48 protein-coding genes, 1 tRNA gene and 4 pseudogenes (1 of these 53 running past the window's edge) are annotated in these 56732 nt (G+C 63.8%); 24 read left to right on the top strand and 29 right to left on the bottom strand.

The window, feature by feature from the left end:
- Positions 1-474: the 5' portion of a malonic semialdehyde reductase gene (locus R2N11_RS18100; protein ID WP_199031073.1), read on the bottom strand. Its footprint begins 114 nt before the window's first position; 474 of the gene's 588 nt are visible here — the first part of the coding sequence; the start codon lies at positions 472-474; the stop codon falls past the left edge of the window.
- Positions 475-1084: 610 nt separating this feature from the next.
- On the opposite strand from R2N11_RS18100, the gene R2N11_RS18095 reads away from it, so the two are divergent.
- The gene (locus R2N11_RS18095; RefSeq protein ID WP_199031074.1) at positions 1085-2890 is read left to right on the top strand and encodes a S10 family peptidase; all 1806 of its coding nucleotides are present in this window, start codon (positions 1085-1087) and stop codon (positions 2888-2890) included.
- A gap of 81 nt (positions 2891-2971) precedes the next feature.
- On the opposite strand, the gene R2N11_RS18090 is transcribed toward R2N11_RS18095, so the two are convergent.
- The gene (locus R2N11_RS18090; RefSeq protein ID WP_316681962.1) at positions 2972-3907 is read right to left on the bottom strand and encodes a DMT family transporter; all 936 of its coding nucleotides are present in this window, start codon (positions 3905-3907) and stop codon (positions 2972-2974) included.
- Between the two features lie 117 nt (positions 3908-4024).
- On the opposite strand from R2N11_RS18090, the gene R2N11_RS18085 reads away from it, so the two are divergent.
- Positions 4025-4459: a DUF1841 family protein gene (locus R2N11_RS18085; RefSeq protein ID WP_104656623.1), complete on the top strand. Its 435-nt coding sequence runs from the start codon at positions 4025-4027 to the stop codon at positions 4457-4459.
- 69 nt (positions 4460-4528) lie between these two features.
- On the opposite strand, the gene R2N11_RS18080 is transcribed toward R2N11_RS18085, so the two are convergent.
- Together R2N11_RS18080 and R2N11_RS18075 are read right to left on the bottom strand one after the other, a co-directional pair.
- Complete coding sequence (locus R2N11_RS18080) at positions 4529-4927, bottom strand: c-type cytochrome (protein ID WP_199031076.1); 399 nt, start codon at positions 4925-4927, stop codon at positions 4529-4531.
- Between the two features lie 11 nt (positions 4928-4938).
- Positions 4939-5298 carry a c-type cytochrome gene (locus R2N11_RS18075; RefSeq protein WP_199031077.1) on the bottom strand — a complete coding sequence of 120 codons (360 nt, stop codon included), beginning with the start codon at positions 5296-5298 and terminating at the stop codon, positions 4939-4941.
- 299 nt (positions 5299-5597) lie between these two features.
- Here R2N11_RS18075 and R2N11_RS18070 point away from each other — a divergent pair, with 299 nt between their 5' ends.
- The 5 genes from R2N11_RS18070 to R2N11_RS18050 all read left to right on the top strand — a co-directional run bounded on the left by R2N11_RS18070 (position 5598) and on the right by R2N11_RS18050 (position 9171).
- Entirely contained in the window at positions 5598-6479 is an 882-nt protein-coding gene (locus R2N11_RS18070) for an AAA family ATPase (RefSeq protein ID WP_316681881.1), read from the top strand.
- 13 nt (positions 6480-6492) lie between these two features.
- Positions 6493-7098 carry a GNAT family N-acetyltransferase gene (locus R2N11_RS18065; protein WP_199031079.1) on the top strand — a complete coding sequence of 202 codons (606 nt, stop codon included), beginning with the start codon at positions 6493-6495 and terminating at the stop codon, positions 7096-7098.
- A complete protein-coding gene (locus R2N11_RS18060) occupies positions 7095-7421 on the top strand; it encodes a DMT family transporter (RefSeq protein WP_199031080.1) in 327 nt (108 codons plus the stop codon). The genes R2N11_RS18065 and R2N11_RS18060 overlap by 4 nt, the downstream gene beginning before the upstream one ends.
- Positions 7422-7442: 21 nt before the next feature.
- Positions 7443-8618, top strand: a complete 1176-nt coding sequence (locus R2N11_RS18055; protein ID WP_199031081.1) for a vWA domain-containing protein — start codon at positions 7443-7445, stop codon at positions 8616-8618.
- A gap of 154 nt (positions 8619-8772) precedes the next feature.
- The gene (locus R2N11_RS18050; RefSeq protein WP_316681880.1) at positions 8773-9171 is read left to right on the top strand and encodes a nuclear transport factor 2 family protein; all 399 of its coding nucleotides are present in this window, start codon (positions 8773-8775) and stop codon (positions 9169-9171) included.
- Between the two features lie 69 nt (positions 9172-9240).
- On the opposite strand, the gene R2N11_RS18045 is transcribed toward R2N11_RS18050, so the two are convergent.
- From R2N11_RS18045 to R2N11_RS18035, 3 genes are all read right to left on the bottom strand, one after another.
- The gene (locus tag R2N11_RS18045; RefSeq protein WP_316681961.1) at positions 9241-10116 is read right to left on the bottom strand and encodes a class I SAM-dependent methyltransferase; all 876 of its coding nucleotides are present in this window, start codon (positions 10114-10116) and stop codon (positions 9241-9243) included.
- 8 nt (positions 10117-10124) lie between these two features.
- Positions 10125-10883, bottom strand: a complete 759-nt coding sequence (locus R2N11_RS18040; protein ID WP_199031083.1) for a tetratricopeptide repeat protein — start codon at positions 10881-10883, stop codon at positions 10125-10127.
- 95 nt (positions 10884-10978) lie between these two features.
- Positions 10979-12298, bottom strand: coding sequence for a hypothetical protein (locus R2N11_RS18035; protein ID WP_316681879.1), 1320 nt, complete (start codon positions 12296-12298; stop codon positions 10979-10981).
- Between the two features lie 187 nt (positions 12299-12485).
- On the opposite strand from R2N11_RS18035, the gene R2N11_RS18030 reads away from it, so the two are divergent.
- On the top strand, positions 12486-12857 hold the full coding sequence (locus R2N11_RS18030; protein WP_199031085.1) for an ArsR/SmtB family transcription factor: 372 nt from the start codon (positions 12486-12488) through the stop codon (positions 12855-12857).
- Positions 12858-12879: 22 nt separating this feature from the next.
- A complete protein-coding gene (locus R2N11_RS18025; RefSeq protein WP_316681878.1) occupies positions 12880-13962 on the top strand; it encodes an SRPBCC domain-containing protein in 1083 nt (360 codons plus the stop codon).
- Between the two features lie 71 nt (positions 13963-14033).
- On the opposite strand, the gene R2N11_RS18020 is transcribed toward R2N11_RS18025, so the two are convergent.
- From R2N11_RS18020 to R2N11_RS18010, 3 genes are all read right to left on the bottom strand, one after another.
- Positions 14034-14543: a DUF1993 domain-containing protein gene (locus R2N11_RS18020; RefSeq protein ID WP_316681877.1), complete on the bottom strand. Its 510-nt coding sequence runs from the start codon at positions 14541-14543 to the stop codon at positions 14034-14036.
- 178 nt (positions 14544-14721) lie between these two features.
- Positions 14722-15165, bottom strand: a complete 444-nt coding sequence (locus R2N11_RS18015; RefSeq protein WP_199031088.1) for a thioesterase family protein — start codon at positions 15163-15165, stop codon at positions 14722-14724.
- Between the two features lie 114 nt (positions 15166-15279).
- Complete coding sequence (locus R2N11_RS18010) at positions 15280-15741, bottom strand: Lrp/AsnC family transcriptional regulator (protein ID WP_039596296.1); 462 nt, start codon at positions 15739-15741, stop codon at positions 15280-15282.
- A 146-nt stretch (positions 15742-15887) separates the two neighbouring features.
- Between R2N11_RS18010 and R2N11_RS18005 the strand changes: the two genes are divergently transcribed.
- Positions 15888-17366 carry an aminotransferase class V-fold PLP-dependent enzyme gene (locus R2N11_RS18005; protein WP_199031089.1) on the top strand — a complete coding sequence of 493 codons (1479 nt, stop codon included), beginning with the start codon at positions 15888-15890 and terminating at the stop codon, positions 17364-17366.
- A gap of 117 nt (positions 17367-17483) precedes the next feature.
- Here the strand turns inward: R2N11_RS18005 and R2N11_RS18000 are convergent, their stop codons facing one another.
- The 3 genes from R2N11_RS18000 to R2N11_RS17990 form a co-directional block, all read right to left on the bottom strand.
- A complete protein-coding gene (locus R2N11_RS18000; protein ID WP_316681876.1) occupies positions 17484-17978 on the bottom strand; it encodes a DNA-deoxyinosine glycosylase in 495 nt (164 codons plus the stop codon).
- Positions 17979-17998: 20 nt separating this feature from the next.
- Entirely contained in the window at positions 17999-19921 is a 1923-nt protein-coding gene (htpG, locus tag R2N11_RS17995) for a molecular chaperone HtpG (protein ID WP_316681875.1), read from the bottom strand.
- A 133-nt stretch (positions 19922-20054) separates the two neighbouring features.
- Positions 20055-21536, bottom strand: a complete 1482-nt coding sequence (locus tag R2N11_RS17990; RefSeq protein WP_199031092.1) for an aminotransferase-like domain-containing protein — start codon at positions 21534-21536, stop codon at positions 20055-20057.
- A 142-nt stretch (positions 21537-21678) separates the two neighbouring features.
- Here R2N11_RS17990 and R2N11_RS17985 point away from each other — a divergent pair, with 142 nt between their 5' ends.
- From R2N11_RS17985 to R2N11_RS17950, 8 genes are all read left to right on the top strand, one after another.
- Positions 21679-22398, top strand: coding sequence for an alanyl-tRNA editing protein (locus R2N11_RS17985; RefSeq protein WP_316681874.1), 720 nt, complete (start codon positions 21679-21681; stop codon positions 22396-22398).
- A 13-nt stretch (positions 22399-22411) separates the two neighbouring features.
- Complete coding sequence (locus R2N11_RS17980; RefSeq protein WP_316681873.1) at positions 22412-23350, top strand: DMT family transporter; 939 nt, start codon at positions 22412-22414, stop codon at positions 23348-23350.
- A 44-nt stretch (positions 23351-23394) separates the two neighbouring features.
- Positions 23395-23865, top strand: coding sequence for a RidA family protein (locus tag R2N11_RS17975; protein ID WP_199031095.1), 471 nt, complete (start codon positions 23395-23397; stop codon positions 23863-23865).
- Between the two features lie 131 nt (positions 23866-23996).
- On the top strand, positions 23997-25187 hold the full coding sequence (locus R2N11_RS17970) for an aminotransferase-like domain-containing protein (RefSeq protein WP_316681872.1): 1191 nt from the start codon (positions 23997-23999) through the stop codon (positions 25185-25187).
- A 45-nt stretch (positions 25188-25232) separates the two neighbouring features.
- Positions 25233-25874 carry a glutathione S-transferase family protein gene (locus R2N11_RS17965; RefSeq protein WP_316681871.1) on the top strand — a complete coding sequence of 214 codons (642 nt, stop codon included), beginning with the start codon at positions 25233-25235 and terminating at the stop codon, positions 25872-25874.
- A 156-nt stretch (positions 25875-26030) separates the two neighbouring features.
- Positions 26031-26258 carry a hypothetical protein gene (locus R2N11_RS17960; protein ID WP_316681870.1) on the top strand — a complete coding sequence of 76 codons (228 nt, stop codon included), beginning with the start codon at positions 26031-26033 and terminating at the stop codon, positions 26256-26258.
- 91 nt (positions 26259-26349) lie between these two features.
- Positions 26350-27636 carry an MASE1 domain-containing protein gene (locus R2N11_RS17955; RefSeq protein WP_316681869.1) on the top strand — a complete coding sequence of 429 codons (1287 nt, stop codon included), beginning with the start codon at positions 26350-26352 and terminating at the stop codon, positions 27634-27636.
- 8 nt (positions 27637-27644) lie between these two features.
- Positions 27645-28457: an alpha/beta hydrolase gene (locus R2N11_RS17950; RefSeq protein WP_199032867.1), complete on the top strand. Its 813-nt coding sequence runs from the start codon at positions 27645-27647 to the stop codon at positions 28455-28457.
- Positions 28458-28462: 5 nt separating this feature from the next.
- Here the strand turns inward: R2N11_RS17950 and R2N11_RS17945 are convergent, their stop codons facing one another.
- The 3 genes from R2N11_RS17945 to R2N11_RS17935 form a co-directional block, all read right to left on the bottom strand.
- A complete protein-coding gene (locus R2N11_RS17945; protein WP_316681867.1) occupies positions 28463-31618 on the bottom strand; it encodes a multidrug efflux RND transporter permease subunit in 3156 nt (1051 codons plus the stop codon).
- 2 nt (positions 31619-31620) lie between these two features.
- Positions 31621-32823, bottom strand: a complete 1203-nt coding sequence (locus tag R2N11_RS17940; RefSeq protein WP_430715452.1) for an efflux RND transporter periplasmic adaptor subunit — start codon at positions 32821-32823, stop codon at positions 31621-31623.
- A gap of 168 nt (positions 32824-32991) precedes the next feature.
- Positions 32992-35340, bottom strand: coding sequence for a patatin-like phospholipase family protein (locus R2N11_RS17935; protein WP_316681865.1), 2349 nt, complete (start codon positions 35338-35340; stop codon positions 32992-32994).
- 332 nt (positions 35341-35672) lie between these two features.
- Between R2N11_RS17935 and R2N11_RS17930 the strand changes: the two genes are divergently transcribed.
- Together R2N11_RS17930 and R2N11_RS17925 are read left to right on the top strand one after the other, a co-directional pair.
- The gene (locus R2N11_RS17930; RefSeq protein ID WP_199033135.1) at positions 35673-37349 is read left to right on the top strand and encodes an L-lactate permease; all 1677 of its coding nucleotides are present in this window, start codon (positions 35673-35675) and stop codon (positions 37347-37349) included.
- 578 nt (positions 37350-37927) lie between these two features.
- Positions 37928-39760 (top strand): ABC transporter ATP-binding protein, encoded by a 1833-nt coding sequence (locus R2N11_RS17925; RefSeq protein WP_199031826.1) that lies wholly within the window; start codon positions 37928-37930, stop codon positions 39758-39760.
- A gap of 17 nt (positions 39761-39777) precedes the next feature.
- On the opposite strand, the gene R2N11_RS17920 is transcribed toward R2N11_RS17925, so the two are convergent.
- From R2N11_RS17920 to R2N11_RS26410, 10 genes and pseudogenes are all read right to left on the bottom strand, one after another.
- Positions 39778-41097 (bottom strand): MFS transporter, encoded by a 1320-nt coding sequence (locus tag R2N11_RS17920; RefSeq protein ID WP_199031825.1) that lies wholly within the window; start codon positions 41095-41097, stop codon positions 39778-39780.
- 40 nt (positions 41098-41137) lie between these two features.
- Complete coding sequence (locus tag R2N11_RS17915; RefSeq protein ID WP_316681864.1) at positions 41138-42520, bottom strand: amino acid permease; 1383 nt, start codon at positions 42518-42520, stop codon at positions 41138-41140.
- Between the two features lie 338 nt (positions 42521-42858).
- Positions 42859-43389, bottom strand: a complete 531-nt coding sequence (locus R2N11_RS17910; protein ID WP_316681863.1) for a chromate transporter — start codon at positions 43387-43389, stop codon at positions 42859-42861.
- Positions 43386-43967: a chromate transporter gene (locus tag R2N11_RS17905; protein WP_199031822.1), complete on the bottom strand. Its 582-nt coding sequence runs from the start codon at positions 43965-43967 to the stop codon at positions 43386-43388. The genes R2N11_RS17910 and R2N11_RS17905 overlap by 4 nt, the downstream gene beginning before the upstream one ends.
- Before the next feature lie 11 nt (positions 43968-43978).
- Positions 43979-46321: a DNA topoisomerase IV subunit A gene (gene parC / locus R2N11_RS17900; RefSeq protein WP_316681862.1), complete on the bottom strand. Its 2343-nt coding sequence runs from the start codon at positions 46319-46321 to the stop codon at positions 43979-43981.
- Positions 46322-46377: 56 nt separating this feature from the next.
- Entirely contained in the window at positions 46378-47271 is an 894-nt protein-coding gene (locus tag R2N11_RS17895; RefSeq protein WP_316681860.1) for a lytic transglycosylase domain-containing protein, read from the bottom strand.
- A gap of 16 nt (positions 47272-47287) precedes the next feature.
- Positions 47288-49273, bottom strand: coding sequence for a DNA topoisomerase IV subunit B (locus R2N11_RS17890; RefSeq protein WP_316681859.1), 1986 nt, complete (start codon positions 49271-49273; stop codon positions 47288-47290).
- A 164-nt stretch (positions 49274-49437) separates the two neighbouring features.
- A pseudogene (locus R2N11_RS26420) lies at positions 49438-49656 on the bottom strand (ABC transporter ATP-binding protein); the annotation flags it as partial.
- Between the two features lie 345 nt (positions 49657-50001).
- Positions 50002-50313: pseudogene (locus R2N11_RS26415) on the bottom strand (ATP-binding cassette domain-containing protein); the annotation flags it as partial.
- 204 nt (positions 50314-50517) lie between these two features.
- Positions 50518-51348, bottom strand: a pseudogene (locus R2N11_RS26410) (ABC-F family ATP-binding cassette domain-containing protein); the annotation flags it as partial.
- Positions 51349-51523: 175 nt separating this feature from the next.
- Here R2N11_RS26410 and R2N11_RS17880 point away from each other — a divergent pair.
- Positions 51524-51730 (top strand): hypothetical protein, encoded by a 207-nt coding sequence (locus tag R2N11_RS17880; RefSeq protein WP_048931705.1) that lies wholly within the window; start codon positions 51524-51526, stop codon positions 51728-51730.
- 522 nt (positions 51731-52252) lie between these two features.
- Positions 52253-53164 (top strand): amino acid ABC transporter substrate-binding protein, encoded by a 912-nt coding sequence (locus R2N11_RS17875; protein WP_316681855.1) that lies wholly within the window; start codon positions 52253-52255, stop codon positions 53162-53164.
- A gap of 59 nt (positions 53165-53223) precedes the next feature.
- Here R2N11_RS17875 and kdoO read toward each other — a convergent pair whose 3' ends face one another.
- Both kdoO and R2N11_RS17865 read right to left on the bottom strand, forming a co-directional pair.
- Positions 53224-54186, bottom strand: a complete 963-nt coding sequence (gene kdoO / locus R2N11_RS17870) for a Kdo hydroxylase KdoO (RefSeq protein WP_316681854.1) — start codon at positions 54184-54186, stop codon at positions 53224-53226.
- 142 nt (positions 54187-54328) lie between these two features.
- Positions 54329-54544, bottom strand: coding sequence for a hypothetical protein (locus R2N11_RS17865; protein WP_048931799.1), 216 nt, complete (start codon positions 54542-54544; stop codon positions 54329-54331).
- 240 nt (positions 54545-54784) lie between these two features.
- Between R2N11_RS17865 and R2N11_RS17860 the strand changes: the two genes are divergently transcribed.
- Entirely contained in the window at positions 54785-56197 is a 1413-nt protein-coding gene (locus tag R2N11_RS17860; protein ID WP_316681853.1) for a chloride channel protein, read from the top strand.
- Positions 56198-56276: 79 nt separating this feature from the next.
- Positions 56277-56351 (top strand) — tRNA-Arg (locus R2N11_RS17855).
- Positions 56352-56492: 141 nt separating this feature from the next.
- On the opposite strand, the pseudogene R2N11_RS17850 reads toward R2N11_RS17855, so the two are convergent.
- A pseudogene (locus R2N11_RS17850) lies at positions 56493-56732 on the bottom strand (transposase); the annotation flags it as partial.

Genomic DNA, 56732 nt, shown 5'->3' with positions numbered 1-56732 from the left:
AAAGAACGTTTCGTTGACCTTGTTGGCATCGAAACCCGCCATCGGGCCGCAATCCAGACCCAGCGCACGCGCGGCGATCACCAAGTAACCACCCTGGAGCGAGCTGTTCATCAGCGCGGCAGCGTTGATCTTGGCCTGGTCACCGGCGTACCACGAACGCGCATCGGCGTGCGGGAACAGCTTGGGCAGTTGCTCGTGGAATTGCGTGTCGTACGCAACGATCACGGCCACGGGCGCCTGGCGGGTCTTTTCCTGGTTGCCAGCCGACATGCACGGAATCAGGCGCTCCTTCGCGGCTGCGCTCTTCACGAACACGAAACGGGCCGGCGTGCTGTTGGCAGCGGTCGGGCCGTACTTGACGGTCTCGTACAGCGTGTTCAGCAGTTCATCGTCGACCGGCTTGTCCAGCCACACGTTGTGGGTGCGGGCTTCATGGAACAGTTGGTCCAGCACGGACGGTTCAAGCATGGGCATTGCTAAGCGCTCCTGAAAAGAGTCAAGAAGCGCATTGTATGCGCGACACAGCGTGCACGGTGACCCTGCTCACACCCGGGGGATAGCGCCACCGAAGTCGCCCCGCGTCATCGCATTGGTAGAAACAACAAGCTTTCTTTGTATTTAATCGCTGTTTTTGCGGTGCGCAATTGCACAAAGACTATCCTTTTTACCAGTCAGCCGCGTGCGATGAAAAACAGACCTTTACAACGGTTTGCTTACGAACTACTTTTTCGTTCGTCATTGAATCACCAGCAGGGTTGAGTGAATCGGATTCGCACTTTGATTTAACCAAAGTGCGCGGATGCATTCGCGCTAACGTTTTCGCTTGGCCTCTGTCGGCTTTGCGCAAACACCCTGTCACCTTGACTCCGGCGCTGTTCCTCGTTTTGAAACCTCATCGGGTTTCAGGGGGATGATTTTGCCGAATAAAAATGTATTGAATTAAATTCCCCGTAAGAGACGGGAAATCAGAATATCTGCTTTGCGCTGGATAGATATTACAAAACGCAAATCAGATATGGAGCCAACTTAAAACTATCCGTTTTAAGTGATGGCGTTCGTCACCCTGAAAAAGGCCATTATCGCCATGAAAAAATCCAGGTTATCGACCAGTGATTTTGCAGGTATGCCCAGAGCCCTGGGCGCATCGCTTGCCGCGGCAGCGCTTGCTGCCGCGCTGCTGGCGGGTTGCGGCGGCGGGGACTCCTCCGCCACAGCCAGCCCCAGCGGCACCGCTGTGGATGCCGGCAAGACTGTCACGCAACCGGTGACGGCAGCCACGCCCCCCGACCAGCCCTACGTAGACCCCAACGTCTACGGCACCGGCCCCAATGACGCCCTGGCCGCCGACCCAGGCGAAAGCGCCGCCATCACGCACCACACGGTGAGCATCGGCGGCAAGAGCATCGCCTACACGGCCACCGCCGGCCACCTGACGACCATTGACCCAGTAACTTCGAAAGCCAATGCGTCGATGTTCTACGTGGCGTACACGCAGGACAATCCGGACCCGTCCAAGCCGCGCCCGGTGACGTTCTTCTATAACGGCGGCCCCGGCTCGTCGTCGGTCTTCCTGCTGCTCGGCTCGTTCGGGCCGAAGCGTCTGCAGTCGTCGTTCCCGAACTTCACGCCGCCCGCACCGTACAAGTTGCCCGACAACCCGGACAGCCTGCTCGACCGCTCCGACCTCGTGTTCATCAACCCCGTGGGCACCGGCTATTCGGCCGCCATCTCCCCGGCCGTAAACAAGAACTTCTGGGGCACCGATCAGGATGCGCACTCGATCGACCGCTTCATCCAGCGTTACCTGACCAAGAACTCGCGCTGGAACTCGCCCAAGTTCCTGTACGGCGAGTCGTACGGCACGGCACGCAGTGCGGTGCTGTCGTGGCTCCTGCATGAAGATGGCATCGAGCTGAACGGCATCACGCTGCAGTCGTCGATCCTCGACTATGCGAATGCGCTCTCGGCCATCGGCACCTTCCCGACGCTGGCTGCCGACGCGTGGTATTGGAAGAAGACAACCGTCAACCCGCCGCCGACCGATCTCGACAGCTACATGGTCCAGGCACGCAACTATGCGGACAACACGCTCACGCCGCTCGCGCAAGCGCCCAACCCGCAAGACGGTGGCTTCGTCAACGTGCGCCTGAACCTGAACCTGCAGGCCGCGCAGACGATGGGCTCGTACATCGGCACCGATCCGGTCTCGTTGATCCAGACGTTCGGCAACCCGGCTGCGCTGGGCAACGTTCCGTCGCAGAACAACAACCCGCCGTACACGTTCTTCCTGACGCTCAATCCGGGTATCCAGATCGGCCAGTATGATGGCCGCGCGAACTACACGGGCCAGGGCATCGCACCGTTTATCCTGCCGAATTCGGGCAGCAACGATCCGTCGATCTCCAACATTGGCGGCGCGTACACGGTGCTGTGGAACAGCTACCTGAACACCCAGCTCAAGTACACGTCGACCTCGTCGTTCGTCGACCTGAACGACGCCGTGTTCAACAACTGGGACTTCAGCCACATCGACCCGACCGGCGCCAACAAGGGGGGCGGCAACACGCTGTACACGGCTGGCGATCTGGCCTCGACGATGAGCCTGAACCCGGACCTGAAGGTGCTGCAGGCCAGTGGCTACTTCGATGCGGTCACGCCGTTCCACCAGACCGAGCTGACGCTGGCGCAGATGCCGCTTGATCCGACCATAAAGGCCAAGAACCTGACGATCAAGAACTACCCGTCAGGCCACATGATCTATCTGAACGATGCGTCGCGCACCGCGCTCAAGGGGGATCTGGCCAGCTTCTACGACGGCGTGATGGCCGACCGTCCGGCCCTGATGCGGGTGCAGGGCCTGCAACGCTTGCCAGAAGGCGTGAAGAAGTAATCCGCCTGAAGGAGCAAAAAAACGCCCGGCCCTGAGTCACACCAGGCCGGGCGGTTTTCATTTTGAGCAGCCGATCAAACCTCAGACCATGTCTTCCGCACGGTGGCCTGCAGGCTTTGCATCGGCACGCGTGAGCCATAGCACGCCGGCCAGGATCAACGCCCCACCGATCATCTGCGTGGGCGCAATCGACTCACCCAGCAGCATTGCCGCCAGCAGCACCGTCACCACCGGCTCCAGCGTGGAGAGCATCGACGCCTGCGCCGCACCCAGCTTCTGCAGGCCGGCAAAGAAGGTGAGAATGGCCACCACCGTCGACAGGCCCGCAATCGCCAGTGCAGCGGCCCAGCCGCCCATCGTGCCCGGCAAGTGCGCTGGGGCACCGGCCACCGCCATGCCCGTGTAGACGACACCGGCGGCCGTGCAGATGACCGTGGTACAGGCCAACGGATCCACCCCATGCGTCACGCGCGCCCCTACGGTGATGTAGATCGAGTAGATGGCAGCCGAGGCCACACCCAGCCCGATACCGAGCAAACTGCCGCCCGACAGACCCGCGCCACCCACCGTCAGCCCCGCCCCCACTGAGCACAGTACCAGCGCCACAATGGCCGCCGTGGTCAACCGTTCGCGCAGAAACACGGCAGCCAGCACCGTGACGAACATCGGATACAGATACAGCAGCAGCGCCACTAAGCTCGCTGGCGCGTAGTTCAATGCCGAGAAAAACGTGAACGACTGCCCCGCATAGCCAATCCCCCCCATCGCAGCCAAGCCAAGCACACGCGACCACGGCGGAATGCCGATGCGCCGCACGCGCATCACCACCATCAACGCCAAAGCCGCAATGACAAAGCGCACCATCAGTAGGCCCACCACGTTGGCGCCGCTCGCATAGGCGTAGTGGGTGAAGATCGCCATTGCCCCGAACGATGCAGCGGAAATGGCAATCAGCAGCACACCGTGCAGCTTGTCAGCGGCACGTGCGGCGAGGGTGGAATCGGTGCGTTGTCTCATGGTGCGCGGCGCTTGGTCGGATTTCATCGCCGTCTGCGGGGTGGGTTGCCATTGTAGCGTTGGCGCCGCTTGGGGGCCCCGGCACACGGCCAAGCAGGCCGGTACAATGGCGGGATAATGTTCAATCCCTCCCGCGACGAAGTCCGCCAGTTCTTTTGCGGCGCCTGGCGCAAGCATCGCCAGGCCGAAATTCTCACGCCGCTCGAAGCCATGGCGGTCGACTGGATGCAGCTGCACCCCGAATACCACGACACCCTGGACGCCGGCGAAGACGCCCTCGCCCGTGATTACACACCCGAGAGCGGCCAGAGCAACCCGTTCCTGCATCTGTCGATGCATCTGTCGATCAGCGAGCAGGTATCGGTAGACCAGCCGCGCGGCATCCGCGCCGCTTACGAGGCGCTGGCCCAGCGGCTCGACTCGCCGCACGAGGCGCAGCACCAGGTGATGGAGTGCCTTGGCCAGATGCTGTGGACCGCCCAGCGCACCGGCCTGCCGCCCGACGGCGAGGCGTATATCGAATGCGTGCGCAAGCGCGCCACCGCCCGCTAGGCGCCCGAGTCATCCGTCCAATAAAAAACCGCTCCGAAGAGCGGTTTTTCTTTGCCTGCCGAAGCTGGCTTACTTCTTGAGCACCAGCGAGCCGGGCAGCGATTCGATGTACGCGGCGATGTCCTTCAACTCCGCCTCTGTGAACGGACGCGGCTTGCCGTCTGCGCCGATGGTGGCTGGGTTGCTGTTGACCTGGCCAGCCATGATGGCGTTGCTGCGGCCCATCAGCGGGTTGTTGCTGGTCTGATAGGCCAGCAGTGCGTGGTAGATGTAGTCGCCGTGCTGGCCAGCCAGCTTCGGGTAATCCGGCGAAATCGGGGCATTCAGGCCGGCACCGTGGCAGGCCGCGCACGTACCCTTCTCCACCAGTTGCTTGCCCTTTTCCAGATCGGCAGCTTGTGCCAGGGTCGCGACACCTGCGGCAGCACCCACGATCAACGCGCCCAAACCGAGCGAGATCTTCTTCATGTTCGTCCTCGTCACTTCCGGGGGTTGTTGGGCGTAGCGGCCGTCTGCTGCGAGTAGTACGCAGCAAGGTTGGCGATGTCCTGGTCCGTCAGCGACCCGGCAATGGCACGCATGGTCGGGTGCTTGCGGTCACCCTTCTGGTACGCGTGCAGTGCGCTTTCGATGTACTTGGCGTTCTGGCCGCCCAGGTAGGGCACGCGATACACCTCGGGGAACGACGTCTTGTAGTCGGGGATGGCATGGCAGCCGATGCACATCGCAACCTTGCTCTGGGCGGCTGCGGCATCGCCCTGGATGTCCGCTGCGGCGGCTGACGCGGCCAACGCGCCTAATGTGCCAAATGCGGCCACCATGGTGAGGATCTTTTTCATCTCGTTCTTAAGCGTGGAGTTCAGAATCCTGCTCGCCCTGCCTAGCTTGACTGTCGGCCGGCTGTCTCTCTGGGCGCCTTCACCGGCTGCTGGCAAGGTGCCATAAGACGGTTGTTTTGAGGTGCGTCAAACCGGCGCATTGTAGCGCACAGATTTTTTTCCAGTCCAGTTAGGGGTCCCGTGACTTGACAGCGGGGAATGGCGCGGCCGAACAGCCCTGGCGGCACCGGGCAGCAAACGCCCAAACTCTCTTATACTGGCCGTTTCCGATTTCTTTTACCGCCCAGTAGGCTTGCACGATGACCACCACCACCTCGCCTGCCGCATCCAACCAGCGTGCGCGTTTTGAAGGCTCCGACCAGTACGTCGCCACCGATGACCTCAAGCTTGCCGTCAATGCCTCGATGACGCTGCAACGCCCTCTGCTGATCAAGGGCGAGCCGGGCACGGGCAAAACCATGTTGGCCGAGGAAGTGGCCGCTGCGCTGGGCATGCCGTTGCTGCAATGGCACGTGAAGTCGACCACCAAGGCGCAGCAGGGCCTGTACGAATACGACGCTGTCTCGCGCCTGCGCGATTCGCAACTGGGCGACGACAAGGTCCACGATATCCGCAACTACATCGTCAAGGGCGTGCTGTGGCAGGCCTTCGAGGCGGACAAGCCAGTCGTGCTGCTGATCGACGAGATCGACAAGGCCGACATCGAATTCCCCAATGATCTGCTGCGCGAGCTGGATCGCATGGAGTTCTATGTGTACGAGACGCGCGAAACCATCGCTGCCCGCCATCGCCCGCTGGTCATCATCACGTCGAACAACGAGAAGGAACTGCCCGACGCCTTCCTGCGCCGCTGCTTCTTCCACTACATCAAGTTTCCGGATGCCGAGACGATGCAGGCCATCGTCGACGTGCACTACCCGGGCATCAAGCCGACGCTGGTCAAGGCCGCGCTGGATGCGTTCTACGAGATGCGCAACCTGCCGGGGCTGAAGAAGAAGCCGTCGACGTCGGAACTGATCGACTGGCTCAAGCTGCTGCTGGCCGAAGACATTCCGCCGGAATCGCTGCGCAGCCAGGACAAGAACGCGGCCATTCCGCCGCTGCACGGCGCGCTGCTCAAGAACGAGCAGGACGTGCATCTGTTCGAGCGGCTGGTCTTCATGAACCGCGCGAACCGCTGAACGGGGCTACCACATGCCGCGCCTGATCGACCCCGTCACGCTGTCCGGCCAGCACGCCTGGCTGGAGCCACTCGGCCCCGAGCACGAAGAGGAAGTCCGCGCTGCAGCCGCTGACGGCGAGCTGTGGCGGCTCTGGTACACCTCCGTGCCCTCGCCGGACAAAGTCGGCGACTGGCTGGCCATTGCACTGGACATGCGCGAGCGGCTCGGCGCCATGCCTTTCGTCGTGCGTGAGGTGCATGACGGCAAGCCCGGCAAGGTGGTCGGCGCCACACGCCTCTTCAACGTGGACGAGGCCAACCGTCGGCTGGAAATCGGCCACACGTGGTATGCCAAGTCGGTGCAGCGCACCGCCATCAACACGGAATGCAAGCTGCTGTTGCTGACGCACGCGTTCGAAACGCTGCGCTGCATTGCCGTGGAATTCCGCACGCACTGGATGAACCACCAGAGCCGTGCTGCCATCGCTCGCTTGGGCGCCAAGCAAGACGGCGTGCTGCGCAATCACCAGCGCATGCCGGACGGCAGCTTCCGCGACACGGTGGTGTTCTCGATCATCGAATCGGAATGGCTGACCGTGAAGCGCCATCTGCAGTACAAGCTGGAGCAGCCGCGATGAACCCATGGTTGCTGCTCGCCGGCACCATCGTCACCGAGGTGATCGGCACCTTGTGCCTGAAGCTGTCCGAAGGGTTTTCCAAGCCGCTGTGGATTGTGGGCACGGCCATCTGCTACGGCTTGGCCTTCTGGGGCCTGGCAATCGTCATGAAGCGCATCGACATGAGCATCACGTATGCGGTGTGGTCGGGCGTGGGCACGGTGCTGACGGCCGTCGTCGGCATACTGCTGTTCAAGGAGGGGGTGTCGATGGCCAAGCTTTCTGGCATCGGCATGGTGGTGGGCGGCGTGGTGCTGCTGAACGTCAGCGGCACGTCTCATTGAGCCACCGAGCAGGAGACTGACATGCTCATCGATTTCTTCTTCACCCTGCGGCACGCCAAGCTGCCGGTCTCGGTCAAGGAATACCTGACGCTGCTTGAGGGGCTCAAGCAGCAGGTCATCGCGCCTTCGCTCGACGAGTTCTACTTCCTGGCACGCATGACGCTGGTCAAGGACGAGAAACACTTCGACAAGTTTGACCAGGCGTTCGGTGCGTACTTCAAGGGCGTGGAAGGCGCGGTCGACTGGCGCGCGGATATTCCGCTCGACTGGCTGATCAAGAAGCTGGAGCGCGAACTCTCGCCGGAAGAGAAAGCCAAGGTCGAAGCCATGGGCGGCCTCGACAAGCTGATGGAGCGCCTGAAGGAGCTGCTGGGTGAACAACACGAGCGCCACGAAGGCGGCAGCAAGTGGATCGGCACCGGCGGCACGTCGCCATTTGGACACGGCGGCTACAACCCGGAAGGCATCCGCATCGGCGGGCCGTCGAAAGGCAACCGCACGGCGGTCAAGGTGTGGGAAGCACGCGCGTACAAGGACTACGACGACACCGTCGAACTCGGCACGCGCAACATCAAGGTGGCGCTGCGCCGCCTGCGCAAGTTCGCGCGTGATGGCGCTGACATCGAGCTGGACCTGGACGACACGATCCATTCCACAGCGGCCAACGCCGGCATGCTCGACATCAAGATGCGCCCCGAGCGGCACAACAACGTCAAGGTGCTGATGCTGATGGACGTGGGCGGCTCGATGGACGATCACATCAAGCGGGTGGAAGAGCTGTTCTCTGCGGCCAAGACCGAGTTCAAGCACCTGGAGTACTACTACTTCCACAACTGCGTGTACGAGCACCTGTGGAAGAACAACCGGCGCCGCCACGCGGAGCGCTTCTCCACGTGGGACGTCATCCGCAAGTACCCGCCCGACTACAAGCTGATCTTCGTGGGCGACGCGACGATGAGCCCGTACGAGATCCTGCAGGCCGGCGGCTCGGTCGAATACAACAACGCCGAGGCAGGCGCCGTCTGGCTCAAGCGGCTGATCGAGCAGTTTCCAAAGTTCGCCTGGCTCAACCCCGAGCCGGAGGGCTTGTGGGAATACCGCCAGTCCATCTCGGTCATCAACCAGATCATGAAGACGCGGATGTATCCTGTGACCATCGCTGGGTTGGAATCGGCGATGCGGTTGCTGTCCAAGTAACGCCCTCGCCTTTCTCGTTTCTCCGGGCGTGGATGCGGTGATTACCTGCCGCGTAATCGACACCATCCACGCCGGCGCCGAAGATGAAGCCATGCAGCACGGAAGACGAATCACCGTGCTTCGCAGCCTCCCCCACTTCGAACGGAGAAACGCCATGACCGCCACGCAACTCGCTGCCAACGAAACCCTCGCTGACACGCTGGTCGACCGCTACATCGCCGCCTGGAACGCAACCGACGCCGCGCAGCGCCGCACGCTCGTCGCCCAAACCTGGACCGAAGGGGCCACCTATGTCGACCCGCTGATGCAGGGCGCAGGCCATGACGGCATCGACGCGCTCATCGCCGGTGTGCACGCGAAGTTTCCGGGCTTCCGCTTTGCGCGCGACGGCGGCGTGGACGTGGTGCAGGACACCATCCGCTTCCGCTGGACGCTCGGGCCGGACGGGCAAGCGCTGGTCAAGGGCACGGATTTCGTCCGCATTGAAGGCGACCGTATGCACGTGGTGACCGGTTTCATCGACCAGATGCCCGGCATGGGCGACGCGGCCTGAGCGCACACCCTCGCAAAGCAAACGCCCCGGCATACCGGGGCGTTTTTCATTGGCGAACGATGCTGACGCTCAGATCGTCAGCATGTCTTCCTGACCCGCATTGGCATTGCGCAGCCCCTCTGCCCAACCCTTGGTCGGCAGCTTGAGCGAAGCCTGAAGCGCAGCGGCGCGCTCTTGCACGGCCTCCCAGCTCACCTGCAGCGGCGGGCCGTTGAAGGCCAGCGCAATCACGTTGCCATCGTGCACTTCGGGGAAGACGAGCACGCGGTTATCGAACGCATCGCAGATACGCTCGATGTTGCGCGGGAAGCTGGTGTGATCGCCAAACAGGTTGATCGTCATCACTCCGGGCGAGCGCAGCACCTGGCGGCAAGCCTTGTAGAACGCTGGCGTATCGAGTACCGGACCGCGGGCCGTGGCGTCGTACAGATCGATTTGCAGTGCATCGACGGTGCCGTGGTGGCTGGCATTCATCACCCAGTCGTAGGCGTCCTGCTCCAGCACGCTCAGGCGCGCGTCATCAAACGGCATGCCGAACATGCTGCGCGCGGCGACGATGACCGACGGATTCAGCTCAACCGCCGTCACCTGCGCGGGCGCGAGTTGGCGGTGACAGAACTTGGTCAGCGCAGCCGCACCGAGGCCCAATTGCACGACATGGAAATCCTTTCGCGATGCCGGGTCCAGGAACAGCATCCACGCCATCATCTGCTGGGCGTACTCCAGCTCAATGGCATCTGGCTTGGACAGGCGCATCGCACCTTGCACCCACTCGGTGCCGAAGTGCAGGTAGCGCACACCGGCCAGTTCAGAGAACGTGACCGGAGCAAAGCGCGGGGCCATGCGCTTGGGTTCGTCATCGTGGTCCATGCGGTCTTCGCGCTTGGCGCGAGCGGGACGTCGCGAGGCCACGGCCTCGATGGATTTGCGTTTCAACAGCGTCATAAAGCGGATCAACGGGAAGAAGTCTGGGCTGCCTGCGCGCGCTGCAGCCATTCACGGTTGTGGTCTTTGGCGTAGCGCGTCCAGTGCTTGGCGTCGCGCAGGATCTCGTCAAACAACGTTTGGGCGCGTTGCTTGTCGGCATCGTTGTTCTGGGCGAGCAGCCATTCGCCGAACAGGCAGCGGGCGGCGGCATCATTGGCGTAGGTCAGCGCCTGCTCGAACGCCTCGCGCGTGTTGGGTGCGCCGATGGCAGCCAGCGCGCGGGCGTAGAGCAGCGTCGGATCGGGCTGCTGGCGGGTCACGCGGTGTGCCTCGAACAGCGTCTCCAGCGTGCCCTTGGCGAGCGCCGCATCGCCGGTGGCGAACTGTGCGCGGGCCAGACCCAGCAGCACGGCCGAATCCCCTGCAAACGGGCCAGTGGCCGCCTGCTCAAAATGCTGGCGCGCTTCCTTGGCATCGCCCGCTTCCAGCAGCGCTTCACCCAGGCGCAGGCGGTGTTGCACGGTCGGCGCACGGTCGAAATCGTTGCGTGCCTCGCGCACGGCACGGTTCGGATCAATGAGTTGGGTGACAGCGCGGCTCGCTACACGGGCACCGCGCGAGTGGCGCATCTCCGGCAGGTAGATGGCGAAGAAGTACACCACGCTGCCCAGCAGCGGAAACGCAAACAGGATGAACAGCCAGTACATGTTCTGGTTGCTGCGCACCACGTGCACGGCAAAGAACAGCGCGACGATGACGTGAAACCCGATTCCAAGAAACGGCATGTTGAGGCCCGGTAACAGAAACGTGCCGGCACCCCCGCGCCAGCTACGGGCGCGATTGTGACAGATGCGCCCGCCGGGAGGCGAGCGCGCTCTGATTACGGTTTCATCAACTCACATTGATTCGACATCGATTCGCAGCGCGAGCACGTGTCCTGCGCACGCTGATTGATCGTCTGCAAACCATTGGTGTTGACCGCGTTGCGGTTCATCAGCCCGGCAATCCCGCCAATCACCCCCGCGCCGGCCGTCGTCAGGCAATCGGTGGTGCACTTGTCGGCCGAGGCCTTGCACTGGTTGTAGGCCACTAGGCGGCGTTGCTTATCGGCCTCCTGGCGCTGCTGCTCCATCTGCAGGCGCTGAGCATCAATATTGGCGCGCTGTGTGGCGGCAGCAGCTTGTGCCTGCGCTTGGGCCTGTGCGGCGTCGGCGCGGGCGCCTTGCGCGTCCACCTTGTCCTGCACGGCGGCCATGCGGCTGGCAGCAGATTCGATCAGGCGGCTCTTCGGAAAGCGCTCGATGATGGCGCGATAGGCATCCAGTGCACGGTCGTAGTGGTGTTCCTGCTCCTGGCGGCTGCCGTAGGTGAAAAGCTTGTCGGCCTGCGCCGTGGCGATGAACTTGGTGTGTGCGGCCGCTGCGGCCTCGGCCTCGGCGTAGGTACGCTTCTTGGCTTCCCAGGCTGCATCGATGCTGTCCATGCGCGCCCGCGGCCAGTCTGCGTAGCCCTGGCTCTTGAGCGCGACGTCAAACTGGGCAACACAACTGTCGTAGGTTTCGCATTCCGTGATGTTCCAGTTGCCTGGGGCGCCGGTCACCAGTGCATAACCGTCGAGCGATTTGCTGGCACGGTCTGCCGCGCTTGGCCAGCCGGACCACGCCTTGGTGGCCGGGTTGTAGCGCGCCAGATAGATCACGTTGCGACGGTTGCTCGCAGCGCCGTCACCGCCCACCACCGTGAATGCGGCCCGCTCGTGGTTGTCGGTCGCATTCTGGCGATACGCACCTTGCAGGGTGCCGTTCACGTAGTAGTCGACCGAATAGCCGCCTTCCGGGTAGGTTACCTTGCGATAGGTTTCCTGCAGCGGGCTTTGCTGTGCCGAATAGCCAGACACAATGGTCGTTTGCGGCACACCTGTGCTGTCGAAGCGTCGGCCTTCATATTTGCCGACCAGCTTGCCGGCTGCCCAGTAACCGACCTCTTCGGAGCGATGATCGGTGTTCACGTACGTCAGCTTGCCATCGCCCTGCGCGTAACCGTCAACGCAGCGGCCTTCCCACTTGATGGTCTCACCCGGCTGCGGCGACGGATTCCAGACCTTGCAGCCCGAGGCCGGATCCGCAAAGAACGTGCTGGGTGCCGCATGCGCCCCGGCCGACATCAACAAGGCGACCAACGCCCCCACGACAGTCTTCATGTGATTCCCCCCAAAAGCATTCAAATCCGCGCTTTTTGATCGCGTCGGACACAAGTCTGAGCGGTATCCGGGCACGCTGCTACCCCCATTTTGGGGATGTGATGTCTCCCCACATGCACTTCCAACCACAGTAGAGGCAGATGTAACGCGCCTTGACAGTCAATTAACCAACTAGTTAAATGAAGATATGCCGACATCAGACGACACCCTTTCGACCGTGTTCGCCGCCCTGGCCGACCCAACGCGCCGCGCGATCCTTGCGCGCCTTGCAGAAGGCGAAGCCCCGGTCAGCGAGCTCGCCCGCCCATTCGACATGTCGGCGCCAGCCATTTCCAAGCACCTGCGTGTGCTGGCCGAGGCCGGGCTGATCGAGCGTGAGATCAACGCGCGCTGGCGCATCTGCCACCTGCGCCCCGGCGCCTTGCGCGATGCGCATGGCTGGCTGGAGCGCTATCGCCAGCACTGGGAAGGCAATCTGGATCGCCTGGTTGCATTTGTTGAGCAAGCCCACGCCACATCCGCGCCCCCGGACGCGGACACCCCATCCACCAAGGACTGACAACAGACACCCGGAGACGACCATGGACCGCGCCGCCACTTTCGAACTGGAGATGACCCGCCATATCCGCGCACCGCGCGAGCGGGTGTTCGATGCCTTTACCGATCAGGCCGCGCTGGCAGTCTGGCATTGCCCGCGCGGCATGGGCGTGGTGGAAGCCCGCGCCGATGCGCGCGTCGGCGGCCAATACCGCATCGTCATGGGCGGGCGTGATGGCAACAGGCACATCGCCGCTGGTGAGTACCAGACGCTCGATCGCGCCAACTTCCTCGCCTACACGTGGTGGTGGGAGGTGGGCTCCATGTCGCCAGAGCTGAAGACGCTGATTGAAGTCACGCTCACCGACAAAAACGGCGGCACCGATCTGCACATGCGCCACACCGGATTCCCAGATGCGCAGACACGCGACGGCCACGTGGTCGGCTGGCAATCCGTCTTCAACCGCCTGAACGATTATCTGGACCCGGAAGGCACGGCCGGCACCGTCACCGTCTACGGCAACCCGCGCAGCACCTACTGCCGCACAGTGCGCATGGCGCTTGCCGAGAAAGGCGTGCCCTACAAACTCGATCCGCTCACACCCCATACGCCCGAGCTGGTCGCGCACAACCCGTTCGGCCGTGTGCCGGCATTCAGCGACGGCCCGATCGAGTTCTACGAAACCCGCGCCATCCTCACCTACATCGACGAGGCCTTCGATGGCCCGAGCCTGCTGCCGCAATGGGGCGCCACCGCCCACGCGCGTGGCGAGCAGTGGATCAGCCTGATCAATTGCCACGCCTACGACGCCATGGTGCGTCGCTACGTGCTGCAATACATCTTTCCCAAGGGCGCAGACGGACAGCCTGACCGCAAGGTGATCGATACCGCCGTGCCTGAGATTACCGCACAGCTGGACGTGCTTGAACAAGCTTATGGCGAGCGCGACTACCTGGTCGGGAATACGGTGTCGATGGCAGACCTGTTCTTCACGCCGATTGCGATGTATCTGGAGATGTTTCCCGAAACCAAGGCGCTGCTGGACAAGCGGCCGAACATCCAGCGCGGGCAGGCCGCCATGCGTGCACGGCCCAGTTACGCCGCCACGATGCCGCAACTCGGTTGATCCGCACCCATGAAAAACGCCGGCGCCTGTGATCAGGCCGCCGGCGTTGTCTTTGCGGTGAAGCGCTTCGCTCAGGGGCGCCCGAGATAGTCGAACTTGCCGATCTCCACACCGTTATGGCGCAGCAGCGCATAAGCCATGGTGATGTGGAAATAGAAATTCGGCAGCATGAAGCCACGCAGATAGTCGATGCCGCTGAACTGCAGCTCGCCCTTCGGGGACTTGAGCGTGACCGTGCGATCTTCGCTACCCGCAAACGCTGCCGGGTCGACGCTGTTGACGTACTCGAGCGTCTTGGCAATGCGTGCCTTCAGTTCCGGAATGGTCGTCTCGACATCCGGATACGACGGCGGCTCCGCGCCCGACAAGCGCGCCGCCGCGCCTTTGGCCTGATCGCAGGCAATCTGCACCTGCCGCGTGAACGGATGCATGTCGGGCGCCAGGCGCGCGGTCATGAGATTGGCGGGGTCGAATTTCTTCGCCTCTGCATAGGCAGCCGCCTTGTCGAGCAACGACGACAGGTTGCCGAGCATGCGGTTGGCGGTCGGCACCAAAAACTCATACATCGAAGGCGTGGTCATCTGAAAATGCTCCGTAAGTTCAGGACAATCTGCGGGCAACGCCCGCCACAACAACTGTGGCGCGATTCTACCGCTGCATGCGATGGCTCACCCAAGCCCATCACAACCCCAAGGCCGAGAGTTAACCGGCCCAGCAAGCCCCCAATTCTGGGGATGCATGCCGTCATGCTCGGCGGCCTTACTCCACCCAGTTCACCTTCGGGAATCGACCCGCAAAACCCTCTGGCATCGCCATCACTTTCTTACCCACGTAGTCGAAGAACACAAAGCCTGACTTGGCCATGGCGATCAGCGTATCGTCGGCCGGGCGCGTGATGCGGAAGATGATGTCGCCGCCGTACTTATTGAAGTCCATCACCCCCACCTCGAACAGCAATTGATCACGCGCATGTGCCTCGTTGCGATACATGGTCGCGAGGTCGGTCACGATGATGCCGCCTCCTTTCTGCCCGACATCGTCACCGGCGAACTCGTAAAGAAAGCGCGCTCGCGCCTCGGAGATCATCGAGATCATTGAGTCATTGGCAAGGTGATTGGCTGCGTTGATATCAGTCACGCGCACGGTCAGATGCGTGGAATAGCAGAACTGATCAGTCGGCAGGTCGAGTTTGAGACGGGCCATGATGGGAGTCGCAAAGATGGTTTGGGCGCCGCACCGGCCTGGCGGGCAAAACCACCATCATACGGAAGGTGCCGCACCGGATTACGGCATTGCAGCGTTGATGACCGCACCACCTTACCCATCATCGCGCACCGGCAACGCAGTCGAATACTTGATCTGCTCCATCGCAAACGAAGAACTCACATCTGACAGCGGTACCGCCTTGATGAGCTGCTTGTAGACGCGATCGTAGTCCTCGATGCCGGTCACCGCGACGCGCAGCAGGTAGTCAACCTCGCCGCTCATCCGATAGACCTCGACCACTTCCGGCATATCGCGCACCACCTGTGTGAAACGCTGCGCCCACTTCTCGGTGTGCTGATCCGTGCGCACTGCAACAAACACTGTCGTACCGACACCCAGCTTGCGCGCATCGCACAGCGCCACCTGCGCCCGGATGACGCCCGTCTCCTTGAGACGTTGCACCCGCTTCCAGCAAGGCGTCTGCGAGAGATTCACGCGTTGCGCGAGTTCAGCAATGGGCAGCGTCACATCGGCCTGCAACAACCTCAGCAACTCGCGGTCAATGGCATCCATTTTTTGAGAAGAAGATATTTCTAGATAGACGCAATTTTAGGAAAAATTCATCCTCACGACTCCGCATTTATCAGGAATTTTGAATTATTTTTCCTGCTCACTCGCCGTATCATTTCCTCGCCCCTACCGCAGCAAGAGAACGACATATGAGCGACAGCAACACGATGCACTACCTCGACTACGCAGCCACCACGCCGGCCGACCCCCGCGTGATCGCTGCGATGACCGCCTGCCTTGGCATCGAGGGCGCATTCGGCAATCCCGCATCGAGCTCACACGCAACCGGGCGACGCGCACGCAGCCGGGTCGAGCACGCACGCGAACAGGTTGCCGCGCTGATTGGCGCAGATGCCGATGAGATCATCTGGACATCGGGCGCCACCGAATCCAACAACCTCGCACTGAAGGGCTACGCGGACACCGCGACAGGCAAGCGCCACCTGATCACCAGCCGCATCGAACACAAAGCCATTCTGGACACGATGGCACACCTGTCGACGCGCGGCCTGGCGGTGACCTATCTCTCACCGACCGCGCAGGGCGAAATTACCGCTGACGCCGTGGCCGCAGCAATGACGCCTGAGACGGGCCTCGTCTCGCTCATGCTGGTGAACAACGAACTGGGCACGCTGACCGACATCCGCGCAATCGCGCAGATCGTGCATGCCGCAGGCGCGCTGTTCCATGTCGATGCCGCGCAGGCGCTCGGCAAGACGCCGATTGACGTGCGCGCGCTCGGCATCGACATGCTGTCGATGTCCGCACACAAGTTCTATGGCCCCAAGGGCATCGGCGCGTTGTACGTGCGCCGCGAGATCGCGTCCCGGATTGCACCGCAGATGCACGGTGGTGGGCATGAGCGAGGTCTGCGCTCGGGCACGCTGGCGACACATCAGATTGTCGGCATGGGGCTCGCCTGCGAACTGGCGGCAGAAGAGATCGAGAGCGAAGCTGCCCGAATTGCGGCGCTCAGCCAGCGCCTGAAGGCGTCGGTGCTCGCCCTGGGCGATGTGGTTCACAACGCTGACGTGGCGCAGCGCATCCCGCACACCTTGAGCCTGACGGTGAATGCGCCGGGCTTCTTCCCGTTCATGCTGGGCGACGGCCTTGCCGTGTCATCGACATCGGCATGCAATTCCGCTGCCGGCACACCGTCCCACGTATTGACGGCAATTGGCCTGGATGCGGACACGGCAGCCCGCACCGTGCGCATCAGCCTCGGTCGTTTCACGACGGAGCAAGACATCGACTTTGCGATTGCCTGCTTTCAACGCGCCATCGAGCAATGCCGGGCGACGGCATCCAATGGGTTGGCCACCTCGCGGCAGATCCTGCCGGCGGATCTGAGGGCCATTCGCGATGCGGGCTTCCACTCCGTGATCTGCAACCGCCCCGATGGGGAAAGCGCTGACCAGCCCGCCTTTGAAGAGATTGCCGCTGCCGCACGCGAATTGGGTCTGGAGGCGCGCTACCTGCCTATCGAACCGAATCAGATCGGCGATGCGGAAGTGGGTGCGTTTGGCGCATTGGTTGATGCATTGCCCAAACCCATTCTTGCTTACTGCCGAAGCGGAAATCGGGCTGGAATGCTGTGGAATCGTCTGGTGGAGCAGCGCAAGGCTTGAAAAGGGAGGCGGCCTAAGCGCCGCTAACAAAACTGTCCTGGCTAGGCGTGCCGACGCAGACAGTACTGGAGTACGGCAAGGAGGCGCAACGACGCCAAGGCGGTTTTGTTAGCGGCTCTATTCCAGCCATGGCCGCAGTTCCTGCCACACACGCAGCTTCTCCGCGTAGGACAAGGTATGCGCCGGGCTGCTGGAGGGCAGTGTCAGGATGTGGTGGCCGCCGCCATGCGCACCGAGCGCCCTCAGGCCGATGCGTGCGGCGGTGCCGCCGTTGAAGGCAATCGCAACCAATTCCGGCAATGCGGCAATCAGGGCGGCGAGGTCGTTGCCGGCGTGGTCCCGAATCTTGCTATCGAGGCTGCCTTCTCGTTTGGCCTCGGCCACGACATCCCACAAACCGAGGCGATGCGCGCGCAGCGCTTGCAGACGTGCGTCGTAGTCCATACCCGGCAAATCCTGGCCGATCACCTCACCGGCCAGGCGCCAGAACTGGTTGTGCTTGTAAGCGTAGTACTGCGATTGCGCGAGCGATGCCTCGCCGGGCAGGCTGCCCAGGATCAGCACGCGCGTGCGCGCGTCGACCACAGGCGGAAAGCATCGCTTGAGCGTCACAGGTACAGAGCCAAGGGCGATCAGGCCAGCAGGCGATTCACGCGCTGCACGTAAGCCGCCGGGTCGGTCAACGAGCCACCCTCGGCCAGCAGAGCCTGATCAAACAGCACGTGCAGGCGATCTTCAAACGCGACGCGATCGGCGTCGTTGCCGGTCACGGTTTCCAGCAGCGCGAGCTTGCGCACCAGCGGATGCGTCGGGTTCAGCTCCAGCACCGGCTTGCTGTCGGGCGCTTGCTGACCGGCCTGCTTGAGCAGGCGCGCCAGCGTGCCGCTGATGTCGCCATCATCGGCCACCAGGCACGACGGCGAATCCGTCAGGCGATGCGTGATGCGCACGTCCTTGGCCTTGTCGGTCAGCACCGTCTTGGCACGCTCGACCAACGCCTTGAACTCGCCTTCCACCTTGGCGTGCTCAGCCTTCTCGGCTTCATCTTCCATCGCGCCCAGGTCCAGATCGCCACGCGCCACCGACACCAGTTCCTTTTCTTCAAAGTCGTGCAGGAACGAGAGCATCCATTCGTCCACGCGGTCGGTCAGCAGCAGCACTTCCACGCCCTTCTTGCGGAAAATTTCCAGGTGCGGGCTGGACTTGGCGGCCGTCCAATTCTCGGCGGTCACGTAGTAGATCTTGTCCTGACCTTCCTTCATGCGGCCGATGTAATCCGCCAGGGATACGGTCTGAGCACTGTCTTCGTTGTGCGTGGAAGCAAAGCGCAGCAGCTTGGCAATGCGGTCCTTGTTGGCGTGATCCTCGCCAATACCCTCTTTGAGCACCTGGCCGAAGTGCTGCCAGAAGGTGGCGTACTTCTCCTTCTCGGCCGCGTCATCCGACTCGGCCATCGATTCGAGCATGCCCAGCACGCGTTTGGTCGAGCCCTCGCGGATGGCCTTCACATCGCGGCTCTCCTGCAGGATTTCGCGCGACACGTTCAGCGGCAGGTCTGCCGAATCGATCACACCCTTCACGAAGCGCAGATAGCCCGGCAGCAGTTGCTCGGCGTCATCCATGATGAACACGCGCTTGACGTACAGCTTCAGGCCGCTGCGGCGCTCGCGATCCCACAGGTCGAACGGCGCATTGGTCGGGAGGTACAGCAGTTGCGTGTATTCGCTGCGGCCTTCCACGCGGTTGTGCGTCCACGCGAGCGGCTTGCCGTTCTCGTGCGCAATATGCTGGTAGAAGGCGATGTACTGCTCGTCGGTCACGTCGGCACGCGGGCGGGCCCACAGGGCGCTGCCCTGATTGATGGTTTCCCATTCGTCCTGGGCGACCATCTCCTTCTTTTCTTCGTCCCACGCTTCCTTGCGCATCTGGATCGGCAAGGAGATGTGGTCCGAATACTTTTGCACGACCGATTTGATGCGCCAAGCGGAGAGGAAATCGTCCTCACCCTCGCGCAGGTGCAGCGTGATGGTGGTGCCGCGTTCAGCACGTTCGATGGTGTCGACGGTGAATTCGCCGTCGCCGGTGCTTTCCCAGCGCACGCCTTCATTGGCGGCCACGCCGGCGCGGCGCGATTCCACCGTCACACGGTCGGCCACGATAAAGGCGGAGTAGAAGCCCACGCCAAACTGGCCGATCAGCGCTGCATCTTTCTGCTGGTCGCCCGAGAGCTGGCTGAAGAACTCGCGCGTACCCGAGCGGGCGATGGTGCCAAGGTTGCGGATGGCCTCATCGCGGCTCATGCCGATGCCGTTGTCGGCAATGGTGATGGTGCGCGCGGCGGCATCGAAACCGATGCGGATGCCCAGCTCACCACCGCCTTCCAGCAGTTGCGGATTGGCGATGCCCTCGAAGCGCAGCTTGTCCACCGCGTCCGACGCGTTGGAGACCAGCTCGCGCAGGAAGATTTCCTTGTTGCTGTACAGCGAGTGGATCATCAGATGCAGAAGCTGCTTCACTTCTGCCTGGAAAGCCATCTTCTCGTGCGGTGCGCTCATGGTGTGCGTAAAAAGTCTGAAAAGTGGAAACGGAAAGAGAAGCGGGCTACACGTAGCGCGTGTGCCCGCATGAATTTGTGAGGCTAGATAAGGCGTCGGCCCGGGTTTTCAAGACCGCGGAATCCCCAACCCGTCAGCCGCCGCGATCGAGTTGCTCTGCCAGAAACCGAAGCATGTCCGGGTCGGCGCTGGTGGCGATGTTGAAGCGCATCCACGTCGACGGCATCTGCGACGGCGAAAACAGGCTGCCCGGCGCAAACACGTAGCCCTGCTCGTGCCCAGCGCGGGCGATGGCGTTGGTGTCCTGCCCCGTATCGGCCCAGAGGAACATCCCGGCGCCCTGCTGCGCAAAGAGCTTCAGGCCCATACGCTCCAGGCTGCGCTGCACGCCATCCCGGGCGCGGTCCAGGCGGGAACGTACGCGCTCGACGTGCTTGCGGTACTGGCCTTCGGTGAGGATCTTGTAGAGCACGCGCTCGTTGATCTCGGGCGTGGTCAGGTTGGTCAGCAGCTTGCCATCGGTCAGATTCTTGGCCAACTCCGGGTGGCAGGCGATAAAGCCCACCCGCAAATTGATCGCCAGCGTCTTGGAGAAACTGCCCAGGTAGATCACGCGGCGCAATTGGTCGAGGCTGGCCAGGCGCGTGCCTTGGTGGCCCGGAGGCGCAAGGTCGCCATAGATGTCGTCTTCCACGATCAGAAAGCCGTACTGCTCAGCCAGCCGCAACAGTTGGAACGCCTTGGCGGCCGAGAGCGATGTGCCCGTCGGGTTATGCAGGATCGAATTGATGATCAGCAGCTTGGGCCTGCGCACCTGCACCAGCCCCTCCAGCGCAATCAGGTCCGGCCCCTCGGTGGTGTAGGGCACGCCGATCACCTGTGCGCCCTGTGCGGCAAAGCGGCCGAACATCAGAAACCACGCCGGATCAGCCACCAGCACCGTATCGCCGGGCTGCACGTACTGGCGCGCGATCAAGTCGAGCGACGAGGTGATGCCCGAGGTCATGACGATCTGGTCGGGGCGCGCACCAATCTCCAGCTCCGCCAGACGCGTCTGCAACTGCTGGCGCAGCGGCAAGAAGCCCTGCGGCAAGCCTGGCGCCAAGAACTGGTTGCCGTTCTGGCGGCCCAGTGTGCGCAGGGCATTGGCGATCAACTCGCCGTCCAGCCAGCCGTTGGGCAAAAAACCGGTGCCGGGCGACTTGCGCGGCTCGGCCGAAAGAAACATGTTGCGCAACAGCCAAGTGACGTCGATCTTGCGCCCGACTGCCAGCGGCGGTGGGGCAGGCTGATCGTCGGGTAATGCCGTGTGGCGCTCCTTTACGTAGAAGCCCGAACCACGGCGCGATTCCAGATACCCCTGTGCCACAAGCCGCTCGTAGGCCTCGACCACCGTGAAGCGCGAGATGCTCTTTTCCTGCGCCAATTGCCGGATCGAGGGCATGCGCATGCCGGCGCGGAACACACGCTCGTCGATGCGCATGCGCGCCCACTCGGTCAGTTGGTCCACCAGCGTCATCTGCGCCGAGGGAATCGGGTCGGGCAGCTGCTCCGCAGCCGGCCGCGCAGCCGCGCGCCGGGCATCCAGGCTGACGACTTGGGAAGAGACAGTCATGATCGAAGGCCAGATTGTGGGACCAAAGAACTGTACAGAAAGCACCACGACAAAGTGTACAGGTACTGTACAGACACAGTTCGGTAGGATCAAGGTCGGATTTCCGCCCTTATGCGCACACTCCACCCAGGGGAGCCCCGCTATGCCAACGCTCAAGCGCTTTGACGAAGACGCCTACCGAACCGCCTGCGACGCCACCATCGTTGCCGTGCACCCGGAAGGCATCGAGCTGGACCAGACCGTGTTCTATGCCCGAAGCGGCGGCCAGGCCGGCGACACCGGTACCCTCGCCCTGCCAGATGGCCAGACCGTGGCGATAGCCGACACCGTCTACAGCCCCGATCGCCAGACCGTGCTGCACGTGCCGGCAGACGGCGCAGACCTCACCCTGCTCGCGCCCGGCACTGCCGTCACCGTCGCCATCGACTGGGAGCGCCGCCACCGCCTGATGCGTCTGCACACTTGCCTGCACCTGTTGGGCTCGCTGATTCCGGTGCCCGTGACGGGCTGCGGCATCTCGCCGGACTCGGGCCGTATCGACTTCGACCTGCCGGAATCGACGCTCGACCGCGACACACTCACCACGCAACTGAACGAACTGATCGGCCGCAACACGCCGGTGCGCATCGACCTGATCACGCCCGAAGAACTGGCCGCGCAGCCCGAGCTTGTGCGCACGATTGGTGCGGCGCCTCCGGTGGGCGCGTCGGCCATCCGCATCATCCATATCGACGGCATCGACCGCCAGCCGTGCGGCGGCACCCACGTGCGCGCCACCGGTGAAATCGGCCGCGTGGTCGTCACCAAAATTGAGAAGAAGAGCCGTCAGAACCGCCGCGTGGCGGTGGCATTTGCGGATTGAAAGGACGCGCGCCATGAACAAATCCGCCACCCTGCCAATGCCCCACACCGACCACGCCGAACGCCGCGGCATGCTGCTCGGCTTCATCGGCGTGGCGATCTTCAGCCAGACGCTGCCGTTCACACGCATGGCCGTGGCCGAGCTGGATGCGACCTTCGTGGCACTGGTACGGGCAGTGCTGGCAAGCGTTCTGGCGCTGGGCCTGCTGGCAGCCACCGGCGCGTTCCCCGCCGCCAAACGCCCGCAGGGCCGCCAATGGCGGCAACTCGCTGTCACGGCGATGGGCGTGGTGGTCGGCTTTCCGCTGTTCTCCTCGCTGGCGATGCGCGATGTGCCCGCCGCACACGGCGCCATCATCACTGGCCTGCTGCCACTGGCAACCGCGGTGTTTGCCGCGTGGTTCGGGCGTGAGCGGCCATCGGCAGGGTTCTGGCTGTGCGCGGTGGTGGGCAGCGTGCTGGTCGTCTCGTTTGCGCTGCTGCAAGGGGCCGGCACCCTGCACCGCGCTGACTGGCTGCTGTTTGCCGCCATGGTGACCGGCGCTCTCGGCTATGCGACCGGCGGCAAGCTCTCGCGCGAACTGGGCGGCACGCAGACGATCGCCTGGGCGCTGGTCATCTCGCTGCCGGTGCTGCTGCCAATGGTGGCCGCGCTGGCGTGGCTACCGTCCACGCATCAGGCCGAAGCGCTGGCACATGCTTCGGCACGCGCCTGGATCGGGCTGGGCTACGTGTCGGCCTTCTCGATGTTCATCGGCTTTCTGTTCTGGTATTCGGGCCTGGCTGCCGGCGGTGTTGCGCGGGTCGGGCAGATACAATTGCTGCAACCTTTCATGACGTTGATCGGCGGCTGGCTGCTGCTGGGCGAATCGCTCGATGCGCCGACTGTGCTGTTTGCACTGGCAGTGATTGCCGTGGTCGGCATCGGCCGGCGGACTTCGGTGCGCCGATAGCGTCTTTACTCGGTTTTGTTCACCCAACACATCAAGGAGTCCTCATGACCGCCTCGCACGACGCCCAGGCCAAGCTCAAGCAACTGGGCATCGAACTGCCCGCCGCCGGTGCTCCGGCCGCCGCCTACGTCATGGCCGCGCAAACCGGCAACCAGGTCTTCCTGTCCGGCCACATCGCCAAGAAGGACGGCAAGCCGTGGGTCGGCAAGCTGGGCGCCAACATGACCACCGAGGAAGGCAAGGCCGCCGCGCGCGCCATCGCCATCGACTTGCTGGCCACGCTGAACACCCACCTGGGTGGTGACCTGGGCCGCGTCAAACGCATCGTCAAGGTCATGAGCCTGGTCAATTCCACGCCCGAGTTCACCGAGCAGCACCTGGTGACCAACGGCGCGTCGGAGCTGTTTGCCGAGGTGTTTGGCGATGCCGGCAAGCACGCCCGCAGCGCCTTCGGCGTCGCACAGATTCCGTTCGGCGCGTGCGTTGAAATCGAGCTGATTGCTGAAGTCGCTTAATCGTTTCACCCGGCGTCGCACCGGCGTCGCTCTGGCCCCTGCAAGCCAGGGGCGTTGCCTGCTATTCTTTTCGCTTTGCCCACCCACGGCGCCCGCTCACGAGGTGGGCGCCGCAACACAAGGACCACACCATGGACCACACCGCCTGTACCTTCTCCAACCGTGCTCAGAAACTGACCAGCTCGGCGATCCGGGAAATCCTCAAGATCACCGAACGCCCTGAGGTCATTTCGTTTGCCGGCGGCCTGCCCGCCCCGGTCACCTTCCCGGTAGAAGCGATTCAGGCGGCGTGCGCCCGCATGTTTTCCGACAACCCGCAGGCCGCGTTGCAGTATGGCCCGACCGAGGGACTGTCCGGGCTGCGTGAATGGATTGCCCAGCGTCATGGCACCACGGCTTCGCGCGTGCTGATCACGACGGGTTCGCAGCAAGGGCTGGACCTGCTGGGCAAGATCTTCATCGACCCGCAAAGCAAGGTCATGGTGGAAACGCCCAGCTACCTGGGCGCCCTGCAATCGTTCTCGCTGTTCGAGCCGGCATATGCGTCGGTGCCCAGCGATGATAAGGGCCTGCTGCCCGAAGCGCTCACGCCCGAGCTGACCGCCGGCGCGCGCTTCTTCTACACCATCCCGAACTTCCAGAACCCGACCGGCCGCCGCCTGCCGCTGGAGCGCCGCCAGGCCCTGGTGGCCCGCGCCAAGGAACTCGGCGTGCTGCTGGTGGAAGACGACCCGTACGGCGAACTGAGCTACACCGGCGACCAACTGCCCTCGCTGCGCTCGCTCAATCCGGACGGCGTGGTCTACATGGGCTCGTTCTCGAAGATCCTGGCACCGGGCATGCGCCTGGGCTACATCATTGCGCCCGAGCACATCCACTTCAAACTCGTGCAAGCCAAGCAGGCGTCGGACCTGCACACGCCCAGCTTCACGCAGCGCGTGGCCTACGAGGTGCTCAAGACCGGCCTGCTCGACACGCACATCCCGAGCATCCGTGACCTGTATGGCAAGCAGTGCGAGGCGATGCTCGATTCGCTCCAGCGCCACATGCCGACCGGCGTGCACTGGAACCGCCCGGAAGGCGGCATGTTCATCTGGGTGGAAGTGCCGGAAGGCATCGACACGATGGCGCTGCTGGAAAAGGCCGTCGCGCGCAACGTGGCGTTCGTGCCGGGTGCGCCGTTCTACGCCAACGCCCCGCGCCGCAATACCCTGCGCCTGGCGTTCGTGACGGTGGCGCCGGAACGCATTGAACAAGGCATTGCCGTGCTGGGTGAGTTGCTGCGCGCAGAAATCGCGGCACTCACACCCAAGGCCGCCTAAATTACGTAACTACACTCACTCATCCATAGAAAGGAGCCGTCGTCGATGTTGCGGATCTGGGGAAGACTCTCTTCGGTCAACGTGCAGAAAGTGGTCTGGTGCGCGCGCGAGCTGTCGCTCGACCACGAGCGCATCGACGTCGGCGGTGCCTTCGGGGGCGTCGACACGCCGGCGTTCAAGGCGATGAATCCGAACGGCATGATCCCCGTCATCGAAGACGGCCTGAACGATTCCAGCGACGAGCGCTTCGTCCTGTGGGAGTCCAACGCGATCGTGCGCTACCTGTCGGCGCGTTACGGCCCGGGCAATCTGTACCCGCTTGAACTACACGAGCGCGCAGACGCTGACCGCTGGATGGATTGGCAGACCACGTCATTCAGCCCGTCGATGGTGGATGCGTTCCTGCAGCTCGTACGTACACCGGAAGATCGGCGCGACGCGGCCCGCATCGAGCGCTCGCGCCAGGCTGCCGAGCGCACCACCGCCGTCCTCGACGCGGTGCTCGCCAAGCAGCCGTATGTGGCTGGCCAGCGCTTCACCATGGCGGACATCGTCTGCGGTTGCGCCGCGCACCGATGGCTCGGGCTGCCGATCGAGCGCCCGGCGCGTCCGAACCTCGAGCGCTGGATGGCTGAACTGCGCGATCGGCGTGCGGCACAGGAAGTGCTGGCGTTGCCGGTGGTCTAAACCAGCGCTCTGATCGCTCCGATTAATCAGCTGTTACAACAATCCGGTCATCCCCACCCTCCCGCCCCCCGTTCAATGGCGGTAGGCGCAAGCGTCATTCCATGCGACGCGCCTCATGTCCGGGCGCCTGTCCTGGAATGACTAGGAGATGTCTTCATGAAGCACGTTGGATTCCGTCTTTTGCTGCCCGCGCTGGCGCTGAGCAGTGCGCTTGCCGGTTGCGTGGTCGCGCCGCTTGAGCCGCCCACGGTTGCCCCGGCGGGCGTGGTGTATGTCGCGCCCGTCACGGTTGCCCCCGGACCAGGCTATACCTGGCGCTATCACGCGCACTACGGCTGGGGATGGTGGCACCCGCACCATGGCTGGCACGAGGGTTGGCATTAAGCCGGCACCGTAGCTGATTGCGGTAGCATCACCAACCGCGCACGGCCTTCAACGCCGGCGCGGTTTTTTGTTTTTACCGAGGGAAACCCGGATGCGATTCCACCGACTTTCCACCCCCGTCGCCACGATCCTGTGGGGCGTGCTCTATCTGGTTGCCGCCATCGTGTCGCACCGCCTGAACGGGCCGGTGGACATGACGGGCTATATCTGGCTGCCGGCGGGCGTGACCATGGCCGCCTTCATGCTCCGGCCGTACCGCGAATGGCCGGGGCTGGGCGCAGCCTTTGCAGTGGCGCAACTGGCGCTGGCTGCCATCGAACACACCAACCCCGCACACGCGATGCTCTTCGCTCTGGACGAGGTCGGCAGTTCGGCGCTGGCTGTGGCGCTGATCCGGCTGATGGGCGTGCCACTCGAAGGGCTGTATTTCCTGCGCGCCATGCTGACGGCGGGCGCAATCAGCGGCATTGTCGGCGCGCTGTTCGGGGCGGCATGGTTTGCGTGGTCGCAAGGCGGCTCGTTCGGACACGTCTTCCGGATCTGGGGCGCATCGGATTTCCTGGGCGTGCTGATTGTCACGCCAGTGCTGGCAGCCTGGTCGCGCTTTCGTGCGTTCCGCTCGGGTGGTACCGATCGCACGGATTTCCTGCTCGGCCTGGCGGCCTTCATCGCGCTGGCCGTGTCGTCTTACGTGGTCTTCGACGGCAACAGCGCAGCCAAATTTGGCGATGGCATTGGCTTTGCGCTGACCTACGTGCCGCTGTTCTTTGCCGTGGTGGTGGCCCTGCTGTGGGGCGGGCGCGGCGGCTCGGTGGCGGTATTGCTGCTGGCGCTGGTCGCCCTCGTGCAGACGGCCGAAGGCGATGGCCCCTTTGCCGTGCTCGACCGTCACTACGGCCAATCATTGCTGGAAACGCAGTTGTACCTGGGCGTTGCCGCGCTGCTGGTGCTGCTGGTGAGCGCACTCAAAACCACCCGCGAGCAACTGCACGAACAAAGCGCGCATTGGCAGAACCGCGTAGAGCTGGCACTGGCCGCGTCCAGCCAGCTCGTCTACACCATCGACCCAGCCAGCGGCCGTATCGACTGGGGCGGTGACGTGACGCTGGCCTTCGGGCACGACGCGCAGACCATGGCTTCGGTCGCGACCGTGCTGCAGCTCGTGCATCCGGACGACCGCGCCGGCTTGAGCGCCCGTTGGCTCAGTAACACTGCATTTGACGATGAGGCTGTCGCACCCGCACGCCGGCAAACACTGCGCCTGAGCGCACGCGACGGCACGTTGCATACGGTGGTCGATACCGGCGGGCCGCTGACGGATGCCGTTGGCAACACGGCGCTGGTGGCCGGTACCTGGTCGGTCGAGACTGCACTGTGACCACGCCGGTGCCCGGCAGCACGGCAGTGCTGCTGATCCATGGCCTGGGCGGCACGTCCTACGACCTGGGCGTGCTGCAAAAAGCGCTGCGCAACGCCGGCGCGGTGGCGCACGCGCCCACCCTGCCCGGCCACGGCACGCGCCCGGAAGACCTGCTCACCACGCACGCCGAGGCGTGGCTCGACGCGCTCACGCAAACGTACAACCAGTTGCTCACCGAGCACGAAATCGTGCATATCGCCGGCATGTGCATGGGTGCGCTGCTGGCGTTGGTACTGGCACATCGCGTGCGGCACGGCGTGGATCGCCCGCAAGACAGGCTGGCGCTGCTGGCGACACCCATCCATATCGATGGCTGGTCGACACCGTGGTACCGGGAGCTGCGTCACGCGGTGTATCGGATTCCGGGTATGGCCGCGCGCATGCGCGTGGAAGAGGATGAGCCGTTCGGCATCAAGAACCCGCTGCTGCGGCGGATCATCAAGGCCAAGCTCGCGCGTGGCGACAGCTTCCACTATCCGTGGGTGCCGCTCACATGCATTCGCGAAGTCGATCGGCTTCGCGTCAAGGCGCATGCAGCCATGCACGCCATCACCTGCGAGACGCTGGTCATTCACGCCCGTGAAGACGAACTGACCAGCCTGCGTTCCGCCGAAACGCTGCAGGCCGCCTTGCCGCGTGCCCGCACCGTGGTACTGGAAAACAGCTACCACATGATCTGCGTGGACAACGACCGCGATCAGGTCGCGGCCGAGCTGCTGGGCTTCTTCGGGTTCGACCCGGCGGCAGCCAGGCGCAAGGGCCCAGCCGCCGCGGATTGATCCGATCAGGCAGCAGGTCCGGCGGTTTCGTGCTCGTGCGCTGCGTCCAGCCGGCGCTGGCGCTCGCTGCCCTTGAACACGCGCCGCACCACCACAAAGAACACCGGCACCAGAAACACCGCCAGCACCGTCGCCATGATGATGCCGCCCAGCACGCCCGTACCGATGGCGCGCTGGCTGGCGGATGCCGCCCCCGTTGCAATCGCCAGCGGCACCACACCGAAGGCAAACGCCAGCGAGGTCATCACGATGGGCCGGAAACGCAGGCGTGCTGCCTCCAACGTGGCCTCGATCAAACCCATGCCCTGCGCCACCAGATCCTTCGCAACTTCGATGATCAGGATCGCGTTCTTGGCCGACAAGCCGATCGTAGCGATCAACCCGACCTTGAAATAGATGTCGTTGGGCAGGAAGCGCAGTGTGGCACCCAGCAGCGCACCGAGCACGCCCAGCGGCACCACCAGCATGACAGCCAATGGAATCGACCAGCTCTCGTACAGCGCCGCCAGACACAGGAACACCACCAGGATCGACAGCGCGAACAGCGCCGGTGCCTGCGCCCCCGACAACCGCTCTTCGAACGACTGGCCCGTCCACTCATAGCCGAAGCCCTCGGGCAAACCACGCGCGATGGACTCCATCGCCGCCATGGCCTCGCCCGAGCTGTGGCCGGGTGCGGGTGAGCCGCTGATCGACATGGCCGGGAAGCCGTTGTAGCGGTCCAGCTTGAGCGGCCCGACGATCCACTGGGCCTTCGTGAAGGCTGACAGCGGCACCATGGCACCCGCCGCATTGCGCACGTGCATGCGGCCGAGCTGCTCGACCGACACGCGTTGCTTGCCGTCGGCCTGCACGATCACGCGACGCACCTGGTTGCGGTAGACGAAGTCGCCCGCATAGTCGGAGCCAAACATCACGGCCAGCGTGCGGTTGATGTCGTCAATCGACACGCCCATCGACAGTGCCTTCCTGCGGTCCACGTCGATCAGGATCTGCGGGGCATCGCCCTGACCGGCAAAGGTCACCTCCGAGAGCGCCGGATGCTTGGCGGCCTCGGCCAGTACGTGATCACGCGCTTGCGCCAAGCGCTCGTAGCCGGCGCCGCCGCGATCTTGCAGGCGCAGGTCGAAGCCGGGCTTGCTGCCCAGCTCCGGCAGTGCGGGCGAGTTCATCGCCATGACCATCGCGCCCTTGATCTTGCCGAACGCGGCATTGGCGCGGGCAACCACGGCGTCGACGTGCTGGTCGTCACCCTTGCGGTGCTTCCACTCCTTGAGCGTGAGGAACAGCATGGCCGCGTTTTGCCCATTGCCATACAGGCTGAAGCCTGTGATGGCCAGCGTGGACGCTACGGCCGGCTCCTTGGTCATGAAGTACTGCTCGGCCTGACGCACCACGTCGAGCGTCTGTGCCTGCGTGGCCCCCGTGGGCAGCATGACGACGGTCATGAACTCACCCGTGTCTTCTTCCGGCAGGAAGGCGGTCGGCAAGCGCATGAACAGCAGCACCACCACGCCGATGATGGCGCCATAGACAATCAGCGCACGGCCAGTACGCGTCAGCAACTTGGCAACACCGCCCTGGTAGCGCGCAGTCAATCGCGCGAAACCGCGGTTGAACGCACCAAAGAAGCCCTTGCGCTCCGTACTGTGCCCAGGCTCCACCGGCTTGAGCAACGTCGCACACAGGGCCGGCGTCAACGTCAGCGCCAGGAACGCCGAGAACACCATCGACACCGCCAGCGACAACGAGAACTGCCGGTAGATATTGCCCACCGCACCGCCAAAGAACGCCATCGGCACGAACACCGCCGTCAGCACGAGCGAGATGCCGACAATCGCCCCGCTGATCTGGCGCATGGCCTTGGCCGTCGCGTCACGTGGCGAAAGCCCTTCTTCATGCATCACACGCTCGACGTTCTCCACCACCACGATGGCATCGTCGACGAGGATACCGATGGCCAGCACGAGGCCGAACAGCGTCAGCACGTTGATGGAGAAGCCCATCGGCAGCATCACCGCAAACGTGCCCAGCAGCGCAATCGGCACCACCAGCGTGGGGATGAGCGTCGCACGCAGGTTCTGCATGAACAGCATCATCACCAGAAACACCAGTACCACGGCTTCGAGCAGCGTCTTGACCACCTGCTCGATGGCGATGCCGACAAAGCGCGAGCTGTCGTACGCCACTTCGTAGCGCACGCCCGGCGGGAAATGTGCCTGCGCCTCGTCCAGCACCGCGCGCACACGCTTGGCCACGCCGACGGCGTTGGCGCCCGGCGCGAGCTTGATACCGATGGTCGTGGCCGGCTTGCCGTTCATGCGCGAGAGGTACAGGTAGTCGCTGCCACCCAGCTCCACGCGTGCCACATCGCGCAGCAGCACCATGCGGCCCTGCGCATCCGCGCGCAGCGGAATCTGGCCGAACGCATCGGGCGTGGTCAGCCCATCGTCACCCGTGATGCTCGCGTTGATGGGCGCACTGCCCGGCACCGCCCCGCTGCCGATTTCACCCACGGTGATACGCGCGTTGTAACGGCGCACGGCATCGCTCAAATCACCTGCCGTCAGGCCGAGCGCGGTGAGCTTGTCCGCATCGGGCCAGATACGCATGGCGTATTCCGCATCGAACAACTGTGCAGTGCCAACGCCGGGCACGCGGCGCAGTTGCGGAATCAGGTCAGACGACGCCAAGTCCCCCAGATCGATACCGTCAAAGCGGCCATGCTCGGCCGACAGCGACAGATACATCATGTAGTTCTCGGCCGCCTTCTCGATGCGGATGCCGTTGCGGCGCACGACTTCGGGCAGGCGCTCCTCGACGATCTTCAAGCGGTTCTGCACCTCCACCGCCGCAAGATCGGGGCTGGTGCCCTGCTTGAACGACAGGTTGATCGACACGTTGCCCGCCGCATCGGACGACGACGACATGTACAGCAACCCCGGCGCGCCATTCATCTCACGCTCGATGATGGCCGTGACAGCGCTCTCCACCGTGCGCGCGGAGGCGCCCGGATAGTTGGCGCTGATACTGACGTTGGGCGGCGCGATGTTCGGATACTGCGCCACCGGCAGGCTGGGCAGGGCCAGCAGGCCGGCCAGGATGATGGCCAGCGCAATCACCCAGGCAAAAACCGGGCGGTCGATAAAGAAACGTGCCATGGTCAGCCTTTGGTGCGCTCAGTCGGCTTGGTATCAGCGGCTGCGTCGGCGTGCTTGGCGGCCGGCACCGGCTTGACGGCCATGCCAGCTTCCAGCGTTTGCATGCCAGGGATGGCAATGCGCTCGCCGCCGGTCAGGCCGCTTGTTACGAGCCATTGATCACCAGCCAACGTTTGCGCAGCCACAGGCTGAGCCGCCAGTGTGTTGTCGGCCTTCACCACGAACACGGACGCACCATGACGATCACGCTGCAACGCCCCCTTTGGAATCGTCACCGCACCCTGCTGCACCGCGTGCGACAGCTTCACGCGCACATACATGCCGGGCAACAGCAGGCCATCGGGGTTGGGCAGCACGGCGCGCATCGAGACGTTATCCGTCGCGCGGTCCACCGCCAGATCAGAGAACAGCAACTTGCCCGGGCGCTCGTAGGCCACGCCATCGCTCAGGATGACTTGCACACCGATGTCCTGCCCCGTCAACGCGGCGGCCTGCCCTGTCTTGAGCGCGCGCTGCAAGGCAAGCACCTCGGCAGCGGGCTGGGCGAAGTCGACATAGATCGGATCGATCTGCTCGACCGTGGTGAGCGGCGTGGCGGCGTCTTCCTTGACCAGCGCCCCTTCGGTGACCTGCGCGCGGCGCGAGCGGCCACCAATGGGCGCGGTGACCGTGGCATAGCCCAGGCGCAGTTGCGCCGTCTCCAGCGCGGCGCGAGCGGAAACAACGTCAGCCGCAGCCTGACGCTCGGCGGATTGCGCTTCGGCGTATTCGAGTTCGCTCACGGCGCGGGTGGCGGCCAGGCCCTTGTAGCGGGTGGCCTTGTCGCGGGCGATGGCAACCTGCGCCTGCGCGCGGGCGAGTGCGCCTTGTGCCGCGTCCACCTGTGCCTTGAGCGGCGCCGGATCGATACGGAACAGCACCTGGCCAGCCTTGACGACCTGCCCCTCTTCATAGGCGCGCTTGAGCACGATGCCATCTACGCGTGCGCGCACTTCTGCCGTGCGATACGGCTCCAGGCGGCCGGGCAGTTCGGTCTCCAGCGGCGCGTCGGAGCGCTGCGCAACGGCAAACTCGACTTCCGGCGGGCCGGCAGGCTTGGCAACCTCGTCGGTGTGTTTGCTGCAGGCCTGAAACACGGTAAGCGCACATGCGCAGAGCAACCACCGGGACGAACGGGAGCCTTGGAACAACACGGAGAACTTCATGGGAAGGGGGCTGGGCGCGTGCACGCCCGAGATATTGAAAAAGCGAAGCGGAAGGCTAGCATGTCGCTCCGCCTCTGCTCGACCGATTGATTTCCCAATCTGATCAAGACCTTACAAAGCAGGCGCCTCCCCGGGGGCACCTGCGCAAATGCATCCCCCGAAGCCGCGTCAGAACACCCGACCGAGCTGCAGATACACGTTCCACACGCCCTGCGGCGCCAGGGCAAAACCGAAGTACAACGGGCCGATCGGGCTGTTGCCGCCGACGAACACGCTGCCGCTCTTCAGGTAGCCGCCGCGGCCGAAGTTGTTGCGCAACTGCCAGACGTTGCCCGCCTCCGCGCTGGCGCCGAAAACCGGCGCGCGCAAACCCAGCAGATCGTCCACGCGCAAGTCGTATAGGTAGGTCAGACGCCCGTACAACAGGTACTGACCGTTGAACTGATCCTGCGCATAAGCCGAGAGATGCTGGAAGCCTCCGAGGTAGAAGCCCTCGTTGGCGCCGTTGCCACTATCGCCACCGTTGTCTCGCGTCGGGCTGTTCGCACCAAACTGCCCCGCCCCTTCCAGCGCGACGTTGAACGTATGGCGCCCGTAGCTCGTTGCCCACAACCCCTTGGCCTGGGCGGTGTTGTACTTCTTGTCGAGCGAACCGAAACCCGCTTCCACGCTGCCGAACAGGTAATAGCCGCTGCGCGGGAACAGTGCGTCGTCGAGCTGGTCCAGCGTGAGCTGTGCCCGAAACGCCGGCTGGCTGGCAGTCAGGGATGGAAGACTGTCTGCATCCACGATGTTGCCGAATTCGTCCGTCACCACGGTCAGGTAGTTGAAGGTCGCCGTCTTCTTCACATAGTTCACACCCAGCCGCAGCTCGCCCTTGCGACCCAGCGGAATGCCCAGGTCAACACCGGCGCGCGCCGTCTCGATGGTGAGGTTGTTGAACGGCTTGGAGTCTTTGGTGGGCGACTCATCGTCGAAGTACACGTCCGAGCTGCGGCGTGAATACTCCGCGTACGGCGCAATGTAGAAACCGCGCGCTTGCCACAGCGGCTGCCGCAATTCGGTATGGATGCTGGCCCGGTTGCTGCCGAGCACGATGTCATTGCGCCACTCCAACCCGCCCTGTGTCAGCCACGGATACCGGTGCCCCAGATTGACGTTGAACGCACCACGCCCATCGAAGTTGGTCGACATGCCCAAGCCGAACAGGAAGAACTGGTTACCCCAGGATTTCTCGTGTGCGTCGATCTTGAGCGTGTGGACGCCGTTTTCTTCCACCAGCCGCTGTGTCACGGTTTCAAAGTCGCCGGTGGTGGCCAGGGCCGAGAGTTCGCGGTTGAGTTCTTCTGCGTCATAGGTGTCGCCCTCGCGCACCTTGAGCAGCTGGCGCACACGCGCCACCGGCACGCGGCCGCTGGTGGTCACATCAATGGCGTCGATGCGCGCACCTTGCGCCAGCATGCCCTGCGGTATATGGGCAGCACGGTAGGCTGCATACGCCTGCGGCGAGAGCGACAGCGCCGCCAGCTTGGCCTCGACACCCTGGGCCGCCTTCTCGCCCTGCGCGACACCCTGCGGCCCCTTGGCAAAGTCCGTGAACGACAACTCATTGAGTTGCGGTTCGATCAATACGTCGCGCCCCCGCAACAGCGCCTTCTGGGCGCGCACGTTCTGGCCGACCAGGATGGTGATCATCTGCTGCGTCACCGCCGCCGGCGAGGCGAGGTCTTCCGGCCGCTGCAGGTCCGAGCCGATGTTGACGGCAATGATGATGTCCGCGCCCATGTCGCGCGCCAATTGCACCGGCAGGTTGGCCACCAGACCGCCGTCCACCAGCGTGCGTCCGTCCACCTCGATGGGCGCGAACAGGCCGGGCACCGCCATGCTGGCGCGCATTGCCAGCGGCAGCGAGCCGCGATCGAGGATTACCGGATCGCCCGTCGCCAAGTCGGTTGCCATGGCCTTGAATGGAATCGGCAGTTGCGAAAACTTGATGTTGTCGGGCCACTGGGCCGTCCAATTCTTGAGCAGTGCCAGCAGACGGTTGCCCTGCACCAGCCCGGCAGGCAGCCTGAGCCGGCCGTCTGCATAACCGGCAGACAAGCCGATCGGGTACTGGAAATCATCCTCGCGCAGCGATTGCGGCAGCTTGGCGCGCTCGTTGCGGTCGAAGGCGATGTCGCTCAGGTCAACCTGCGTGAGCTTCTGCTCCAGCGCATCCGCCCCCAGGCCACTGGCGTACAGCCCCCCCACCACGGCGCCCATGCTGGTGGCGGCAATCACGTCCACCGGAATGCGCATGCGCTCCAGCATCTTGAGCACGCCGATATGCGCATAGCCGCGCGCCCCGCCGCCCGACAGCACGAGGCCGATCCGTGGGCGCGTGGATTCAGTGTTCGCGGCGGTTGGAGCTGGGTTGGGCGCTGTCTGGCCGTGCGTTGCCGGCGAGAACGCGATCAGCAAAACCAGCCCGGCAGCAGCCAAGCGGCGCACAGAGAGAGCCGTCAGGAAAGCCATGAGGAGGAATCGATCCAGGCTGATTTGTTATGGATTAAAACTTTGCAGGCGCCATGATTCCACAACCCGGATTTACCCGGTGCAATTCCTGTGCGCCGCACCAAGCCGCACGGCATCGGGCGTCACGCGCCGATGAATACTTTTCAGGTTGAAAGTGACAGAATATTGCGCAGACCCCGACACGCTTGTTCCTAAAATCCGCGGTCGCCTCGTTGATCCATCAAACGCGGGCGCAAGAAGACGTTCGGTATTGCAGAGCCCGCCTGGCAATGTATCGGGAGTGCCAAATAGGCCCATAGAACTGAAACGCCCAGAAACAGGAGGAGATCAAGATGTGGAATCAAGTCTATGACCCGCTCGGCAGTGCCGTATGGTCAACCATCGCGGCCGGGGTACCGGTGGCCGTGCTGCTGTGTTCGCTGGCCTTCTTTCATATGCAGGCCCACTTGGCTGCGGGCCTGGCGCTGATAGTCGGCATCGGCATTGCGTCGTTCGTGTTTGGCATGCCGGCCGCTATGGCGGGCAAGGCAGCAGGCCTTGGCATCGTCTCCGGCCTGTTCCCGATCGGCTGGATCGTCCTCAACATCATCTTCCTGCATCGGCTCACCACCTTGAATGGCTCATTCAAGGTCTTGCAGAACTCCATCTCGGGCATCACCGAAGACCGCCGCCTGCAACTGCTGCTGGTGGCGTTCAGCTTTGGTGCGTTCTTTGAAGGCGCGGCAGGCTTCGGCACGCCGGTGGCCGTGACGGGCGCCATCCTGATCGGCCTGGGCTTCTCGCCGCTGGCAGCGTCTGGCCTGGCGTTGATCGCCAACACCGCACCGGTGGCCTTCGGGGCGCTGGGTGCACCGCTCATCGGGCTGGCCTCCGTCACGGGGCTGGATCTGCTGCACCTGTCGGCCATGGTCGGCCGCCAGTTGCCGTTCTTCTCGGTGCTGGTGCCGTTCTGGCTGATCTGGGCGTTTGCGGGCTTCCGCGGCATGTTGCAGATCTGGCCGGCGATTCTGGTGGCAGGCGTGTCGTTCGCCATTCCGCAGTTCCTGGTGTCGAACTTCCACGGCCCGTGGCTGGTGGACGTGATTGCGGCGCTGGTGTCGATGGGCTCGCTCACGCTGTTCCTGAAGGTGTGGAAGCCCAAGACCATCTGGACATCGACCGCCCTGCGCAACCGTGAGGACAACTCCCGCGTCGATCCCGAAGCCGCGGCTGAGGCGCGCGAAGCCACCACCGCCACCGACGGCAAGATCTCGCGCATGCAAGCGTGGCTGCCGTGGGTGATCCTGACGGTCTTCGTGTTCATCTGGGGCGTGCCGCAGTTCAAAGCGTTGGTCGACGGCATCTGGCAATTCAAGTTCCCGATTCCGGGGCTGGACAAGATGGTGGTCAAGGGCCCGCCGGTGGTCGCCAAGGAAACGAAGGAAGGCGCGGTGTTCCTCTTCAACGTGCTGTCGATGGCAGGTACGGGCATCCTCGTCTCGGCCGTCGTGGGCGGCCTGCTGATGGGCTACTCGATCCCGCGCATGCTCAAGGAGTACTGGAACACCATCAAGCTCACGCGCTATTCGCTGCTGACCATCTGCGCGATGTTCGGCATTGGCTACCTGACCCGCTACTCGGGGCTGGACGCCACGCTGGGTCTGGCCTTTGCGCACACCGGCGTGCTGTATCCGCTGTTCGGCACGATGCTGGGCTGGCTGGGCGTGGCGCTCACCGGTTCGGACACGGCATCGAACGTGCTGTTCGGCGGCCTGCAGAAGACCACAGCAGAACAGCTTGGCTTGTCGCCGATCCTGATGTCTGCGGCCAACAGCTCGGGCGGCGTGATGGGCAAGATGATCGACGCACAGTCCATCGTGGTGGCTTCTACCGCCACCAAGTGGTACGGCCACGAGGGCGACATCCTGCGCTATGTGTTCTTCCACTCGATTGCGCTGGCCTTCCTGGTGGGCCTGCTGATCACGCTGCAGGCGTACGTGGAACCGTTCACGCACATGGTCGTGCGCTGAGAGCCCCCCACCTCTCTGCACAAGAAGCCGCTCAACCGAGCGGCTTTTTTCATGCCGAGACGTGCGTGGGCCCAGCACGGCTCAAACCCTCACGCACCGGGTTCCGGACCCCGATTGCCGAGTCCAGAGCCACACGCGTTGGGCTCGCAACGCCGAACACCAAGCTCTGAACCTCAACCGTCGCGTTCTGGACTCCAACATTTCGAGTTCCGAGCGTCATCCTTCGAGTTCGGAACCTCGAACGCCGAGTTCAGAACCTCAAGCTCCAAGCCCTGAACCCCAAACGTCGAGCTCCGAGCCTCAACACTCCGGGTTCCGAACCTCACGAGTCGAGCTCAGAACGCCGAATGCGGCGCTCCAAACCTCGCACGCCGTGCTCCGAACCTCAACCGTCGAGTTCCGGACCTCACGCGCAGGGTTCAGAACCCCACGCGCCGAGCTCCGGCGGCCCACTTCACGGCAGCAGACCAGGAAAGCCCCGCCTCAGGCGTGGCTTATTTGTCGCGCGTATCATGGGCAGCGCTCCCGCGCACGCCCCGCCCAGGGGCGTCGGTCACCCCCCCCCCGCCCGATCCGACATGCCGCTGCGCCGCCTCGAAAGACTCATCGACCCCTTCCGCCATTTGCCCGACAGCAAGCCGCCGGGCGATGTCTGGCGTTTCTACGCCCACTTCCTGCGTGAGGTGCGCGGCGTCTTCGTGTTTCTGCTGGCTGTGGGCCTGGCGGGCGCGCTGATCGAGGTGGCGCTGTTCGATTTCCTCGGGCGCATCGTCGACATGCTTCAGGCGACACCGGGCGCAGAATTCTTCACTCGGCACCGCAACGAGTTGCTGTGGATGGCCTTCGTTGCGGTGATTGCCCGGCCGATCATCTTTGGCCTGCACGATGTGCTGGTGCATCAGGTCATCAACCCGAACCTGGCCAACCTGATCCGCTGGCAGAACCACCGTTACGTGCTCAAGCAGAGCCTGTCGTTCTTCCAGAACGACTTTGCCGGCCGTATTGCCCAGCGCATCATGCAGACCGGCTTTTCGCTGCGGGATTCGGCCGTGCAGGCGGTGGATGCGATCTGGCACGTGTTGATCTACGCCATCAGCGCGCTGGTACTGTTTGCGCAGGCCGACTGGCGCTTGATGGTGCCGCTGCTGCTGTGGATCGCGTGCTACATCGCCGCGCTGGCCTACTTCGTACCGCGCGTGAAAGCGCGCTCGGTCGTTGCCACCGAGGCGCGCTCCAAGCTGATGGGCCGCATTGTCGACGGGTACACCAACATCACCACGCTCAAGCTGTTCGCCCATACGCAGTACGAAGAAACGTATGCACGCGACGCCATGTCGGAACAGACCGAGAAAGTGCGCCTGTCGGGCCGCATGATCAGCGCCATGGATTTCACGATCACGGCCATGAACGGCGCGCTGATCGCCGGCACCACAGGGCTCGCACTGTGGCTGTGGAGCCAAGGGCTGGTGACGGTCGGCACCATCGCGCTGACAACGGGGCTGGTGATCCGCATCAACAACATGTCCGGCTGGATCATGTGGGTGGTCAACGGCATCTTTGAGAACGTCGGGCAGGTGCAGGACGGCATGCAGACCATTGCCGTGCCGCGCACCGTGACCGACCGGCCGGGCGCGCAGCCGCTGCGCGTCACGCAGGGCGAGGTGCGCTTCGAGCACGTCGGCTTTCACTACGGCAAGGGCAGTGGCGTGATCGAGGGGCTGGACCTTGTCGTGCGCCCCGGTGAGCGCATCGGCCTGGTCGGCCCGTCCGGCGCGGGCAAGTCGACGCTGGTCAACCTGCTGCTGCGCCTGTACGACGTGGAGCAAGGCCGCATCCTGGTCGACGGCCAGGACATTGCCGACATCACGCAAGAGAGCCTGCGTGCGCAGATCGGCATGGTCACGCAGGACACCTCGCTCCTGCACCGCTCCATTCGCGACAACCTGCGCTATGGCAAGCCCGACAGCAGCGAGGCCGATCTGATGGAAGCCGTGCGAGGTGCCCGTGCCGACGAATTCATCCCGCAGCTGTCCGACGCACACGGCCGACGCGGTTTCGATGCGCTGGTGGGTGAGCGCGGCGTGAAGCTCTCGGGCGGCCAGCGCCAGCGCATTGCCATCGCGCGCGTGTTGCTGAAGGACGCGCCGATCCTGATCCTGGACGAGGCAACGTCAGCGCTCGATTCAGAAGTCGAAGCCGCCATTCAGGAAAGCCTGGAAACCCTGATGCGCGGCAAGACGGTGATTGCGATTGCGCACCGGCTCTCGACCATCGCGCGCATGGACAGGCTCGTGGTGCTGGATGGCGGCCGCATCGTGGAGAGCGGCACGCATGCGGAGCTGCTGGCGCACGGTGGTCTGTACGCCCGCCTGTGGGCGCATCAGACCGGTGGGTTCGTCGGGGTGGACTGAGCCTTGCGCACGCAGACTTACGACAGCCGGCGCCCCAGCGTTTCCGGCACCATCGCCAGGCCGATCAGCGATACCAGCCCACAGCCGATCACATAGAGCGCGGGCGCGTTCGCATTGCCGGTGAGCTGGATCAGCTCGGTCGAAAAGAACTGCGCGAAGCCACCGAAGATGGCAATGGCAACGCAGTAGGCGATCGACAGCCCGGTGGCACGCAAGCGCTGCGGCAACACTTCGCTCACGAGCACCATCGACGCCGGCGAGGTCATCGACATCGGCACCGACAGGCAGCCCACCACGATCAGCAAGCGCGCCAGCGAAGGCTCGGCATTGATCAGCGCGAAGGCCGGATAGACCATCACCAGCAACGCCACGCGCGACCACAGCACCACCTTGCGACGCCCGACCTGATCTGCAAGCCAGCCCGCGAACGGCGACAGCACCACCTGCACCAGTGCCGCGATGCACGCTGCCCAGATACCGAGCGACAGCGGCATGTGCAGCACGCTGACCGCGTAGTTGCTGAGGTAATAGACGATGATGTACGTCGACGAGGCCACGCCGATCATCAGCAGAATGCTTGCCACCAGTGCGCGGCGGTGTTCGCGCAGGAGCGGCAGCGTGGCATCGGCTTCCTGCTCGCTCGACGGTGCGGCGGTTTCCTCCAGGCGACGACGGATGATGAGGCCGACCGGAATCACGAGAATCCCGATCAGGAACGCAACCCGCCAACCCCACGACTCCAGCGACGCCGGCGCCAGCACGTTGCTCAGCAGCAAGCCGACCAGTGCGCCGAACAGCGCAGCAAGCCCCTGGCTGAACGGCTGCCAGCTCGTGTAGAAGCCGCGCGAACGGTCGTCTGCATATTCGAGCAGCAGCGCGGTTGAGGCCCCCATTTCGCCACCGATGGCGAAGCCCTGCACGAGCCGCGCGAGCACCACCAGCACCGGTGCGGCGATACCGATCTGTGCATACGTGGGCGTCACCACAAAGATCAGCGACGACAGGCCCATCAGCCACAGCGTGAGCGCCACGGCGGGCTTACGGCCCGCGCGGTCGGCGTACATGCCGATCAGCAACCCGCCGAGCGGCCGCATCAGAAAACCCACGCCAAATGTGGCGAACGACATCAGCAACTGACCCGTGGCGTTGCCGACCGGGAAATACAGTCGGCCGATCAGCGTGGCAAAGAAGCTGTAGACCACGAAATCGTAGAACTCGAGGCCGTTGCCGATGGTGATGGCCGCAATCGCACGCGGGCGTGACAGCGGGCGCTCGTGCCCCGCCGCGGGGGTACCGGCTGCCTTGCCATACGATGGGGCGATGGTGTCGTTGGACATGGATGTGGTCTCCGCAATGATTGTTTTTAGGTTGGCTGGCTCAGACCCCGCTCGCCTCTTCAGCTAGCGCACCTGCGGCTGTCGGCTTCACACGCAGGTACCACGCCGCCGACATGAGCACTACCCAGCCTGCGCCGACGTACAGCGCCACGCGGGTGTCTTCCATGTAGCCCAGTACACCGATCACAAACAGCATGAAGGCGATGGCGAGCGCAGGGCCCACCGGCCACAGCGGCACCTTGAACTTGAGCGCACGCACTTCGTCAGCCGACAGGCGGCGGCGCATCGCCACCTGCGAGAGCAGGATCATCAGCCACACCCACACCGTCGCGAAGGTGGCAATGGACGCAATGATCAGGAAGACGTTCTCGGGAATCAGGTAGTTCAGCACCACGCCGCCCAGCAGGGCACCGGCCATGGTCAGCACCGTCACCCAGGGCACGCCGTGGCGCGAGGTCGCGGCAAAGATGCGCGGCGCCTGGCCCTGCTCGGCCATGCCGTACATCATGCGGCCCGCGCCAAAGATGTTGCTGTTGATGGCCGAGATGGCCGCCGAGATGACGATCAGGTTGAGGATCGCCGCGGCCGACTTGATACCCAGCCCCGAGAAGATCTGCACGAACGGGCTGCCCTGGCCGCCGATGCCCGTCCACGGGAAGATCGCCATCAGCACGCACATCGTCAGCACGTAGAACAGCAGGATGCGCGCGGGCACGGCGTTGATCGCCTTGGGGATGACCTTGTCGGGGTTCTGCGCTTCACCGCCGGTGATGCCGATGATCTCCACGCCGCCGTAGGCGAACATCACCACCGCAAGCGAGGCGACCAGGCCGCCAACGCCGTGCGGCAGGAAGCCGCCGTGTGCCCACAGGTTGCTCAGGCCGGGCGCGTGCTCGCCGTTCATCTGCACGCCCAGGAACAGGATCGCGATGCCGCCGACGATCATCGCGCCAATCGCAACGATCTTGATCAGCGCGAGCCAGAACTCCATCTCGCCGAATACCTTGACGTTGCACAGGTTCAGCGCGCAGATCAGCATGACGATGCCGAGCACCCAGATCCACTGCGGCACATCGGGAAACCAGAAGCCCATGTAGATGCCGAAGGCGGTCACGTCTGCCAGACAGACGATCACCATTTCGAGGATGTACGTCCACCCCGTGAGAAAGCCGGCAAGCGGCCCGAGGTTGTCACGCGCATAGCGCCCGAAGGAGCCGGAGACCGGCTGCCGCACGGCCATTTCACCCAGCGCGCGCATGACCATGTAGACGGCCGCGCCGCCGATGATGTACGCCAGGATCACCGCCGGCCCGGCCAGCTGGATGGCCGATGCAGACCCATAGAAAAGGCCCGTGCCGATGGCCGAACCGAGCGCGAGAAAGCGGATGTGCCGCGCGCGCAGGTTGCGTTGAAGGTGTTCCAATCTGTCTCCTGTCCTGTCTACTAGGTAAGCGAGGTGGCCCTTGGGGCGTATCGCTGTGGCGTACGGATCTTCGTCCGCTGGACGCCCGCGCGGCGCAGATCAGACGCGCAACAGCACGCGCGCCGGAGCATAGCCACCATATCTAAGCAACATCGCAATAATTCGTATACTCTTGTATATACAATACGAGTTGCACTAGGGTGTTCCCGAGGTTTCGAGAATAGGCAGTGCAGCGCACCCGATTTTTCGAATCGCGCACCAAGAAAAAAGGCGAACCCAGTTCGCCTTTGATATCGCCTGCAACGAAGACTGCGCCGCCGACGCAGTCGCGCCGGTCGCTAGACCCAGCCCAGCCCACCCACGAGCGCACCAAGCCCCACCAGCAACAGCGGATGCACGCGTGTGAACGTGCAGGCCAGCACCGTGGCCACCGTCAAGGCGATGGTGCCGATGCTGTGGTCTGCCCCGCGCGTCAGCACCCAGCCGGTGGCAAACATCAGGCCGATGGTCAGCGGAGCCAAACCACGGCGGATGAGCGTGACCCAGCGGGCGTCAGGGGCGCGGTCCATGACACGGGCAATCACACCCGCAATCACGCAGGACGGCCCGCAGATGCCGACGAGGGCTACGATCGCGCCGCCCAGCCCGGCGGACTGCCAGCCGAACAGCTCGACGAACAGCACGTTCGGCCCTGGCGCAGCCTGCGAGATGGCGTACATGGCGCTCAACTGTTCGCTGGTCATGTAGTGCCGCGTGTCGACCAGGAAACGATGCATGTCGGGCAGCGTTGAACTGGCCCCACCAATGGCGAGAAACGACAGCATCAGGAAGTGCCAGAACAGGTCGAACAGCGTGCTGAGGTAGCTCATCGCGTTGCCCTCCACTCCAGCACGAGCGCCAGCGGAATCAGTACCAGCATGACCGGCAGCAGCGGCCATTGCAGCACGCCAATCGCCAGGAAGACCGCCAAGCCGATGCCGATGGCGCGCCACGTGCGCGACTGCCCTTGCGCCAGCCGGATCGCCGTCGACAGCACCAGCCCCGCCGCCACCGCCGCCATGCCCTTGAGCAGGTTCTGCACCAGGGACAACGCGCTGAAGTGGTCGTACAGCATCACAATCAACAGCAGCAGCACCGCGGGCACCGCCACCAGCCCGGACATCGCGGCGGCGGCCCCGCGCACGCCGTGGTAGCGGTAGCCGAGCATCACAGAGAGGTTGACGACGTTCGGGCCGGGCAGCACCTGGCCCAAGCTCAGAAGTTCAGCAAACTCCGCGTTGGTCAGCCAGCCATTGCGGTCGACAATGCCCGCGCGCGCAAACGGCAGCACGCCACCGAAGCCCGACAACCCCATGCGCGCAAACTCGGTGAAGAGCTTGCTGCACGATGGAACGTTTGCCCCCGAGGGCGCAGCGTTGGCGTCAGGCTCGGCGCTCAGGTCGGTCATCGTCTATCGACTCAAGCGGCTTCCGGCGCGGGCTTGGGCAGCGACAGCTTCGGTTCACGCAGCTTGGGCTCCAGCGTCTTGCCCTTGCGTGCGCGCTTGCCGGCGTAGGCCTCCTGCGCGCGCGTCGTCATGGTCTGCTCGACCGCCTTGCCGCCGCGCGGGCCGGTGCCCGAGAGCACGAAACCCGCCGCGCCAAAGGCCAGTGCCTGCAGCAGCGATTCGTTCTTCTCCAGCTCCATCAGGATCACGCCACGGCCACCGCTGGCGAGCGTCTTCAGCTCGCTGATCGGGAACAGCAACATGCGTCCACCTTCCGACAGGCAGGCCACGCCGTAGGCGTCTTCCGGTGCCGGTGCGGGCTTGTTGGGCTGGTCGCCCTCATCCAGCGTCAGGAACGCCTTGCCGGCCTTCTGGCGGCCGACCATGTCGCCCACCTTCGCCATGAAGCCGTTGCCGCCGCGCGTGGAGATCACCAGGTTCTGCTCGGCATGGCCGGCGAACGTGTGAGCGATATGCGTGCCCGGAGCCAACTCGATCAGCGTGGTCAGCGGTACACCGTCGCCACGGCCGCCCGGCAGGTTGGCCACGGCCACCGAATACACGCGACCCGTGCCCTTGTCGTCACGCGTGCCGAAAATGAGCAGCGAATCGGTGGTGCGGCACTCGAAGGTGTCGTACAACGTATCGCCCGCCTTGAAGCCGAATTGCGTGGCGTCGTGGCCATGGCCCTGACGCGTGCGCACCCAGCCCTTCTGCGAGACGATCACCGTGACGGGTTCGTCAACCACCTTCACTTCGGCGGCGGCGCGGCGCTCTTCCTGGATGAGGGTGCGGCGGTCGTCACCGTATTGCTTCGCGTCGGTCTCGATCTCCTTGACGATGCGACGGCGCATCATGGTCTCGGACTTGAGCAGCACGTCCAGCTCGCCCTGTTCTTCACGCAGGTTCTTCAGCTCCTGCTCGATCTTGATGGCTTCCAGGCGCGCCAGTTGGCGCAGGCGGATTTCCAGGATGTCTTCCGCCTGGCGATCGCTCAGGTTGAAGGCCTGGATGAGAGCAGCCTTGGGCTCGTCGCTCTCGCGGATGATGCGGATCACATCTTCGATGCGCAGCAGCACCATCTGCCGGCCTTCGAGGATGTGGATGCGGTCTTCCACCTTGCCCAGGCGATGGCGCGTACGGCGCGTGACCGTGGCAAAGCGGTAGCTGATCCACTCGCGCAGGATCTCGGCCAGACCCTTCTGGCGCGGCCGGCCATCCATGCCGATCATCACCAGGTTGATGGCGGCGCCCGACTCCAGCGACGTATGCGCCAGCAGCGCGTTGGCAAACTCCTGCTGGTCGATGTTCTTGCTCTTGGGCTCGAACACGAGCCGCACCGGCGCATCCTTGCCGGACTCGTCGCGCACCGCATCCAGCAGACCGAGCATGGTCTGCTTCATGGTGAGCTGATCCGGCGACAACGACTTCTTGCCCGTGCGCACCTTTGGGTTGGTCAGCTCTTCAATCTCTTCCAGCACCTTCTGCGACGAGCTGTTGGGCGGCAGCTCCGTCACCACCAGTTGCCACTGGCCACGCGCGAGTTCTTCAATCTTCCAGCGCGCGCGCACCTTCAGGCTGCCTCGACCGGTTTCGTACACCTGCGCGATATCCGCTGCGGACGAGATGATCTGCCCGCCGCCCGGATAGTCCGGACCCGGCATGTACTGCATCAGGTCGGTGCTGGTGAGCTTGTCGTCACGGATGAGCGCGACGGCGGCGGTGGCCACTTCGCGCAGGTTGTGTGACGGAATCTCCGTGGCCATGCCCACCGCGATGCCCGATGCGCCGTTGAGCAGCACGAACGGCAGGCGCGCAGGCAGCAGCTTCGGCTCGTCCATCGAGCCATCGTAGTTCGGCACGAAATCGGCCGTGCCCTGGTCCAGCTCTTCGAGCAGCAGGCGAGAGATGGGCGTCAGGCGCGCTTCGGTGTAGCGCATGGCCGCTGCGCCATCGCCGTCGCGCGAGCCGAAGTTGCCCTGGCCGTCGATCAGCGGGTAGCGCAGCGAGAAATCCTGCGCCAGGCGCACCAGCGCATCGTAGGCAGATTGATCGCCGTGCGGGTGGAATTTACCGAGCACGTCGCCCACCACGCGGGCCGACTTGACAGGCTTGGCGTCAGAGCGCAGGCCCATCTCGTGCATCGCGAACAGGATGCGGCGCTGCACCGGCTTCTGGCCGTCGGCCACCTCAGGCAGCGCGCGGCCCTTGACCACGCTGACGGCGTAGTCGAGGTAAGCACGCTCGGCATAGGCGCCAAGCGTGAGCGCCTCGGCCGGCTCGCTAGGGTCGAAGAGGATGTCTTGTTGTTCCATGGAAGCTCAAGCGAAGGCGGCGCGCATGCTGCATGGGCATCAGCGCACCGCCAGGATCAATGTTGTTGTGCGTTCGTGACCACGCCGGTGGCCGGGTCGAGTACCACTTCGATGCGCGCGGGCCGGCCCGTGCGGCCAGGTTTGCGCGTGACCATGGCACCGTTGGCGCTCACGGTCATGAACCCGCCTGCCCCGTTCATCTCAGCCATCGGGTTGTAGTAGCGGTAGAACTGCATCACCGTCTTCACGTAGTTCTGCGTCTCGGCATAGGGCGGGATGTCGTTGCCGTGCTTCTGCACAGCGCCCTCGCCCGCGTTGTAGGCGGCGAGCACGAGTTCGAGATTGCCGGAAAACATGCGCAGCAAGTCGCTCAAATAGCGCACGCCCGTGGTGATGTTGATCTTGGGGTCGGCCAGTTTCTGCGCTGCCGTGCGACGCGCATCCCCTGTCACGCCATAGCGGGCACCGGTGTCGGGAATCACCTGCATCAGCCCGATCGCGCCCTTGGGCGACACGGCCTGCGGGTTGAAGCCGGACTCGGCGGCAATCACGGCCTTCACGAAAGCCGGGTCGATACCGCGCTTACTCGCTGCTTCGCGAATCAACGGCTCGACCGTCGGCACGTTCGGATGCTGCAGCACCGCGCGCACCAGGCGCTGGCGCATGCCGCCGGCGTTGTCCAGTGCATCGCGCTTGCTGGCGGCGAGGTAGGCATCGGCATCCGGCAACTCAGTGGCCGGCAGGGCGATGGCGTTGGTGCTCTTGTCGTCGGTTCCGCCCGCCACCGACGCGCCCTTCATAAAGAGCACGTAGCGGTCGTCCAGGCGCTCGGCGGAAAAGTGCGCGAGGCCGTTCTCATCGATGTAGCCATAGACGTCCGCGCGCGCCGGCTGGCTGGCCAACAGGGCCAGCGCCGTCAGTACGAATGCGAAACGTGGGTACAGCTTCATCGTTGTCGGTGGATTGTCAGATGTCGGCTTCGACCTCGTTACCGCGCGCTTCCAGCCACGTGCGGCGTGCGCCAGCCTCGCCCTTGCCCATCAGCATGTTCATCATGTTGACGGTCTGCTCCTGGTCCAGTGCACCAAGCGCCACGGGCAGCAGGCGGCGCGTGTCGGGGTTCATGGTGGTTTCCCAAAGCTGCTCGGCGCTCATTTCGCCCAGGCCCTTGAAGCGGGAGATCTGCCAGGCGCCTTCCTTCACGCCGTCCTTGCGCAGCTTGTCTTCAATGGCTTCGAGCTCGCCGTCGTCCAGCGCGTAGAGCTTTTGCGCGGGCTTCTTGCCGCGCGCTGGCGCATCGACACGATACAGCGGCGGGCGGGCCACGCAGACGTTCCCACGGTCAATCAGCTGCGGGAAGTGCTTGAAGAACAACGTGAGCAGCAGCACTTGGATGTGTGCGCCGTCCACGTCGGCATCCGACAGAATGCAGATCTTGCCGTAGCGTAGGCCAGAGAGGTCGACCGTGTCGTTCGGACCATGCGGGTCCACGCCAATGGCGACCGCAATGTCGTGCACTTCGTTGTTGGCGAATAGGCGGTCGCGCTCGGTTTCCCACGTGTTCAGCACCTTGCCGCGCAGCGGCAGGATGGCCTGGAATTCCTTGTCGCGGCCCATCTTGGCCGAACCACCAGCGGAGTCGCCCTCCACCAGGAAGAGTTCGTTGCGCGTGACGTCGTCGGACTCGCAATCGGTCAGCTTGCCGGGCAGCACGGCCACGCCGGAGCCCTTTTTCTTTTCAACTTTCTGCGCCGCACGCGTGCGTGCCTGCGCCTGCTTGATGACGAGTTCGGCCAGCTTCTTGCCGTGCTCAACGTGCTGGTTCAGCCACAACTCCAGCGCGGGGCGGCTGAAGCTGGAGACCAACCGCACCGCATCGCGACTGTTCAGGCGCTCTTTGATCTGGCCCTGAAACTGCGGGTCCAGCACCTTGGCCGACAGCACGAACGAGGCGCGTGCAAACACGTCTTCGGGCATCAGCTTGACGCCCTTGGGTTGCAGCGCGTGCATCTCGACAAAGCTCTTCACGGCCTGGAACAGCCCCTCACGCAAGCCGGATTCGTGCGTACCACCGGCCGGCGTCGGGATCAGGTTGACGTACGACTCGCGCACTGGCGAGCCCTCCTCCGTCCACGCCACCACCCACGAGGCGCCTTCGCCAAAGGCAAAGCCTTCTTCGCCGGGCTTGTCAGGGTCGGCAAAGTGCTCACCTTCGAACAGGGGGATCACCGGCTCGGCACCGCTGCCCTGCGCAAGCGATTCAACCAGATAGCCGCGCAGGCCCTGGTCGTATTGCCACTCGAGCGTCTCGCCGGATTTTTCCAGCGTGAGCGCAACCTTCACGCCCGGCAGCAGCACGGCCTTGCTGCGCAACAGGCGCTGCAGCTCGGCCTGGGGGATGTTCTCGGAGTCGAAATACTTGGCGTCGGGCCACACACGTACGCGTGTGCCGTTCTTCTTTTCACCGCGCTCGGCTTTACGCGTCGTCAGCTTCTCGATGACGTCGCCGCCGGAGAACGTGAGCGTCGACACTTGGCCATCGCGCCAGACCGTCACCTCCAGCCGCGTCGACAGCGCGTTCGTGACCGACACGCCCACGCCGTGCAGGCCGCCGGAGAACGCGTACGCGCCGCCGCGGCCCTTGTCGAACTTACCGCCCGCATGCAGGCGCGTGAAGACGATCTCGACCACCGGCACACCCTCTTCGGGGTGAATGCCGACGGGAATGCCGCGCGCCTCATCTTCCACGCTCACGCTGCCGTCCTTGTGCAGCGTCACGGCAATCAGCTTGCCGAAGCCGCCCAACGCCTCGTCAGCGGCGTTGTCGATGACTTCCTGCACGATGTGCAGCGGGTTGTCGGTGCGCGTGTACATGCCCGGCCGTTGCTTGACCGGTTCCAGGCCCTTGAGGACCTTGATCGACGATTCGCTGTATTGGGAGGTTTTGCTCATGGAAGGCGGAAAACTGGCGGGCTCAGGGTCTGCCCCGAGCGCCGGAATGCAGCGCGCATTGTAAAGGAAGCCGCCCTTAACAATGCGGAGGGATCGTCAGCGTCGGGATGCGACGCACAGCCGACATCCCGCTGACATATTGACGGACTAGCGCGCCATCGGAATCACGCCGTGCCGGCGCGTTTGCCTTCGAGTGCTTCCCAGCGCTCAAGCGCTTCCAGCAGTTCCAGCTCGATCGCCTCGTGGCGCTCGGCCAGCTTCTGGGCGCGCTCCGGGTCGCGGCTGTAGATCGAGCCGTCTTCCAGTTCGGCGTTGACCTGCTTCTGCTCGGCCTCCAGCGCTTCGATGGTGGCGGGCAGTGCGTCCAGCTCGCGCTGTTCCTTGTAGCTGAGCTTGACCGTGGCGCGCTCGCGCGGTTTGGCAGCCTCGGGCTTTTTCTCTTCGGCGACGGGCTTGGCGACCTGCGCGATTTGCGCCGAGCGCGCCGATTGCGTCTGCCAATCCGAGAACCCGCCGACGTATTCGCGCCAGCGGCCCTCGCCTTCCGCCGCGATCACCGAGGTGACGACGTTATCGACGAAAGCGCGATCGTGCGAGACCAGGAACACGGTGCCGCTGTATTCCTGCAGCAGTTCTTCCAGCAACTCGAGCGTGTCGATGTCCAGATCGTTGGTCGGCTCATCCAGCACCAGCACGTTGGCCGGGCGCGCGAACAGGCGTGCCAGCAGCAGCCGGTTGCGCTCACCACCCGACAGCGACGCCACCGGCGAGCGCGCCCGCTCGGGCGGGAAGAGAAAGTCGCCCAGGTAGCTCATCACATGCTTGCGCTGGCCATTGACCTCGATCCAGTCGCTGCCGGGGCTGATGGTGTCGGCCAATGAGCGATTCAGGTCCAGCTGTGCGCGCATCTGGTCGAAATACGCCACCTGCAGGTTGGTGCCGTTGCGCACCGTACCCGAATCGGGTGCCAGCTCACCGAGGATCAGCTTGAGCAGCGTGGTCTTGCCGACACCGTTGGCGCCGAGAATACCGACCTTGTCGCCGCGCATGATGGTGGCGGTGAAGTTGTCGACCACCGTTTTGTCACCGTAGCGCTTGGTCACGTCCGTCAGTTCGGCGACGATCTTGCCGGAGCGGTCCCCCTGCGAGACTTCGAGTTTGACGTTGCCCTGCACTTCACGACGCGCCTGGCGATCCACACGCATCTGCTCCAGGCGCGCCACGCGGCCCACGCTGCGCGTACGGCGGGCTTCGACGCCCTTGCGAATCCACACCTCTTCTTGCGCGAGCAGCTTGTCGAAGCGGGCGTTTTCCAACGCTTCGGCTTCGAGTTGCTGCGCCTTGCGCTCCTGATACGCGGTGAAGTTGCCGGGGTACGAACGCAGCTTGCCGCGATCCAGTTCGATGATGCGCGTGGCGACACGGTCAAGGAACGCGCGATCGTGCGTGATGAACAGCACGCTGCCGCGGAAGGCCAGCAGCAAGTCTTCCAGCCAACGGATGGAGTCGTAGTCGAGGTGGTTGGTCGGCTCGTCCAGCAGCAGGATGTCGGGCGCCCCCACCAGCGCCTGCGCCAGCGCCACACGCTTGGTCAGACCGCCCGAGAGTGAACCGATGCGGGCGCCCGGCTGCAGGCCGAGCTGGGCGATGGTCGTTTCCACGCGCGTGTGCAATTGCCAGGCATCGGCGGCATCGAGTTGGGCCTGCAGGGCATGCAGCTTGTGCATGGCCTCTTCATCATGCGAACCCCCCATCGACGCGACCAGCACCTCGTATTCAGCCAGCAACCCGGCAGCGTGCGGCACGCCCATCGCCACGGCTTGGGCCACGGTCTGATCGGGGTCGAATACAGGCTCTTGCGGCACATACGCCGAGGTGACTCCGCTCTGGCGAGCGATCAGTCCATCGTCGGGGGCGGTCAGGCCCGCCACGATCTTGAGCAGCGACGACTTGCCGGTGCCGTTACGGCCGATCAGGCCGACGCGCTCGCCGGCCTCCAGCGAGAAATCGGTGTGGTCGAGCAGCGCGACGTGGCCGAACGCCAGTTGCGCATCGGTAATGGAAAACAGGGCCATGCTGGAGTGAAAAAGGATGCGGGCCGCGTGCGGCCAGAAGGCGCGTATTGTAGTCGGCCCGTGCGACAGGCATCCGGTGTCATTGCGCTTGTGCGCGCCGATGCTATAACGCTTGTGCCGCCGGGCTCGCTTTTCCGGCCGCTTCCACCCACAACGTTAGCGAAGGGGAACACTGATGCGCGGACTATTCGGCTTGTTGATCGCCCTGATCGTGGTAGGCATCCCGGTGCGGCAGGTCTTGCTGCGAACCGGCTTCTCGCAGTGGTGGACCCTGCTGGTGCTGATACCGCTGGTGAACCTCGTGGCGCTGTGGATCTTTGCGTTCTCGAACTGGCCGCGGCAGTCGTCGCAGCCGGGCAATGTGCTGCCGAATCAAAGCTGAACGGGGCACCCCTGATGCGGGGTGCGTCAAAGGTTCGCACCAAAGAAAACGGCCCGCTTTCGGCGGGCCGGAAGAGTCTCTCCTCGATGCCTTGCGAACAAGACATGAGCGGAGCATAGCGCCCCTTGTCCCTCTCGGGCAGTCAGGACAAACCCGGTAGGGAAAAACGCCGAGACGACTCACAAAGCCAAGCCCCGTGCGGCTTTGCACCGCAACAACGCATGCCGCATCAAGCGTGCGCGCACCTTACGCCACAAAGGTGCGACGCACCAGCCGCATGGCTGATGCAGTGCAATCTGCGCACGCTTGATGTGCGCCACGCACCACTGTCAGGCTCACCCCCAGTCTCATCTGCAAGCAGATTTCTAGAGCATGGAATCCAGTCTTGCGGCCTGCTTACAACAGCGCAAAAGTGCGGGCCTGCAGGTTCGCTCGCTGCGCCGTATCATGCGGCAGGCCCTCCGGCCACAAGCCGGACATAACGATAAGGCGGGCCGCCATTCTTTCCCGGGGGATACAACCATGCTGTGCTTCAAGCGCACGCTGCCGATCGCGGCGCTGCTCTCTGTTTCTCTGTCCATCTTTGCGCCGGGCACCGCCCTGGCCTCCGCCACACCCGTTCTCGACCGCATCCGTGATACCGGCATCGTCCGCGTCGCGCATCGCGAGAGTTCCGTGCCGTTCTCGTTCTACGACGCCGACAAGAAACCCATTGGTTATGCGATGGACCTCTGCCTGCGTGTGGTCGACAAGCTGCGTACCGAACTCAAGCGCCCCGACCTGAAGGTCCAGTACGTGATGGTGACCTCGTCTTCGCGCATCCCGACCATCGCCGAAGGCAAGGCCGATGTCGAATGCGGCTCGACCACCAACACGCGTGAGCGCCGTGAGAAAGTGGCCTTCACCATCCCGCACTACATCGCCGGCAGCCGGATGATCGTCAAGACATCTTCGGGCATCCGCAAGTGGGACGATCTGCGCGGCAAGACGGTGGTCTCGACCAAGGGCACCACCAACATCACTGAGCTGCGCAAGGTGAACGACGCGCGTGTGCTGGGCATGAACATTATCGAAGCGAAGGACCATGCCGAGGCCTTCGCCATGGTCGAAGCCGGCAAGGCCGATGCCTTTGCGATGGACGATGTGCTGCTCTACGGCTTTCGTGCCAATGCCAAGAAACCGGGCGACTACGCCGTGGTCGGTGACATGCTGACGGTCGAACCGTACGCGATCATGCTCAGCAAGGACGACGCCGAATTCAAACGGATAGTCGACCGCGCGATGACCAACATCATCCTCGATTACGAGGCCGATAAGCTCTACAAGAAGTGGTTCCAGCAGCCGATTCCGCCCAATGGCGCGAAGCTTGATATTCCGATGAGCTTCCTGCTGCGCGACTCGTTCAAGTACCCGAGCGACAAGGTCGCCGACTGAACACCACAGTTGAACGCTCAACGCCGCCGCTTTGTCCGGCGGCGTTTTTCTTTGCGCGACTAGCGCAGCGGCCTGCCGAGCAGGCGTGAGAGCACGGCTTCCGGCGAGTGCGTGTGATCGGCAATCGCAGCCGGGTCCAGGTAGAAGGTCTGCTCCATCATCGCACGGCCACGCATGGCTGCATGCAGCGCCTGATCGCTGAACACCATCCACGTCGCACCCGGCGCAAACGCGAAGGTCTGCTGCGGTGCGCTGCGCTGGTATTGCAGATCGGCTTTCGCCAGGTCATGCAACTGCAGCATGCGATGGTCGTAGTCCGAGCGCGGGCGCTTTGTGATGTGCAGCTTGTGCATCCACCACGGCTGACCGGGCAGCATGCCTCGCGTTTTCGGTAAAAAGCGCTTGGCGAAGTGCGCAAACGGTTCACCAATTCGCCAGATGCGCGGCGCGTCCGGATCAACGTTGTGGAACACCCGCAACAGGCGTTGGCCGTGCAACGGGTTCGACGGAAAGGCATCGACGTGCAGACGTGTATCGTCCTTGCGCCAACTCACCGAGCGCCCGGCGATCTCTGCGGGGCGCAGCGAGGTGCCAGCACGCTTGAGGTGCGGGCCGTAGTCGGGAAACAGCGCCAGCACCAGGCGCTCGGCGGCATCGGCATAGCGGCGGATCAGTGCGGAGAGCTCGCGCAGGTCAGCCGGTGCACCCACCGCGCCACGCACAGTGGCCTCGTCGGCGCGCAGGTTGATGTTTTTCGTCTTGCCGTCAGACCAGCACGCGTCGAGAAAGCGCCGCTCGCGCGTGTTCAACGGAAAATCCAGGGAGGGAAAATGCAGTACGTTACCGCGCTCCAGTGCGGCACGCATGGCAATCGCTTCAGTTGCAGTCAAGGCAGGCGCCCATTCACGCACCGGCCAAGGCACCACCATGTCGACGGAGGGCGGTGCGACTACGGCAGACTCCCCAGCGCATTCTTCGCGGACCGGCTGCTGAGCCGGCGCAAACCCCTGCATACTTCCCATGAACTTATCAATCGCTTATGTAAATTTATTCGCGAATGATAGGACGATCACCAACGCAGCGCATCGCCAGGAAACAAACGCTGCATGTCATACGGTGCGTCACAAATGTGGCGGGAACCAGCCGCCGACAAGGAAAGCGGCTTTACAGGAAGTGCTTGACGACCTGCTCTTCCAGGCCGATAAAGCGCACGAGTTGGCGCGAGCCGTCCGGGAACTGCTTGATGACGTGGCCGTCAGGAGTATCGGTATGACGAAAATAGATCGGGCGATCAATCGTCCCAGGACGTTGCTTCGGTAGCAGGCTATCCAGCGACGGCTCCACCGTCCACGGATCGTCCCGTTCTTCGGATGTCAGCATGTTGATCGCCAAAAGGTTTCTCCGATGAGGGATGAAGCATAACTTCCGTGAACAAGCATGCAAAGTTCGTAATACTTAAATCTGATTCGGTGACCGATCGTTCGTTCGATTTAGCGTTTGCTACCCCACAATCGCATCGGAATTGTGGGGCGCCGCCCACAAAACCCCTACCATCATCAAAGTTTCACGTAGCTCCGATACGCCTGTGCCGCGGTTTGCATTGCCTCTCCCTGCCTTCCCATGAGTGACACTCCCTCCCCACCTTCATCCTCATTTGCCGCCTTGCGTGACCGTGTATTGCGCGCCTTGGATCGCAAACTGCGACAAACCTCGCGCATGTCGCGCAACGGGCTGCGGTTTTCGATTTTCCTGGCCGGCGCGATGGGCGTGGCGGTGTTCTCATTGGTGTTCTCGTGGGTGGCGGATGCCGCGCTGGCGTGGCAACGCGCCCTGCACGCGCACTACACTTGGGCGGCCCTCGTGCTTTTGCCACCGGGGCTGGCGGCGTTGCGCTGGCTGACGCTACGCGTGGCACCGCAGGCGCGCGGCAGCGGCATTCCACAAGTCATCGCCACGCAGCATCTGCCGCCGTTCGGGGTGGCGCAAACGACGCTGGTGTCTCTTCCACAGGCACTCTGGAAGATCGGACTGACGGCGGTGGCGCTGTTCCTTGGCGCATCCGTCGGGCGCGAGGGGCCCTCGGTGCAGGTGGGCGCCGCGGCCATGCTGGCTTGGGGGCATTGGTGGCAGCATCGTGCCGGCGTGCGCGTCGGCTTCCACGCGCAGGCGCTGCTGACTGCCGGAGCCGCTGGTGGCTTGGCTGCAGCCTTCAACACGCCGCTGGCCGGCGTGGTCTTCGCCATTGAAGAACTCGGCAAAGGCGCGTCCCTGCGCTGGGACCGCCTGGTGCTGGCGGGCGTGCTGGCCTCGGGTTTCCTGTCGCTGGCCGTCGTAGGCAACAACCCGTATTTCCAGGTGCACGAGCCCATCCTGTTCCTGCGCGAAGCATGGCCCTGGATCGTACTGGCCGCGCTGGTGTGCGGCGTGTTCGGCGGGCTGTTCGCCAAGCTGCTGCTGGGGGGCATTGCGGGGATTCTGCCCGCAGCGATCGGGCAGCGCGTTCAGCAGCATCCGGTATGGACCGCGTTTGGCTGTGGCGTCGTCCTTGCATGCATCGGCGCCAGCACGCACGGCGATACCTACGGCACCGGCTACGAGCAAGTGGCCGCACTACTCAACGGCCACCCGATCGAAACACACTGGTTTGGCGTATCCAAGCTGGCCGCGACTGTGGCGTCGTATTTTGCCGGCATTCCGGGCGGCATCTTCACGCCGTCGCTGGCAATTGGCGCGGGACTGGGCCAGCACTTGTGGCAGCTCACCGCAGGCCTTACCGACGAGCGCGTACTGGTGCTGGTGTCGATGGCAGCGTTTCTGGCGGCGGCAACACAAGCGCCCATCACAGCCAGCGTGATCGTCATGGAGATGACGCGCAGTCAGAACATGATGTTCCACTTGCTCGCGGCGACCTTGCTGGCTTCATTCGTGGCCCGGCAGTTCTGCCCACGGCCGTTCTATCACGCAGCCTCGCGCAATTTCCGGCGTGAGGCGCTGGCTGTCGAAGCGGCTTCCGAGAAGGCTGCAAAGGCCTAGGCTGTCTGGCCTTGGCGAGGCAAATTGCGTAGAATCGCCGCTCGCTCGGGCGGCCTTTCGCGCCACCCGAGACAGGTCACTCGCCGTAGCACAATGGATAGTGCACGCGCCTCCTAAGCGTGAGATACAGGTTCGATTCCTGTCGGCGGGACCACTACGTTTCCACATGTCTCCAACATGCAGGTTGAGGCATGTGGAATCAAGTAGTTACGTGCAGACCACTGTACGCACATGTGGGGTATCCACTTAGCTCCACCAGCCCAGGATAACTGGATGGATATACAGTGTTCGTATGCTACACCGTCTCGGCGCGGTGCACTACATCTGCGTACGTCACAGGGCCGGTCACGACCGCTTGCTGAAGCAGCCGATAGAACAGAAGGCCGCGCGAGCCCGAGGTGCGGCGATTGAATCGGAAGACGAACTCGTCTATCTAGATAGGCATCCAGATGCTCCGGCTGAACCGAGCCGTGATGCGTGCCAAGAATCCAGCGTTTGACCAGTGAAGCAACCCGATGGACGCCAGCCATCGAAA

It is taken from the genome of Ralstonia flaminis, from assembly GCF_958415495.1.
GTDB classification, from domain to species: domain Bacteria; phylum Pseudomonadota; class Gammaproteobacteria; order Burkholderiales; family Burkholderiaceae; genus Ralstonia; species Ralstonia flaminis.
Note: the sequence above shows the minus strand (reverse complement) of the source record. Positions and strands in the feature narration are given on the sequence as shown.

Excerpts from the sequence above, each read along its gene's own strand:
- kdoO (WP_316681854.1), bottom strand. The coding sequence starts at position 54,186 with ATGGGAAGTATGCAGGGGTTTGCGCCGGCTCAGCAGCCGGTCCGCGAA.
- R2N11_RS17910 (WP_316681863.1), bottom strand. The coding sequence starts at position 43,389 with ATGAGCTACCTCAGCACGCTGTTCGACCTGTTCTGGCACTTCCTGATG.
- R2N11_RS17930 (WP_199033135.1), top strand. The coding sequence starts at position 35,673 with ATGTGGAATCAAGTCTATGACCCGCTCGGCAGTGCCGTATGGTCAACC.
- R2N11_RS17940 (WP_430715452.1), bottom strand. The coding sequence starts at position 32,823 with ATGAAGTTCTCCGTGTTGTTCCAAGGCTCCCGTTCGTCCCGGTGGTTG.
- R2N11_RS17960 (WP_316681870.1), top strand. The coding sequence starts at position 26,031 with ATGAAGCACGTTGGATTCCGTCTTTTGCTGCCCGCGCTGGCGCTGAGC.
- R2N11_RS18030 (WP_199031085.1), top strand. The coding sequence starts at position 12,486 with ATGCCGACATCAGACGACACCCTTTCGACCGTGTTCGCCGCCCTGGCC.
- R2N11_RS17970 (WP_316681872.1), top strand. The coding sequence starts at position 23,997 with ATGGACCACACCGCCTGTACCTTCTCCAACCGTGCTCAGAAACTGACC.
- R2N11_RS17985 (WP_316681874.1), top strand. The coding sequence starts at position 21,679 with ATGCCAACGCTCAAGCGCTTTGACGAAGACGCCTACCGAACCGCCTGC.
- parC (WP_316681862.1), bottom strand. The coding sequence starts at position 46,321 with ATGGAACAACAAGACATCCTCTTCGACCCTAGCGAGCCGGCCGAGGCG.
- R2N11_RS17875 (WP_316681855.1), top strand. The coding sequence starts at position 52,253 with ATGCTGTGCTTCAAGCGCACGCTGCCGATCGCGGCGCTGCTCTCTGTT.
- R2N11_RS18090 (WP_316681962.1), bottom strand. The coding sequence starts at position 3,907 with ATGAGACAACGCACCGATTCCACCCTCGCCGCACGTGCCGCTGACAAG.
- R2N11_RS18085 (WP_104656623.1), top strand. The coding sequence starts at position 4,025 with ATGTTCAATCCCTCCCGCGACGAAGTCCGCCAGTTCTTTTGCGGCGCC.
- R2N11_RS18005 (WP_199031089.1), top strand. The coding sequence starts at position 15,888 with ATGAGCGACAGCAACACGATGCACTACCTCGACTACGCAGCCACCACG.
- R2N11_RS17895 (WP_316681860.1), bottom strand. The coding sequence starts at position 47,271 with ATGAAGCTGTACCCACGTTTCGCATTCGTACTGACGGCGCTGGCCCTG.
- R2N11_RS17980 (WP_316681873.1), top strand. The coding sequence starts at position 22,412 with ATGAACAAATCCGCCACCCTGCCAATGCCCCACACCGACCACGCCGAA.
- R2N11_RS18065 (WP_199031079.1), top strand. The coding sequence starts at position 6,493 with ATGCCGCGCCTGATCGACCCCGTCACGCTGTCCGGCCAGCACGCCTGG.
- R2N11_RS17955 (WP_316681869.1), top strand. The coding sequence starts at position 26,350 with ATGCGATTCCACCGACTTTCCACCCCCGTCGCCACGATCCTGTGGGGC.
- R2N11_RS17975 (WP_199031095.1), top strand. The coding sequence starts at position 23,395 with ATGACCGCCTCGCACGACGCCCAGGCCAAGCTCAAGCAACTGGGCATC.
- R2N11_RS18020 (WP_316681877.1), bottom strand. The coding sequence starts at position 14,543 with ATGACCACGCCTTCGATGTATGAGTTTTTGGTGCCGACCGCCAACCGC.
- R2N11_RS17890 (WP_316681859.1), bottom strand. The coding sequence starts at position 49,273 with ATGAGCAAAACCTCCCAATACAGCGAATCGTCGATCAAGGTCCTCAAG.
- R2N11_RS17945 (WP_316681867.1), bottom strand. The coding sequence starts at position 31,618 with ATGGCACGTTTCTTTATCGACCGCCCGGTTTTTGCCTGGGTGATTGCG.
- R2N11_RS18015 (WP_199031088.1), bottom strand. The coding sequence starts at position 15,165 with ATGGCCCGTCTCAAACTCGACCTGCCGACTGATCAGTTCTGCTATTCC.
- R2N11_RS17865 (WP_048931799.1), bottom strand. The coding sequence starts at position 54,544 with ATGCTGACATCCGAAGAACGGGACGATCCGTGGACGGTGGAGCCGTCG.
- R2N11_RS17920 (WP_199031825.1), bottom strand. The coding sequence starts at position 41,097 with ATGTCCAACGACACCATCGCCCCATCGTATGGCAAGGCAGCCGGTACC.
- R2N11_RS17905 (WP_199031822.1), bottom strand. The coding sequence starts at position 43,967 with ATGACCGACCTGAGCGCCGAGCCTGACGCCAACGCTGCGCCCTCGGGG.
- R2N11_RS18060 (WP_199031080.1), top strand. The coding sequence starts at position 7,095 with ATGAACCCATGGTTGCTGCTCGCCGGCACCATCGTCACCGAGGTGATC.
- R2N11_RS18050 (WP_316681880.1), top strand. The coding sequence starts at position 8,773 with ATGACCGCCACGCAACTCGCTGCCAACGAAACCCTCGCTGACACGCTG.
- R2N11_RS18055 (WP_199031081.1), top strand. The coding sequence starts at position 7,443 with ATGCTCATCGATTTCTTCTTCACCCTGCGGCACGCCAAGCTGCCGGTC.
- htpG (WP_316681875.1), bottom strand. The coding sequence starts at position 19,921 with ATGAGCGCACCGCACGAGAAGATGGCTTTCCAGGCAGAAGTGAAGCAG.
- R2N11_RS18035 (WP_316681879.1), bottom strand. The coding sequence starts at position 12,298 with ATGAAGACTGTCGTGGGGGCGTTGGTCGCCTTGTTGATGTCGGCCGGG.
- R2N11_RS17925 (WP_199031826.1), top strand. The coding sequence starts at position 37,928 with ATGCCGCTGCGCCGCCTCGAAAGACTCATCGACCCCTTCCGCCATTTG.
- R2N11_RS18095 (WP_199031074.1), top strand. The coding sequence starts at position 1,085 with ATGAAAAAATCCAGGTTATCGACCAGTGATTTTGCAGGTATGCCCAGA.
- R2N11_RS18070 (WP_316681881.1), top strand. The coding sequence starts at position 5,598 with ATGACCACCACCACCTCGCCTGCCGCATCCAACCAGCGTGCGCGTTTT.
- R2N11_RS17965 (WP_316681871.1), top strand. The coding sequence starts at position 25,233 with ATGTTGCGGATCTGGGGAAGACTCTCTTCGGTCAACGTGCAGAAAGTG.
- R2N11_RS17880 (WP_048931705.1), top strand. The coding sequence starts at position 51,524 with ATGCGCGGACTATTCGGCTTGTTGATCGCCCTGATCGTGGTAGGCATC.
- R2N11_RS18075 (WP_199031077.1), bottom strand. The coding sequence starts at position 5,298 with ATGAAAAAGATCCTCACCATGGTGGCCGCATTTGGCACATTAGGCGCG.
- R2N11_RS18080 (WP_199031076.1), bottom strand. The coding sequence starts at position 4,927 with ATGAAGAAGATCTCGCTCGGTTTGGGCGCGTTGATCGTGGGTGCTGCC.
- R2N11_RS17935 (WP_316681865.1), bottom strand. The coding sequence starts at position 35,340 with ATGGCTTTCCTGACGGCTCTCTCTGTGCGCCGCTTGGCTGCTGCCGGG.
- R2N11_RS17860 (WP_316681853.1), top strand. The coding sequence starts at position 54,785 with ATGAGTGACACTCCCTCCCCACCTTCATCCTCATTTGCCGCCTTGCGT.
- R2N11_RS17990 (WP_199031092.1), bottom strand. The coding sequence starts at position 21,536 with ATGACTGTCTCTTCCCAAGTCGTCAGCCTGGATGCCCGGCGCGCGGCT.
- R2N11_RS18040 (WP_199031083.1), bottom strand. The coding sequence starts at position 10,883 with ATGCCGTTTCTTGGAATCGGGTTTCACGTCATCGTCGCGCTGTTCTTT.
- R2N11_RS18025 (WP_316681878.1), top strand. The coding sequence starts at position 12,880 with ATGGACCGCGCCGCCACTTTCGAACTGGAGATGACCCGCCATATCCGC.
- R2N11_RS18010 (WP_039596296.1), bottom strand. The coding sequence starts at position 15,741 with ATGGATGCCATTGACCGCGAGTTGCTGAGGTTGTTGCAGGCCGATGTG.
- R2N11_RS18045 (WP_316681961.1), bottom strand. The coding sequence starts at position 10,116 with ATGACGCTGTTGAAACGCAAATCCATCGAGGCCGTGGCCTCGCGACGT.